The organism is Streptomyces griseiscabiei (genome assembly GCF_020010925.1).
Lineage (GTDB): Bacteria > Actinomycetota > Actinomycetes > Streptomycetales > Streptomycetaceae > Streptomyces > Streptomyces griseiscabiei.
The window spans coordinates 510459-568129 of sequence record NZ_JAGJBZ010000004.1 but is presented as its reverse complement, the minus strand read 5'-3'; the positions used below and the strand labels follow the sequence as shown (position 1 = coordinate 568129).

Here is a 57671-nt window from a genome sequence, read left to right as displayed (position 1 = left end):
GCGGTCCAGTGGGCGAGCAGCAGGGCGGGCAGGACATAGCCCACGGTCAGTACGGTGGCCGCGAAGAGGACGAGCAGCAGGAGCAGCGGGGAGAGCAGGAGAACCCCGAAGGACGGCCCTCCGAGCGCGTCGCCCGGCCCCGAGTCGGCGTCGAGCGCGGCCAGGGACAGCACCGCGCACAGCAGCGCGCCCTCCACGCCCAGCACCGCCATCGACACCGCCGACGGCGCGGCACCGCGACCGGACGCGTCCTCGTCCGTCGCCCCCGCCGTTGCCATGTACATCATCACCAGCACCCTCCCCTCCTACAGGGAGTGTGCCCCGGCCGAAACGGTTGCCCCACGCGGACCGCGCGACGGGCCGGGGTCAGGCCACCGCCACCCCCGCGCCCCCCGGCTGCCCCGCCCGCCCCACCGGCCGCCGCCGGATCACCAGCGCCATCAGCGCCGCCGCCGCGCACAGCGCGCCCGAGGCGTACCAGACGACGTCGTACGAGCCGAAGGTGTCGCGGGCGAGGCCGCCGAGGAAGGCGACGAGGGCGGCGCCGACCTGGTGGGAGGCGAGGACCCAGCCGAAGACGATGGCGCTGTCCTCGCCGTAGTGCTCGCGGCACAGGGCCATGGTGGGCGGGACGGTGGCGACCCAGTCGAGGCCGTAGAAGACGATGAAGAAGATCATCGGGAGGTGGACGGCGGGGGCGAGGAGCATCGGGAGGAAGAGGAGCGAGACGCCCCGGAACGCGTAGTACACCGCCAGCAGCCGCCGGGAGTCGAAGCGGTCGGTGAACCAGCCCGAGGCGATCGTGCCGAGGACGTCGAAGACCCCGATGACCGCCAGCAGCGAGGCCGCCGCCGTGATGGGCATGCCGTGGTCGTGGGCGGCGGGCACGAAATGGGTCTGGACGAGACCGTTGGTGGAGGCGCCGCAGATCGCGAACGTGCCGGCCAGCAGCCAGAACGGCCCCGTCCGCATCGCCGAGAACAGCACCGTCACCGCCCGCCGGGCCGCCCCCCGCACCGGCTCCGGCTTCGGCACGAACTCCTTCGCCCCGTACGGCTTCAGCCCCACGTCCGCCGGGTGGTCGCGCAGCAGGAGCCAGACGAAGGGGACGACGGCCAGCGCGGCGAGGGCCACGGTGACGGAGGCGGGCCGCCAGCCGCGCTCGGAGACGATCCACGACAGCAGCGGCAGGAAGATCAGCTGCCCGGAGGCCGAGGCGGCGGTCAGGATGCCCGAGACCAGACCACGCCGCCGGGTGAACCAGCGGTCGGTGACGGTCGCCGCGAAGGCCAGCGCCATCGAACCGGAGCCGAGCCCCACCAGCAGGCCCCAGCAGAGCATCAGCTGCCAGGCCGAGGTCATCCACACCGTCGAACCGGCCCCGACCGCGATCACCGTCAGGGCCACCGCGACGACCCGGCGGATGCCGTAGCGGTCCATCAGCGCGGCGGCGAACGGGGCCGTCAGACCGTACAGCGCCAGATTGACCGCGACCGCCGACGCGATCGTGCCGCGCGACCAGTCGAACTCCTGGTGCAGCGGGTCGATCAGCAGCCCCGGCAGGGAGCGGAAGGCCGCCGCCCCGATGATCGTCACAAAGGTGACGGCGGCGACGAACCAGGCCCGGTGGACCCGGACCCGGCGGGCACGGGCGTCAGCAGCGGTACGCGCGTCGGCGCCGGCCTCGGGATCGGCGCCGGCCTCGGGATCGGCGTCGGCGATCGGGGCGTCGTCGGCTGTCTGCGTCATGCCGTCAAGCTTCCGACCTGCGATCCCGTCGAACGAGTGGCCGGAAGGACAGCATTGGCTAGGATCGGGCCATGCATCAGGCCACAGATCAGGCCACAGATCAGGCCACGGATCGGGCCGCGACCACAACCACGACCGGAGCCCCTCCCACCCGCCACCGCGTCGTCGTGCTGGCCCTCGACGGACTGCTCCCCTTCGAACTCGGCATCCCGCAGCGCATCTTCGGCAAGGCGCGGGACGCGGCGGGGCGGTCGCTGTACGACATCGCCACCTGCTCGGTCCGGCCGCCCGGCCCGGTGGAGACGGACGCCGACTTCGAGATCCTCGTCGCGAACGGCCCGGAGACCCTCGCCACGGCCGACACGGTCGTCGTCCCCGCCTCGTACGAGTTGGGCCCGGTCTACGAGGAGGGCGTCCTCACCCCGGAACTGTCCGCCGCCCTCGCCCACATCCGCCCGGGAACCCGGCTGGTCTCCATCTGCACCGGCGGCTACGTCCTGGCCGCGGCCGGCTACCTCGACGGCCGCCCGGCGACCACGCACTGGTACCACGCCGAGCATTTCCAGGGGCTCTTCCCGAAGGTGCGGGTCGACGCGGACGTCCTCTTCGTCGACGACGGCGACGTCCTCACCTCGGCGGGCGTCGCGTCCGGGATCGACCTGTGCCTGCACCTCGTACGCCGCGACCACGGCACCGCCGTCGCCAACGACGTGGCCCGGCGCACGGTCGTACCGCCGCACCGGGACGGCGGGCAGGCGCAGTACATCGAGCGGCCCCTGCCCGAGCCGCAGTCCGCGACCACGACCGCCGCGCGCGCGTGGGCCCTGGCCCACCTGCACGAGCCGATCCAGCTCCGTGACATGGCCGCGCGGGAGTCCATGTCCGTGCGCACCTTCACCCGCCGCTTCCGTGAGGAGGCGGGTGTCAGCCCCGGCCAGTGGCTCGCCGGGCAACGCGTCGAACGCGCCCGCCACCTGCTGGAGTCCACCGACCTCACCATCGACCGGATCGCCGACGCGGCGGGCTTCGGCACACCCCAGTCGATGCGCCAGCACCTCCAGAACACCCTGGGAGTGACCCCGACCGCCTACCGCCGGACGTTCCGCAGCAGCCGCGCCTGACGGTCAGAACGTGAGCACGGCCCGTGCCACCCGGCCCTCCGCCGCGTCCTCGGCCGCCTTCGCGAAGTCCTCGACGGGGTACGTGGCGGTGACCAGCTCGTCCAGGAGGAGGCGGCCCTCCCGGTACAGGCCTGCGTACAGGGCGATGTCGTACTGGGGCCGCGAGGAGCCGTAGCGGCAGCCGAGGATCGACTTGTCCAGGTAGAGGGAGGAGACGAGGAAGGACGCCTCGGCGGTGGCGGCCGGGACGCCGAGGAGGACCGCCTGGCCGTGCCGGTCGAGGAGGTCGATCGCCTGGCGGACGAGCTCGACCCGGCCGACGCACTCGAACGCGTGGTCGGCGCCGGTGGGGAGGACGTCCCGTACGCCGTCCACGGAGGTGAGGAAGTGCGTGGCCCCGAACCGCCGGGCCACCGCCTCCTTCTCCGGGTTGGCGTCCACGGCGACGATCCGCGTCGCCCCCGCGATCCGCGCGCCCTGTACGACGTTGAGCCCGATCCCCCCGGCCCCGATCACGACGACGCTCTCCCCCCGGTCGACCCGGGCCCGGTTCAGCACCGCGCCGACGCCGGTCAGGACCCCGCACCCGATCAGCGCGGCGGAGGTGAGGGGGATGTCGTCCGGGATCGGTACCGCCTGCACGGCCTTGACCACCGTCCGCTCCGCGAAGGCGGAGTTCGCGGCGAACTGGAACACCTCCCGCCCGCCCCGCGAGAACGGCCGGGTGGGCCGCCCGATCGCCCTGCGGCACATGGTCGGCCGCCCCCGGTCGCAGTCGGCGCAGGCCCCGCAGTTGGCGAGGGTGGACAGGGCCACATGGTCCCCGGGCCGGACGTGCCGGACCCCCGCCCCCACCGCCTCCACGACCCCCGCGCCCTCGTGTCCGAGCACCACGGGGACGGGGAAGGGGATGGTCCCGTCCACCACCGACAGATCGCTGTGGCAGAGCCCCGCGGCCGACACGGCCACCCGCACCTCACCGGGGCCCGGCTCCCGTACGTCCAGGTCGTCGACGACCTCGGCCCGCTTCCCGTCGAACACCACTCCGCGCATGGCTCCCGCCCTCCGGCGTCTCAGCCTCTCGGCTCACTCGGTTCTCTCGGCTCCCGCGGCAGACCGAGCACCCGCTCGGCGACGATCGTGCGCTGCACCTCGTCCGAACCGCCGTAGATCGTGTCGGCCCGGCTGAACAGGAACAGGTACTGGAACGGATCGAGCGCGTACGGCTCCCGGGCCGACCACTCCCGAGGCCCGACCACCGCCCCCGCGCCCCGCACCTCCATCGCCAGCTCCCCGAGCCGCCGGTGCCAGCGCGCCCACAGCAACTTGGCCACGCTCGGCGCGCCCGGCTCCGCGCCCCCCTCCGCCCCGCCGAGCGTCCGCAGGGCGTTCCACCGCATGACCTTCAGCTCCGCCCACTGCCGGACGAGCCGGTCCCGTACGACGGGATCGTCCGCGGCCCCGCTGTCCACGGCGGCCCGTACGACGTCCCCCAACTCCTTCTCGAACCCGATCTGCTGGGCGAGGGTCGACACCCCGCGCTCGAAGCCGAGCAGCCCCATGGCCACGCGCCAGCCATCGCCCGCGCCCCCGACGACATGCTCCGCGCGGGCGTGCGCCCCGTCGAAGAACACCTCGTTGAACTCGCTCGTCCCGGTCAGCTGCCGGATCGGCCGCACCTCGATCCGCCCCGGCTGGTCCATCGGCACGAGCAGCAGCGACAGTCCGTGGTGCCGCCGGGAGCCCGCCTCGGTCCGGGCCAGCACGAAACACCAGTCCGCCTCATGGGCGAGCGAGGTCCAGATCTTCTGCCCGGTGATCCGGTACGACGCCCCGTCCTCCGCCCGCTCGGCCTTCGTCCGTACCCCGGCGAGGTCGGACCCGGCCCCGGGTTCGCTGTACCCCTGGCACCACAGCTCGTCGCCCCGCGCGATCGCCGGCAGGAACCGCCGCTTCTGTTCCTCGCTCCCGAACGCGATCAGGGTCGGCGCGAGCAGCTTCTCCCCGATGTGGCCCGACCGGGCGGGTACGTCCGCCCGCGCGTACTCCTCCGCCCACACGACCTGCTGGGTCAGCGTGGCCGTCCGGTTCCCGTACCCGCCCTCCGCCCACCCGAGCCCGATCCACCCGGCGGCCCCGAGCGTCCGCTCCCAGACCCGCCGGTCCGCACCCACTCCGGCGTGCGCCCCCAGCCAGGCCCTGACCTCCGCCCGAAACGCCTCATCCTCTTCGCCGAACCCGAAGTCCATGCCACCTCCAAGTGGAACGCCGCGCCGATGGTGGTGCGTTGTGGGGTGCGTCGGCGGGTGCGGGTCCGGTGGGGCTTCTCGCGCAGTTCCCCGCGCCCCTGAAAGAGGCCTGCGGCCCTTTCGGGACGAAAAGCACGGGGCGCAGCCCCTGCTTTTCAGGGGCGCGGGGAACTGCGCGAGCAACCACAACGCACCCGCACCCGCCAACGCACCCCACCCCCTCACGCGTTCGGCCGAGCCCCCGCCGCCGCGGCCCGAGCCATCCCCTCCACCCGCTCCAGCATCGGCATCGGATCCACCCCCACCGCCCCCGGCAGCACCTCCGCGATCCGCTCCGGGGTCCACCCCTCCTCCGCGTAGGCCGAGCGCAGCTCCCGCGGCTGCGCCCACACCGCGATCTTCGGCCCGGCCACGGTGTACACCTGCCCGGTGATCCGCGCCTCCCGGGCCCGTTCCGACAGCAGGTACACCACGAACGCGGCCACGTCCTCCGGCTCACCGATCTCGGTCAGCTCCATCGGCACCCCGGCCGACATCCGCGTACGCGCCACCGGGGCCACCGCGTTCGCGGTCACCCCGTACCGGTGCAGCCCGAGCGCCGCGCTGCGCACCAGCGAGATGATGCCGCCCTTGGCCGCGCTGTAGTTGGCCTGGGAGACGGACCCCTGGTGGTTGCCGCTGGTGAACCCGATCAGGGTTCCGGCCCGTTGCTTCCGCATGACGGCGGACGCGGCCCGGAACACCGTGAACGTGCCCTTGAGATGGGTGGCGATGACCGGGTCCCACTCCTCCTCGGCCATGTTGAAGAGCATCCGCTCCCGCAGGATTCCGGCGACGCACACGACCCCGTCGATCCGCCCGTACGTCTCGACCGCCGCGTCCACCACCCGCTGTCCGCCGGCCATCGTGGAGATGTCGTCGGCGACGGCTACGGCCTCGCCGCCGGCCGCCTCGATCTCCTTGACCACGGTCTCGGCGACGGCGCTGGTGGGTGCGGAGCCGTCGACGGAGACGCCGTAGTCGTTGACGACGACCCGCGCGCCCTCGGCGGCGGCGCCGAGGGCGACCGCCCGGCCGATGCCCCGCCCCGCGCCCGTGACGGCGACGACCTTGCCTGCCAAGAAGTTTCCCACCCCGGCCCCTTCCCCTCATCGCGGTTTCTGACGGACCGTTAGATCTGCTCGCACGGCGATTCTACGACCCGTCAGATACACCGACACAAGCCCCGGGGAGGCCCGATGTCATCGCCCACGGAGTTCGCCGCGTTCACCGACATCGCCAAACGCGTGAACAACTGGGGCCGTTGGGGACCGGACGACGAGATCGGCACCCTCAACCTGATCACCGACGAGGTCGTCCGGGAGGCCGCCGCCTCGGTCCGCTCCGGCCGCCGCGTACCGCTGGCGCTGCCCCTGCAACAGGACGGCGTACAGACGGGGATGATGCCGGGCCGGGTGAACCCGCTGCACGCGATGGTGCAGATCAACCAGGAGATCTTCGGTCCGGGCACGGTCGCGTGCAGCGACGACGCCGTGACCATGGGGCTCCAGGCGGCCACCCACTGGGACGCGCTCACCCATGTCTCGCACTCGGGCCGGATCTACAACGGCCGCCCGGCGGACACCATCACCCCGCACGGCGGCGCGGCCTTCGCCGGCATCGACAAGGCCCGGCACATCGTCTCGCGCGGAGTGCTCCTGGACATCCCGCGCGCCCTCGGCCTCGGCGACGACCGGCTGCCCGGCCACCACGCCGTCACCCCCGAAGACCTGGACGCGGCCGAGGAGTTGGCGGGCACACGGGTACGGGCGGGCGACATCGTCCTGGTCCGCACCGGGCAGATCCGGGCCTATCTCACCGGGGACAAGCACGCGTACGCGTTCCCGTCGCCGGGCCTGTCGCTGCGCACCCCCGAGTGGTTCCACGCGCGCGATGTCGCGGCCGTCGCCAATGACACCCTGACCTTCGAGATCTTCCCGCCGGAGGTCGAGGACCTGTGGCTGCCGGTGCACGCGCTGGACCTGGTCGAGATGGGCATGCCGCAGGGGCAGAACTGGAATCTGGAGGAGTTGTCCACAGCCTGTGGACAAGCCGGGCGGTACGACTTCCTGCTCTCGGCGATGCCCGAGCCGTTCGTCGGCGCGACGGGCACACCGGTGGCACCGATCGCCGTCCTCTAGAACACGGCCGCCCTCCAGGGCGGTTGGCGGCGCGCCGCCGCCCGCCCCGAACACCGCACCGCGCGCCGCCGCAACACGACCCACGCTCGTCGAGGGCCTCCGTCACCGAGACCCTCGTCGTCCCCTCGCGGCGAATCGCTGAACACAAGCGTGATCAAACGGGCATGACACGTCAACACCCGTTCGGGGACGAGACGGGTGCCTCGACGGTGCGCAGGGAAGCACGTCCGGGCGCACGGACAGGCCCCCGCCCGCCGGCCGCCCGACGTCATGCGCTCGCGCGCGGTGTGTGCGGCGCGAAGACGAGTGACCGCGCGCGCCTCACGACTCGGGGGTGCGGACTCATCGGCGGGTACAGGCCGGTGGGGCTTCTCGCGCCCACGCGGCGGAGCCGCACATCGATACCGCCCCGCGCCCCTGGGGGCTGCGCCCCGGCCTACACCGCCTCGTACGCCAGCCCGTCACGCACCAGGCTCTCCCGGGCCACCGCGGCGACACCCGTGACCACGCCGCACGCCGGATAGACCGCGGGAGTCACCACCGCGGAAGCCCCCGGCACCACCCGGTCCAGCTCGCACCAGATGCGTTTGCCGACGCCCTCGTGGGACCAGCCCCAGCGGTCCGCGAGGACCTCGACGAGGGCGAGACCGCGCCCGCCCGTCTCGTCACCGTCGGCGCATCGCGGGGCCGGCGGACACGCGCTGGTGTCGGCGACCTCCAGGCGGACCTTGCCGACCGTGCCGTCCCGCGACGCGGACAGCAGCAGCCGCAGCACCGCCGGACGACCGGTGTGCACGACCGCGTTGGTGACCAGCTCGGAGACGAGGAGGATCAGCGTCTCGCCGAGCGGCTCGTCGTCCCCTATCCCGGACCCGGCGAGCCGTGAACGGGCCCATCTCCGTGCGCGACCCACCTCTGCGGGGTCGGGCCGGATCTCCAGCTGCACTTGAAGCACCTGCACCGCTCACACCATCCGAACCGGCGGACACATCGCCGCACGCCCCCGAGGGGCCACGATCGTGGTCATCTGCTGCCTGGCCGACGCCACCGCCATCGACACCGTCGGCACCGGGATCACGGAACGTGATCCCCTTACAGGACAGCATGGTTGACGTACAGTCACCCCAACAAGCGCTTCGGGCATATTCCAGCGCGAAGGAGTACGCGTACGGCATACTGTGCGACGCTCATCGCGGGGAGTCGAACAGGCCGGGGCGTCGAGACTCCGGCCCACTTCACGAGCGCCGCGCACCGCCGCTCGCGGGGCCGCCACAGGGGCAACACCGGCTCGGCTCGACCTCGGAACCACTCGCATCCACCAGAAGGTACCGGAGCGGAACTCCGACTCCAGGCCGTGACAAGTCACACCTAGGACACAACACGGTATCAACGCTCGGTAATTCCGGTATGCCACGTTCCGCGACATTCGACCGAACCACCGCCACACATTTCCGTTCCCACCCTGGTCAGCGCGCTCACCCGGCCTCGATCAGCAGTTCCCCCGCCAGCAACTCCTCACTCTCCGTGACCGATCCGCCACGTTCCGCCCGTACCCACGCCCGCTTCAGACACAGGTGTACGTCGGCCTCCCAGGTGAACCCCATGCCGCCGTGCACCTGGAGACAGTCGCGGGCTCCGCGCACCGCCGCCTCGTCGGCGAGCAGCCGGGCCGCCGCGATGTCCACCGGGTCGACGGTCACGGCCGCCGCGTACACCGCCGCCCGCGCCACCTCCACCCGCACCAGCAGTTCGGCGCAGAGATGCTTGACCGCCTGGAACGCCCCGACCGGCCGCCCGAACTGCTCCCGGGTCCGGGCGTGTTGCACCGCGGCCTCGCAGGACCGGACGGCCGTGCCCACCTGCTCGGCGGCGGTGAGCAGTACGAACAGATCATCGGGACGGGCGCCGGAACCACCCCCCGGCACCCGGTGCAACGGCGTCAGCGGATCCAGCGACCTCAGCGGTACGGCCCCGGTCGCGTCCCCGGTCACCACGTCGGCCTCGTCCAGCCACTCCACCAGCCCGCCGCCCCCGACGGCGCTCACCACGGCCTCCCCGGCCGCCGCTCCCGGCACCACACCCGCCGCGAGATGCGTGGCCACGAGCGGCCCGGGCAGCAGCGCCCGCCCCGCCTCCTCGAACACCAGCACCGCCTCCGGCACCCCGAGCCCCACCCCGCCCTCGGCCTCGGGCAACCGCAGCGAGAAGAACCCCGCCGCCCCCAACTCCCGCCACAGCCCCCGGTCCAGCCGCCCACCCGCCTCGACGGCGGCCCACAACGCCTCCGCCCCGAAGACCCGCCCCAACACCTCCCGCACACCGCTCCGCAACGCCAGTTGGTCATCCGTGAGTCGAAACCGCACCAGCCACCAGCCCCTTAGAAACCCCGAGCACACCAGCGCGCCCTGAAGGGGCGCGGGGAACTGCGCGAGAACCCCCACCGAACCCGCACCCGCCAACGAACCCACGCCCCCACCCCCCTAGGCGCCCCCCACCCCCACTCACCCCTTCGGCAACCCCAGAATCCGCTCCCCCACGATGTTCCGCTGCACCTCCGACGTCCCCGCCGCGATCGTGTACGACAACGAACTCAGCCGGTCCAGCACCCACCGCTCCCCCAGATCGAGCGCCCCCGCCCCCAGCACCTCGGCCGCCACGTCGTACAACTCCTGCCGCACCCGCGAGTACCGCAGCTTGAAGACCGACCCCCCGACCCCCGGCACCCCGCCGGAGGCCTCCGCCTCGCTCACGTTCCACTGGGTGAGCCGCCACAGCGCCCGGAGCTCCGCGTTCAGCCGTCCGAGCCGCCGCCGTACGCCGGAGTCGTCCCAGCACCCGTTCGCCCTGGCCTCCCGCGCGATCTCCCCCAACACGCGACGACAGGCGACGACTTCGCCCACGAACGCCGTCCCCCGCTCGAAGGAGAGCGTCACCATGGTCACGCGCCACCCGTCGTTCTCGTCCCCCACCCGGTTGGCGACCGGCACCCGTACGTCGTCGAGGAAGACCTCGGCGAACTCGGTCGAGCCGGCGAGGGTGCGCAGCGGCCGTACGGTCACGCCGGGCGCGTCCATCGGCATGGCCAGCCAGGAGATGCCCCGGTGCTTGGGTGCCGAGGCGTCCGTCCGTACCAACAGCTCGCACCAGTCGGCGACTTCGGCGTGCGAGGTCCAGATCTTGGAGCCGCTGACGACGTACTCGTCGCCCTCCCGGCGCGCGCGGGTGCGCAGCGACGCGAGGTCGGAACCGGCGTCCGGCTCGCTGAACCCCTGGCACCAGACCTCCTCGCCGCGCAGGATCGGCGGCAGCCAGCGCGCCCGCTGCCCGGCCGTCCCCTCGGCGGCGATGGTGGGCCCGGCGTGCAGCAGCCCGACGAACCCCGCGCCCACATAGGGGGCGCCCGCCTTCTCCGTCTCCTCCAGGAAGATCAGCCGGGTGGTCGGCGAGGCGTCCCAGTGGACGTCGGCGTACCCGGCGTCGTACAGCGTCCGCTGCCAGCCGAGGTCGTAGGCGCGCCGCCCCGGCCAGTCGTCGGGCGACGGCTTGGGCGGCAGCGAGGGGAGCGTCTTCGCCAGCCACTCCCGCAGCCGCGCCCGGAACGCCTCCTGCTCCGGGCTGTACGCGAGATCCATCGCCCGGGGCCCCTACCTGCGGAGGTCGCGGTCGAAGTCCAGGCCGAGCATGCGGATCGCGTTGCCGCGCATCAGCTTGTAGACCGTCTCGTCGTCGAGGCCCTTGACGTGGTCGAGGGCGACCTCCTTGGTGTGCGGGAAGGTCGAGTCGACGTGCGGGTAGTCGGTCTCGAAGGTCGCGTTGTCCCGCCCGACGACGTCCAGCGAGGCGACGCCGTGCTTGTCGCGGAAGAAGCAGCAGTACATCTGCCGGTAGTAGTACGTCGACGGCGGTTCGGGGATCAGGTCGCGCACCCCGCCCCAGGCGCGGTGCTCCTCCCATACGTCGTCGGCGCGCTCCAGGGCGTACGGGATCCAGCCCATCTGCCCCTCGCTGTAGGCGAGTTTGAGGGTCGGGAACTTCACCAGGACGCCGCTGAAGAGGAAGTCCATCATCGAGGCCATCGCGTTGTTGAAGGAGAGCGAGGCCTGGACGGCGGGGGGCGCGTCCGGGGAGGCGGCGGGCATCTGGGAGCTGGAGCCGATGTGCATGTTGACGACCGTGCCGGTCTCCTGGCAGACCGCGAAGAAGGGGTCCCAGTAGCCGGAGTGGATGGACGGCAGACCGAGGTAGGTGGGGATCTCGGAGAAGGTGACGGCGCGGACGCCCCGGGCGGCGTTGCGCCTGATCTCCTCGACGGCGAGGTCGATGTCCCACAGGGGGATCAGGCAGAGCGGGATCAGCCGGCCGCCGCTGTCACCGCACCACTCCTCGACCATCCAGTCGTTGTAGGCGCGGACGCAGGCCAGGGCGACCTCCTTGTCGTGCGCCTCGGCGAAGGTCTGTCCGCAGAAGCGGGGGAAGGTCGGGAAGCAGAGGGAGGCCTCGACGTGGTTGAGGTCCATGTCCGCGAGCCGCGCCTTGGGGTCCCAGCAGCCGCGCCGCATCTCCTCGCGGGTGATCCCCTCCAGCGTCATCTCGTCCCGGTCGAACCCGACGGCCGCGATGTTCCGCTTGTACGGGAACTTCAGGTCCTCGTAGATCCACCAGTCCGTCGGCTGCCCCTCGGGGTCCATCGTGATCTGGTACTTGCCGGCGACGTACGCCAGCTCGCCGATCCCGGCCGTCAGGGGTTTCGGCCCCCGGTCGCGGTACTTCTCCGGCAGCCAGGTGTCGAAGAGGTGCGCGGGCTCGATCACATGGTCGTCGACGCTGATGATGCGGGGCAGTTCGGTCATGGGTCCCCTCCACCGGGCCGGGTCCGAGCTGTATCTGACGGGCCGTCAGCTAAGCCTCTCCCAGCAGGCTAGTGGCGCACCCCTGGACCGACAAGGCGCCCGGCCCTACGCTCTGCCCACGATCTGACAAGGCGTCAGATAGTGGCGAGTGAGCCGAAGGGGCGCGTCGATGTCGAGCCCGCGAGCGCGCGGAGGCCCGCAGGGTCGAGCACGGTCGTGGGCTCGACACCGACTGGAGCGCCCCGGAGGCGAACCGAGCCTCAAAAAAGGGGGCCTCCGTGACCGACACCGCCCACGCGCTCGGCGAGTCCCGCACCCTCTGGGAACTCCTCGCCCGCCGCGCCGACCTCACCCCCGACCGGCCCGCACTGCTCCAGGACGACCGGACGCTGGGCTTCGGCGAGCTGCGCGCCCGCGCCGAGCGGGTGGCGGCCGGGCTGTACGACAGGGGCGTACGCCCCGGCACGGTCGTCGCCTGGCAGCTGCCCACCCGGATCGAGACGGTCCTGCTCTCCCTCGCGCTGGCCCGTCTCGGTGCCGTCCAGTCCCCGGTCATCCCCTTCTACCGCGACCGCGAGGTCGGCTTCGCGCTGCGGGAGTCCGGGGCCGAGTTCTTCGCCGTACCCGGCGAGTGGCGGGGATTCGACCACACGGAGATGGCGGGGCGGCTGGCGGCACGGGGGGTCTTCGAGGCGTACGACCGGCTCCCGGACGGGGACCCCGCCACACTCCCCGCGCCGCCCGCCGACGGCACCTCGGTCCGCTGGATCTACTGGACCTCGGGCACCACCTCCGACCCCAAGGGCGTCCTGCACACGGACCGTTCACTGATCGCGGGCGGCTCCTGTCTCGCCCACGCGCTCCGGCTCACCCCGGACGACATCGGCTCGATCGCCTTCCCGTACGCGCACATAGGCGGCCCGGACTATCTGGTGATGCTGCTGCTGTACGGCTTCCCCGCCGTGCTGTTCGAGCACTTCGCGCTGCCGGCCGCGCTGGAGGGCTACCGCAAGCACGGGGTGACGGTGGCGGGCGGCTCGACGGCGTTCTACTCGATGTTCCTGGCCGAGCAGCGCGGGCGACCGGACGAGCCGGTGATCCCCTCCCTGCGGCTGCTCGCGGGCGGCGGGGCCCCGAAGCCGCCCGAGGTGTACCACTCCGTCGTACGGGAGATGGGCGTCCAGCTCACCCATGGCTACGGCATGACGGAGGTCCCGATGATCACGATGGGGGCGCCGGACGACACCGTGGAGAACCTGGCGACGACGGAGGGGCGGCCGCCGGCCGGGATGGAGATCCGGATCGCGGAGAACGGGGAGGTGCGGCTGCGCGGCGAGGCCGTCTGCCAGGGGTATCTGGATCCGGCGCAGTCGGCGGCGGCCTTCGACGCGGACGGGTTCTTCCGCACCGGCGACCTCGGGCATCTCACCGGCAGCGGCCATCTGGTGCTGACCGGGCGCCTCAAGGACGTCATCATCCGCAAGGGCGAGAACATCTCGGCGAAGGAGATCGAGGACCTGCTGCACCGGCACCCGGCCGTCCGGGACGTGGCGGTGATCGGACTGCCGGACGCGGAGCGCGGCGAGCGGGTGTGCGCGGTGGTCGAGGTGGCCGAACAGCCGCCGGGGGCCGGGCCGTTGACCCTGCGGGAGGTGAGCGAGTGGCTGCGCGCGGAAGGGCTGTCCGTCCACAAGCTGCCGGAGCAGGTGGAGCTGGTGGACGCCCTTCCGCGCAACGAGACCCTGCGCAAGGTGCTCAAGTACAAGCTGCGGGAACGCTACTCGGGCACGGTGAAGTAGCGGGCGAAGGCGTTCACGACCTCGACCTCGTCCACCTTGCCGTCGGCGTCGGTGTCGAGGGTGGCGGCGGCAGCGGCGGCGACCTCCTCGGGGGCGCCGAGGGCCTTGAGGACCCGGGCGGTCTCCTCGACCGTGGCCCGGCCGTCCCCGTCGGCGTCCGCGACGGCGAGGGCCGCGTGCAGGAAGGGGCGGGCGATCTCGGCGAAACGGTCGGGGTTGTCGCGCAGCCGCTTGACCGCGCCGTTCACGAACTCGTCCCGGGTGATGCGCTGGTCGCCGTCCCGGTCCGCTATGCCGGCCATGCCCTGCCAGAAGGCCTCGGCGCCGCCGTACAGGGCCTGGCCCTTGTCCGAACGGGCGGTGGTGCCGAACTCGTTGAGAACCGCCTTGCTCGCCGCGCTGAAGTCCTCGCGGTCGATCCAGCCGTTGCCGTCCTGGTCGAAGGTGGCGAACCGGGCGGCGATCCGGCGCTCGTACTCGCTGCTGACCATGTCTCTTCGGACCCGCCTTACGTGATGTGGGTGCTTCAAGCACTTCAGCTGCTGCTCGCAGGTGCTTCTCGCACGGAGCGTACGACGTCAGAGGCCCGGGCGGTGCTCGAAAGCGGCGCTTGTACCAAGACCGCGGGAATTCCGGGACAACTGTGTGAGGTGCGGCGGGTCAGGCCGAGAGCGGGTCGGCCTCGTCGTCGGGCTCCGGGGCGACCGCCGAGCGGACGTCCGGGTGGACGTCGAAGAGGCGGCGGACGCCGAGGGCGGCGAGGACACGGTTGACGTGCGCGCCCTCGGCCGGGCCGCCGCCCGCGTGGCCGTCGGCGGGCAGGATCAGCCGCAGGCGTCCATGGCAGGAACGCATCAGCCGCCGGGTGGCGATGAGCACACCCACGCCGCTGGAGTCGCAGAAGACGACGCCGGAGAGATCGACGACGAGACTGCGGCGGCCGTCGGCCACCGCCTCGTGCACCCGCTGGCGGAGCAGGGGCGACGTGAGCAGATCCATCTCTCCGGACACATGCAGCACGGCCCACTCGCCCTGTCCGCCGTCCGTCACTTCGAACGCCACCGCGATGCCTCTCAGTCGCCGAACCGGAAGCCACTGCACCGCTTCCTGCTTGCGCGGCTGCCCCGCCGTCGTTCCATGAAACACCCGCGGCCCACCGAAAGCGCGTGGTAAGCGAGCCATTTCCGGGGCCTTTTCGGTGCGATTTCTACCGTGTACGGTCACACGTGATCGACTATTGATCGTAAATGGACCAGAGATGGGCCAGAGGAGGTCGCGAGCGATCCGATTCTTGCAGTTCAGGCGCCATACAAGGTCGTACAAGCATACGAACGGCGGGCAGATGCCCACGTGAGGGCGTGGAAACGGCTTACCCAGGAGGCGCATACCACCTCCGACCTCACGAGGGGCGCACATTGCCATAAAGGGGCGTGCGCGGTCAGCGGTGCCGACTACATTCGGGGCGGCAGGGCACACAGGCTGGAATCGGGCCGGAAGCGGACCGAGCCGGTCATCAGGAACAGCGCAGGTACGAGCAGGTGAGGGGGCCGTATGGCGAAGGACGCACCGCCCCGCTGGGACCGCAAGATGCAGCAGCGGCTGGCGCGCGGCGAGGCGGCGGCGCTCGGTGAGCTGTACGACCGGTTCGCGTCCCTCGTGCACGGTCTCGCCCATCGCGTCCTGGACGACGAGGGGGCGGCCGACTCCCTCACCCGCGAGGTGTTCCTCCAGCTCTGGGAGAACCCCGAGGCGTACGACCCCAAGCAGGGCCCGCTGCGGTCCTGGGTGGCGGCGCTGACCCACCGGCTGGCCGTGCAGCGGCTGCGGGCCACCGAGACCGCCGCGCTCGCCCGGGGCGGCGCGGGCACCGCGGAGGACCTGGAACGCAAGGTGCACCACGCCTCGGTCGCGGCCCGCGCCGACTACATAGTGCAGGCCATGCCGACCCCGCTGCGGGCCGCGCTGGAGCTGGCGTACTTCCAGCGCCGCGACTACCGGCAGACCGCGACCGACCTCGGGGTCACCGCGGACGAGGCCCGCCGCCGCCTCCGCCTCGGCCTCCAGCTCCTCTCCACCGCCCACGACACCCGCCCCTCCGGCGCCCCGCCCGAACCCGGACTCGCCCCGTGACCGGCGACCCGAGCCCGTACGAGGCGTACGACGACGAGCCGACCCCCCGGAACCCGAGCACCGGCCGCGTCCCGGCGGCGCGGACTCCGTCGGACGACGACCCGGCCGACGACGGCCTGCCCGGAGCCGCTGCCTCCGGCGGGCCGGACGGGCCCGCCGAGGGGCCGAGGCCCGGGGACTCCGCGGACGGCGGCGACGCCACACCCGAGGCCGGCGGAACGGGACTCGGCGGCGGCTCCGGGGCCGATGGCCCCCGGGGCGGCGGCGGTGACGGACCGGCCGGACCGCCGCGCATACCGCTGCCGCGGACCTCGGTGGAGGACACCGGGCTGCCGCTGCCGGACCCCGCGCCCGAGGCGGCCCCGCCGGCGCGCCCGGAGCCCGCGTCGCCGGCCGTTCCCCTCGTGCTGGAGCACCGGGTGCTGAAGGCGCTGCTCGGGGCCTGGGCGCTGGCGGCCTGTTCGGGGGAGGAGGCGCTGGCGGTGGAGGAGCACCTCGGGGTGTGCGGGGGATGCGCGGACGAGGCGCGGCGGCTGCGGGAGGCCGTGGGGCTGCTGCATCCGCCGGAGAGCCTGGACCTGGACCCGGCGCTGCGCACCCAGGTGCTCGACCTCTGCCTGGGCCGCCGCCCGCCCCGTATCCCCGTCCCCCGCTGGGCCGCCCCGTACGACGCGGAGACGGCCCGGCTGGACGCCCTGCTCCAGGACATCGGCACCGCCGACTGGCACGCCCCCGTCCGGCTGCGCTGGTTCGAGGGCGACGGGCCGGTGAGCCGGCGTACGACCGTCGCCGGGGTCATCGCGCATCTGCTCAGCGTCGACGGACTCGTCGCGTCCGCGCTCGGTCTGGACGATCCGCTCGCCCGGCTGAAGCCGGAGCAGGAGCCCGACGACGGTTCACCGGCGGCGCGCACCGAGGCGTACTGGAAGGCCTCCCACTTCCCGCCCACCCGCGCCCTGCGCGCCCCCTGGCGGCAGCAGAGCCACGACATCGTCCGTACGACGTCGTTCACGGGCGGCGGCGGCCCGGACGACTCCGCCGGCTCGGGCCGTCTCCCGGTCTCGTACGGCGGCTTCGAACTGCCGCTGCGCGATGCGATGCTCGACCGGGCGTTCGAGTGCTGGATCCATGCGGAGGACATCGCGGAGGCCGTGGACTACCCGTACGAGCCGCCCTCCGGCCGGCATCTGCACGGGATGATCGACCTCGCGGCCCGGATGCTGCCCGTCTCCCTGGCCGAGCGCCGCCGGACCGGGCTCGCGTCCCCGCCCGGCCGCCACCTCGTCCCGGCCGGCGCGCCCGGCCGCAGTCTCCGTCTGGAGATCGAGGGCTCCGGCGGCGGCGAGTGGCTCATCCCCCTCGACTCCCCCGCGGCCCTCGGCTCCGCCGACCACGAGGTGGCCCATGTGGCCCTCGACGGCGTCGAGTTCTGCCGTCTCGCAGCCGGCCACGTCCCCCCGGAGGAGGCCGCCGCAGGCCAGGGCGGCGACCGCGAGGCGATCCGGGACGTACTCTTCGCGGCGGCGGCACTGAGCCGGATGTAGAGGGCGGGGCGCTGGTGACCACCGGCCCTCGAAGGGGCGCGGGGCTGCATCAATATGCGGCTCCGCCGCGTGGGCGCGAGAAGCCCCACCGGACCCGCGGTCGCCGAGCACACAGACGCCCCCGAGCCAGTAGGCGCCCCCAGCCCGGCGGAGCCCTACGCGAAGACGACCGTCCGCCGCCCGTTCATCAGGATCCGCCGCTCCGCATGCCACTTCACGGCCCGCGCCAGCGCCTGGCACTCCACGTCCCGCCCGACCGCGACGAGCCCCTCGGGCGTCACCCCGTGCCCCACCCGCTCGACCTCCTGCTCGATGATCGGCCCCTCGTCGAGGTCGGCGGTGACATAGTGCGCCGTCGCCCCGATCAGCTTCACACCGCGCGTGTGCGCCTGGTGGTACGGCTTCGCGCCCTTGAAGCTCGGCAGGAAGGAGTGGTGGATGTTGATGATGCGGCCACTGAGCTGCTTGCAGAGGTCGTCGGAGAGGACCTGCATATAGCGGGCCAGCACCACCAGCTCGACGTTCTCCTCGCGCACCAGCTCCAGCAGCCGCGCCTCCGCCTCGGCCTTGGTGTCCTTGGTCACCGGGATGTGGTGGAAGGGGATGTCGTACGACCCCACCAGCTCGGCGAAGTCGGTGTGGTTGGAGACCACGGCCGCGATCTCCACCGGCAGCGCCCCGATGCTCGCCCGGAACAGCAGGTCGTTCAGGCAGTGCCCGAACTTGCTGACCATGAGGACGATGCGCATCTTCTCGTCGGCCCGGTTGATCTGCCAGTCCATCCGGAAGGAGTCACCGATCGCCGTGAAGCTGGCCCGCAGCTTCTCCACGTTCACCGGCGCCTCCGCGGAGAAGTGGACGCGCATGAAGAACAGACCCGTGTCGTGGTCGCCGAACTGCTGGCTGTCCTCGATGTTGCCGCCGGTCATGAAGAGGTAGCTCGACACGGCGTGCACGATGCCCGGCTTGTCCGGGCAGGCGAGGGTGAGGACGTACTGGTCGGCGGGTGCCGCGGCTCGGGTGGACTGCTCGTTCATGCCCGACAGGGTCCCATATGGCGTACCCCCGCCGACAACCGTCCCGAACCCCGGACCACCCGCCCCGGACCACCGCCCCGGCCCCCGCGCAGTGCCCGGCACCAGAAGGGCCCTAGGCCGCCCTGGTCATGATCCGCAGCACCTCCAGCGTGCGCGGCGGGGTGTCCGGGTCCTCGCCGTCGCTCGCCGAGAGGCGGACATGGGCCTCGCGGGCGGCGCGGACGGCCTCGGGCCAGGCCTCGTGGTCGACGTAGGCGGAGACGGGCGCGTCCGGGCCGACCTGGTGCATGATCCGCAGGACACGCAGCACGGCGGTGTCCACGAGGGCCGCCTCCTGGGCGTCACGGAAGATCGTGCCCACGTACTTCTCGGCGGACCAGTTGTCCAGCCAGGTGTCCTCGACCAGGCGGTACACGGCGTCCGTGACGTCCCCGTACCCGTCGACACCCGCCAACCAGACGTCTCGCTGGAACGCGGGGTCGGAGAGCATGTGCAGCGCGGAGCGCACATTGCTGCGCCAGCGCCACCACGGCATGTCGTTCAGTGGCATGCCGCCCATGGTGGATGAGCGACGCCCGCGACGGGAAGGGGTCTCCGGACCTTGGACGGTCATCGATCGTGCGTTCCTCTCTGAAACCACTCGAAAATAGGATCGTAGCTCTTTGCTATTCACCTCCCGGTCACCTCACGTTGACCACGCGTCACGCCCGGGTTGGTGATGTGGCGGAATCGTGCGGAGCCATGACCGGCTTGAAGGCACGACGGATCCCCCTGACCACAGGACCAGCCAAGGGCCTCGCCAAAGGCCTGGTCAGAGCCACCACGCTGGCGGCGTGTGCCTCACTCGTCGCCGGGTGCGGGGTCATCCCTGGAACCACGGGGGGTTCCGGGGGCGGCCCCGTCACCATCATGACCTGGGCGCCGGAGAAGACGGCCGCCACCAACAAGCCAGGCATGCCCGCCATGGCGAAGGCCTACGCCCGCTGGGTCAACGCCAACGGGGGCATCAACGGCCACGAGCTGAAGATCCTCACCTGCAACGACCGCAACGAGACCGTGAGCGCCGCGAAGTGCGCCCGGCGCGCGGCCGACGAGAACGTCACCGCGGTCGTCGGGTCCTACAGCCAGCACGGCCGGTCCTTCCTCGCCCCGCTGGAGTCGGCGGGCATCCCGTACATCGGCGGCTACGGCGTCACCGACGACGAGTTCGCCAGCGCGCTGTCCTACCCGGTCAACGGCGGTCAGGCCTCCCTCATGGCCGGCCTCGGCGAACAGCTCGCCAAGACCTGCGGCCCCGTCGCCCTCGTCCGGCCCGACTCGATCGCCGGCGACCAGCTGCCGCTGCTGCTGGACTCGGGACTGCGGTCCGGCGGGCACGGCGGTTCCGAGGACCAGCTGGCGGCCGAGGACGCCACCGAGTACGGCGGGCACGCCCGGGAGGCGTTGCGGCGGGCCAGCACCGACCCGGTCGCCGAGGGCTGTGTGGTGCCCGCGCTGGGCGACCGCACCTTCACCTTCATGGACTCCTTCCGCCGGGACCGCGAGGACTACCCGGACGTGCGCACCGCGACCGTGCTCGGCAGCGTCGACCAGACCGTGATCGACGCGACCGGGGGCCGGTCGGGGCCGTACGAGGGGGCGTACGTCACCGGCTGGTACCCGGTGGAGAAGGACAAGCGGTGGGACCGGATGAAGAAGGTGATCCAGGAGCACGCGTTCGACGACAACCGCATCGACCCGGCGGATCCGGGTGTGCAGACCACCTGGATCGCGTACACCGTGCTGAGGGCGGCCATCGAGAAGATCGGCGACGGCGAGGTCACCTCCCAGTCGGTCCGCCGCGTCCTCGACACCGGGCTGAAGGTGGACACGGGCGGACTGACCCCGCCCCTCAGCTGGCGCTTCGAGGACCTCATCGCCTCCGCCGGCTTCCCCCGCCTCATCAACCCCGAGGTCACCTTCCAGGTGGTCCGCAAGGGCCAACTCGTCGCCGCCCGCCGGGGGTTCGTCAACGTGGAGAAGACCCTGGTGGAGGCGGAGAGCTGAGCGCGCCGCCGAGCACGCCTACAGCTGAACCGCCTGCCGCTCGGTCAGGCCGTACGTCGTGGCGATGCCGTTCCAGAGCTTCGCGGCCTTGTTCTTCTCCGCGCTGGCCGTGCCGCTGGCCCGATTCCCGGCCTGGGTCTGGGGGGTGGAGCGGGCCTGGCCCTTCTTGCAGCCCTTCTTGCCGGCGGTCTGGTCGGCCCACGCGGCGTAGTGGTTGTCGGCGGCGGCGGAGGCCTTCCACGCCTTGGTGAGCGAGGTGGTCAGCGCCTCGTGGTCCGGGAGCTTGTCGACGGACAGCTCGCCGAGCCGGGTGACCAGGTCCTCGCGCTGCTTCGCCGCGTCCCGCAGATCGGTGGCGGCCTGCCCCAGCTCGTTGCACGCCTTGATGTTCGCGACCGCCTTGATCACACTGCTCCGGCTGTCACCGCTGTCCGCCAGCAGCTGGTCCAGCGCGACCGCCTGCTCCTTCGCCGGGTCCGCCGACGCGGACGCCGACTCCTCGGGCGCCCCGGTCGCCGCCACGGGCTTGTTGCCGGCCGGTGTCTCCTCGTCCCCCGACCCGGCCATCAGCGCGCCCGCCCCGATGCCGAGCACGGCGATCCCCACGCCGACCAACGCGATGAGGGGCACCCGCGATCTCGTACGACCGCCGCCGCCTCCGCTCCCGCTCTCCCGTCTCGCGGAGGCCCGCCCGCCGTGACCGCCACCGTGGCCTCCTCCATGGCCCCCGTGACCGCCGGGGCCGGCGGGTCTCTGCGGCGGCTGCGGGGCCGCGTGCCCGTGCTCGGCGATCCTCGGCATCTGCTGGGTGGCCCCGGAGACGCCCGCGGCGCCCGCCTCGTCCCGGAAGAGGCTGTCGAACACGTCCGGCTGCTGCTGCGGCGCCGCACCGTACGGCCGGCGCGGCGGCTGGGCCTGCGCCTGCGCCTGTGCGGCCACCGGCGGGATGAACTGCGTGGCCTGCGCGTCGGGGTTCCCGGGCATGGGCGCGCCGGGGTGCCCGGCCGGCGGCAGCGGCCCGGCGCCGTTGTCCGGCACCCGGCCCAGATACGTCGTGGCGTCCGCCGACGCCTCCGGCGGCAGCGCGCCCGGCCCGACCGGCGGCAGGAACTGGGTGGCGGCCTCGGCGTGGGGCGCCTGGGCGGCCACCGGCGGTATGTACTGCGTCGCCCCTTCGTCCACCGGCACGGCCCCGACGGCCGGCACATACGGGATGTACTGGGTGGCGCCCTCGTCCACGGGCGGCAGCGGCGCGCTGTGCGACGGCTGCTGCGGCACACCGGCCGGCGGCAGCGCCACCTCACCCGCGACCGGCGGCAACGGCGCGCCCGAGCCCGCCCCGCCGTACGCCTCGCTCCCGTACGCCTCGCTTCCGTACCCCCCGCTCCCGTACGTCTGCCCCTGCGCGCCCTCCGGCGGCAGCGGCATCCCGCCCTGGGTGCCGTACGCGCCGTACAGGTCCTGCGCCCCCTGGTGGCCCCATTCCGGGGCGGGCGGGGCGCTGTGCCACGGGTCGGCGGGCGGCTGGACGGGGGCCGGGGCGCTCTCGGAACCCCACGGCCGCTGCTGCTGGTCCCACCGCTGGGCCGGGGCGGGCGGCAGCGGCGCCGGCGGCAGATCGCTCGGATGGAGCGGCGCCCCACCGTCCGAGGGCAGCACGATGCCTTCGCGCGCGGTCCGCGCCGAGGGCTCCTCGCCCTGTCCACTCTGCGTCACCGAGACTCCTACGAATGGGGGACTTGTGGAATCGTCGACTCACGCTACCGGTTCCCCAAGAACCCCCGAGCACCACCCGCGCCCCACAGGGGCGCGGGGAACTGCGTGAGAAGCCCCACCGGACCCGCGGCCGCGAAACAACGCGGGTACCCCACCCGGAGCGCTCTACGCCGCTTGCAAGTCCATCCGCGCCCCGAACTCCCGCACCACCGCCTCCTCCCGGAACGGTTCGAGCCTCTGCTGGAAGTCCTCCAGATACTCCGCCCCTCGATTCGACCGCAGCGATCCCAGCAGCTCCACGGCCTTGGTCCCCGTGTGGCAGGCCTGCTCGATCTCCCGCTGCTGCACCTGCGCCGTGGCGAGCAGCACATACCCGATCGCCCGCCGCCGCGCCCGCGACTCCGGATGCCTGGCGAGCGACTCCTCGGCCCGCCGGGCCGCCGCCTCCGCCTGTCCGAGGTCCCGGTGGCAGTGCGCCAACTCGTCGGCGAGATAGGCCTCGTCGAAGTGCTTGATCCACGCCGGGTCGTCCCCGGAGGACGGATCCGCCCCCTCCAGCGCCTCCACGGCCCGCCCGGCCGCCGTCTGCGCGGCGCGCGCGTCGCCCAGCAGCGCGTGGCCGCGCGCCTCCGCCGCGTGGAACATCGACTCCGCCCGGGGCGTGGACCGGCCCCGCGCCCCCTCCTGCGCCGCGCGCGCCAACTGCGCGATCTCCCGCGGGTTGCCCAGCTGCGCGGCGAGGTGGCTCATGGACGCGGCGAGGACGTAGCCGCCGTAGGCGCGGTCGCCCGCGGCCTGGGCGAGGCGGAGCGCCTGGATGTAGTACCGCTGGGCGAGGCCGGGCTGTCCGGTGTCGACGGCCATGTATCCGGCGAGTTCGGTCAGCCGGGCGACCGCGGCGAACAACTCCCGCCCCACCGCCTCCCGGTAGGAGCCGGCCAGCAGCCCCGAGACGACGCTGTTGAGGTAGTGCACGACGACCGGCCGTACATGCCCGCTGCCGTACTGGTGGTCGAGGTCGACGAGGGCCTGGGTCATCGCGCGCACCGCGTCCACGTCGGCGAGACCCACCCGGGGTCCCGCCGAGCGGGCCACCTGGGAGTCGGGCGCGGAGATCAGCCAGTCACGGCTGGGCTCGACCAGCGCGGAGGCGGCGACGGAGGACCCGGAGAGGAAGTCCCGCCGTCCCACGTCGCTGCGCCACAGCTCACAGACCTGCTCGATGGCGCCGAGGACCGTCGGCGAGAACTGCAGGCCGACGCCGGAGGCGAGGTTCTTGCCGTTGGCCATGCCGATCTCGTCGATCGTGACCGTCCGGCCCAGCTTGCGGCCGAGGGCCTCGGCGATGATCGCGGGCGCCCGGCCCCGCGGCTGCTGTCCCCGCAGCCAGCGCGCCACGGACGTCTTGTCGTAGCGCAGGTCCAGTCCGTGCTCCGCGCCGCACATGTTGACCCGCCGGGCCAGCCCCGCGTTGGAACAGCCCGCTTCCTGGATGAGCGCCTGCAGTCGTTCGTTCGGCTGCCTGGCGACGAGCGGCCTTGCGGCCATGGCGTACCCCCTGTGGCTGTGGTGCCTTGCCCACGCACCGAGTTGACGTGACTTCAGCGACCGGATCGCCTCGCATACGTGTACCCATGTATCGAAAGGATCCGGCCTCGAAGATCAATGCCCCGCCGACATACCGAAGATGCGAGACATGCCAGGATTGCCGGGGTAAACACGGATGCTGTACCCCACACGTGGCTACCCGGCTCACTCCGTGATCCCTCCCGCGCGCCCCCGGCCATGCACCCATGCGCCCCGGCCCCGTTGACGATGCTCTCCCCCGCGCATGTGACTTCCGTAACCCCTGATGACCGCTAGAGTTGTGTTCATCGTGGAAGAGACCATCGCGGGCCCTGAAGCTGCCCAAATCCCGAAGCAGCGCGGCGAGTCGCTGCTGGACACCGCCGTTCGATACGCCGAAGAGCGCCACTGGGACGTGTTCCCCGGCACTTGGCTGGAAGCCGTCGACGGGGTGCAGATCTGCTCCTGTGGCAACGCAGCGTGCGCCACCCCCGGCGCGCACCCGGCGCGCGAGGACTGGGCGACCCAGGCGACAGGCAGTGCGACCGTCGCACGCCGTCTGTGGTCGAAGCAGCCGAGCGCGTCGATCCTGCTGCCGACCGGCCGTACGTTCGACACGATCGACGTTCCCGAGACCGCCGGTCTGCTGGCGCTGGCCCGTATGGAGCGCATGGAGCTGACCCTCGGCCCGGTGACCTGGACCCCGGACCGCCGGATGCACTTCTTCGTGCTGCCCGGCGCCTCCGTCAAAGTCCCGGACCTGGTACGCAAGTTGGGCTGGTCCCCGCTGGCGCTCGACCTCAAGGCCCTGGGCGAGGGCGAGTTCGTGGCGGCCCCCCCGACGCGCTACGGCTCACGGGGCGCCGTCCAGTGGGCCCGACGCCCCACCCCGGCGAACCGCTGGCTGCCGGACGCGGAGGAACTGATCTCCCCGCTCGCGTACGCGTGCGGCCGGGACGGGCGGCGGTAGCACTCCGGGCGGGGTCCTCCGGCGCGGCGTACGACGCCGGGCGGCCGGGCCACGGACGCCGGAGCGGCCGAGCTTTCGCGCAGTTCCCCCACATCTCCGGCATCCCCGGTCCCTGGGCCGGTCCCTAGGGTGGCCGTCATGACTGAGGCTGAGGGAACCTTCTGGAGTGTCGGCGAGGATCAGGGTGTGGTCCGGTACGGGGAGTTCTTCCTGACCGTCGTACGGGCGCCGTTCCCGGGCTCGTCGGCGGTGCTCGACGCCCATGACCCGGAGCGGGCACGGGAGTTCGCGGCCTCGTTCGGGACCGTCGACGCCGTGCTCGGTGAACTGGGTGCCGTGAGCGCGACCGAGGGCGTCGGGCTGGGGACACGGGCGGACCTGGATGTCGTCCGCGTCGGCTGCTGGGGCCCGGTGACCGAGATCGTCGATCCGGCGCTGGGGAACGTCGGGGACGACTTCCCGGTGTGGGAGCAGGCGAAGGAGCTGCGGAAGCGGCATCCGGACGCGGTGGTGATCGGGGCGGCCACCGTCGAGCACGACTCCACGTACGGGGCGTGGGCGGTCCTGCATCCGGGCGGAGCCGAGGTCTTCGCCGCCGGGTGGCACGGCGAGGGGGACTGGGACGTCGAGGGCGATGCGCGGGCCGTGGTGGAGGCCTTCGGGATCGACGAGGACGAACTGGCGGAGGACGGTGTCGACCTCGACGACGGCTTCGAGGAGTTCGACTGGGACGGGCTCGCGCGGCTCGCCCTCGGACGGGTCGCGCCGCTGGACCAGGAGGGCCGGACCGTGTCCGTGTTCCGGGTGCGGCACACCGAGGACACCACCTTCGCCATGGAGGAGACCTGGCTCGAAGGGTGAAGATCCCTTGCCCGAGGAGTAAGAATTCGGCTGTGACGGCCGGTTGGGGCGTTTCGGCGGCCAAATCACCTATGTAAAAGGGCCGTTAGGTCACTACGGTGCATGGCTTGGTGGCGGCGTCGCACAGACCACGGGGGCCCCTGGCGTCCCACCGAGCACCGCACGGACGTACCCACCTACCCTCTGGGGCCCTCAGGGGGACTACCGAAGTGACTCACCCGATACCCCGCTCCGGGCGACGCCTCTGGGGCAGGATCGCGCTGGCCCTCACCGGCGCGAGCGTCCTGACCCTGACCGGGCTGCCCGGTCTCCCGCGGGACGCGGAGGCCGCGCCCAAGGCGGGCGTGCGCTGCGACGAGCTCTATCTGAAGCAGAGGTTCGCGCGGACGCCGGCGAACTCCGGTCCGCCGAGCGGCTCCACGCCGTACGACGCGGCACCGAACGACGAGAACTACACCTTCGACAACCCCGACAAGGCGTTCGACGGTCTGAAGTCGCCCACCGAGGCGCAGTTGAAGCAGGCCGGCAGTTCCACGAAGGCCATCGCGAAGTGGAAGGCCGCCTACGCCGCCTCGGGCAAGCCGGCCGACCGGGCGATGGAGATCTACGCCCGCTACAACGCCCAGCGCAACAAGGCCACCGGCTACAAGGACTTCGGCGACTATCTGCGGATCCGGATCATCGGGAACACCGGCAACCGGGTCAAGGGCGAGACGTTCGAGGCCCGCATGGTGAAGAAGTACAACATGGTCGGGCCGGACTGGTGGTGCCAGGACCCGATCCCGTACAAGGACCCGAAGACCGGGAAGACCCGCTACCGGATCGTGGACTTCCGGGACCGGGTCGGCGACCGGAACATCGAGGGCAAGTCCAACGGCTCGATCCGCAACAACCAGTACGAGGCCGACCGGATCATCGCCCGCGACCCCAAGTACGCGAAGACCACCTTCCACACCATCACCGGGGCGAAGACCACCCAGGGCACCATCGACAAGATCAAGGCGTTCGACGACGAGCTGAAGCAGACCCGGGGCACCAGCCGCACCCAGGCGGGTATCTGGGAGCAGCGCTCCAACGGGATCGAGCGCACCGGCAAGCCGAACGTCTACACCAACTACGACAAGCGGTTCAACGCCGACCCCCTCAAGGGCGGGCGCGGCCCGATCATCGACGAGGCCCTGCGCTCCGGCAAGACGCCGGAGGAGGCCAAGCGGCTGCAGAAGATGTACGACGCCAACAACGCCAAGGGCTACTTCGGGCGGCCCGGCGGCATCGACTTCTCCTCCCTGGAGATGAACTTCGTCGGGGAGCCCGTGAAGGGCAAGGGCCTCGACTACTCGATGAAGGCCGACTTCGTGCCGGACCCGGAGAACAACCCGGGCTGGGGCGGCGACGCGAAGCTGACCATGGCCTCGGACTCGCTCTTCACCTGGCTCGCGCTCACCCCGGACAAGTTCTGGGTCAACCTCAACCCGGACCAGCCGTCCACGATCATGGACTCGCAGTTCGCGTCCACCGACGCCGGCCGGGTGCTCCTGGAGGCCGACCTCAAGCTCAAGCACGACTTCTTCAAGGCCCTGGACCCCAAGACCGAGACCGGCAAGCGGGCCTGGGACGGGATGGCCGAGCGCGACGGCTGGCCCTGTCTGCACTCCCTGCGCAACTGGATCGAGCCCGACACCGCGCAGGTCCGTGAGCAGGACGGCGGCATCTACATCCTCGACGCCCCGCTGAAGCTGCAGACCGAGCCGATGGACATCAGCACGCCCGGCCCCGGCGGCGAGGGCTGCGACCTCACCAAGGCCGAGACCGAGCAGAACGACCGGGTCCTGAAGAACACGATCGTCCCGCTCGTCGAGAAGTGGATCAACACCGGCTCGGACTACGCCGATCTGCGCCGCGTCTACACCTCCCGGGTGGCCGCCGAGTGGATCCGGCAGAAGGACCGGCAGTCGGCCACCGACTACCGGAAGATCATCAACAGCGACGACGTCAGCCGCTGGCCGCTGCGCGCCCCGAACCAGAACTGGAAGAAGACCGACGTCTACGACCGGTACGTCAAGATCTTCAAGGAGGGCGAGTTCAAGTACGAGATCAGCAACGGGCAGGACGTGTACGTCTACACCGTGGGCGGCGTCGACTTCTCCAAGTCGCCCAAGCGGAACGTCACCCGGGTGCAGTTCGACCTCGAACACCCGGGCCTGGACAGGACGACCAGGACCAGCGTCCAGGCCGTGACGACCTACCGGGACACCGACACCGTGTTCCTGGGCGGCAACAGCAACGGCACCCAGCCCGCCCCGGGCGACGAGGACCCGGCACCGGAGCCGACGCCCTCCGGCCCGGGCAGGCCGACGCCGAGCGACCCGCCGTCGACCCCGGCGCCCGACCCGTCCCCGTCCACCCCCGGCGGCGGTGACCCGCAGTCCCCGCCGGGCAACCGGCCCGACCCGGACGGCGGCCTCGCCGACACCGGCTCCGGGCTGCCCGTCGGCCTGCTCTCCGGCATCGCCGCGGCGGTCGTCGCGGCGGGCGGCGCGCTGGTGTGGTGGATGCGGCGGAGGAGGACCGCGGAGAGCTGAGCCGTCCCACGCGCTGAACCGTCCCGTGTGAGGAAGGGCCCCGGAGCGATTCGGGGCCCTTTCGCCCGTCGGCGAATCAGTCCGCGAAACCGTCGAGGAACGGCTCTATCGCCGCGCGCCACGCGTCCGGCTGGTCGTAGTGGACGAGGTGGCCGGCGTCGGCGACCTCGGCGTACTGGCCGTGGGGCAGGACGCGGACCATCTCCTGGGACTCGGCGCGGCCCAGCTCGCCGTCGAGGCCGCGGACGACGAGGGCGGGGCAGCGGACCTGGGTCAGCTCCTCCCAGTGCGCGTCGTACACCCAGGTCTCGCGGGTCCTCAGCATCTGCTCGGGGTCGAAGACGGGCCGCCAGCCGTCGGGGCCCTCGTGCATGACCTCGGCGTAGAACTCGCCGCGGGACGGGCTGGGGCGCTCCACCCAGGGGTCGTCCTCGCCGAACCACTTGCGGACGTCGGCGAGGGTGGCGAAGGGCAGCGGCCAGGCCTTGAACCAGTTCTCCCACTCGCGCTGGGAGGCGGCGCCGAGCGCGGAGGCCCGCATGTCGCAGACGATCAGGCCGCGCACCAGGTCCGGGCGGCGGGCGGCCAGCTGCCAGGCGGTCAGCGCGCCCATGGCGTGGCCGATGAGGACGACCGGGGCGAGGCCCAGCTGTTCGACGGCGGCCTCGGCGTCCTCGACGTAGGCCTCACGGGTGTACGCGGCCTGCTCGGGCTTGGCGCTGCGGCCGTGGCCGCGCTGGTCCAGGGCGACGGCGCGGTGCCGTTCGGAGAGCCAGCGGGCGGTGGGGGCCCAGTGCGAGGCGCGGCCCATGAGGCCGTGCAGTAACAGCACCCCGGGCCGGGGTTCGTGCTCGCCTGTCTTGGGCGGGTCGTCGAACTCCCAGGCGGCGAGGCTCAGACCGCCCGCTCCCGTCACGTCGATGCGCCGCGCCATTGGCACCCCCCAGACTCCCGCCCGGACCGCTCGCTCCCGCCTCTCGCTCCCGCTTCGAGCCGGCCGGTCCACTCGTCCCAACTGCTGTCGTACCGCTGATACCCCTGAAACCGCTGATTCCGCTGTCGTGCCGCTGTTTCTGCGCCGCATCCGCTGTCGCTTCCGCCGTGGCTCCCCGCTCGGACGGTGAGCACTTGTGTTACAGCGTGCATATCGGTTGACACGTTACGTGTGGGGCGCGCGCGTCAGTCAGGGTACGGGGCACGCGACGCCACGCCGTACACGTTATCGAATACACATTCGAAGATGCCGTTGCCGGCGGCAACACCCCTCGTTCGAGTGACGTCCCTCAAGGATTGCCCGCCGCCGCCGAGGGGAGATCTTCAACGGGAGGCGGACCGCTCGGGGAAAACGGTCCGAGGGGGATGACCCTGGGAGCTCGGGGCTCCGGGTCAGCACAGGGGAGGACAGGCCCCGGCGCCGCACGGCGCCGGGGCCCTCCTCATGTCCACGGCACATCCGCCCCGCCCCCTCCCCTACCACCGGAGATCGCCGTCTCGGGCGGCCAAGAGCCCCTCAGGTCATATGCCTCACGCGCAAGCCTCGCACGCGAACGGCCCGCGCGCTGCGATTCGGCGCACTGAATCTTCGATTGGCCGGGATCCCGGACATGGACCCCAATACGTCACAACTTCCCCTCCCACACCGGGAGTTGGCGGGTGATACGAGCACGCCCCGGCACGTGTCGAACACCTGCCGACAAGGGGTGACACGGGCAGTCACCGGGTGGTCGAAATCGGTCGGCGGGCGGGGTGTGGTCCGGTCCTCCGGAGGTGGCGGTCAGCGCTTGGCGACGAACACATGGGAGGCGACGTCCGCCTCCAGCTCCGCCGCCTCGCCGCCGCTGCCCACGAGGACCCCGCCGGCCGCCTCCGTCACGCTCACCACGGAGCCGGGCTGCACGCCCGCGCGGCGCAGCGTGTACATCAGCTGGGCGTCCGTCTGGATGGGCTCGCCGATACGGCGTACGACGACGGTCTTGCCCTCCGTGCCCGGGTCGAGGTCGGCGAGCGACACCATGCCCTCGTCCAGGAAGGGGTCGGCGCCGTCCTTCTCACCCAGCTCCTCCAGGCCCGGGATCGGGTTGCCGTACGGCGACTCGGTGGGGTGGCGCAGCAGTTCGAGCACGCGGCGCTCCACGGCCTCGCTCATCACGTGCTCCCAGCGGCACGCCTCCGCGTGGACCTGCTCCCACTCCAGGCCGATCACGTCGACGAGCAGACACTCCGCGAGGCGGTGCTTGCGCATGACGCGCGTCGCCAGCCGGCGGCCCTCCTCGGTCAGCTCCAGGTGGCGGTCCGCGGCGACGGACACCAGGCCGTCGCGCTCCATGCGCGCGACCGTCTGGCTCACCGTGGGGCCGCTCTGATCGAGCCGCTCGGCGATCCGGGCGCGCATGGGGACCACACCTTCCTCCTCCAGCTCGAGGATGGTGCGGAGATACATCTCCGTCGTATCGATCAGTCCGGACATACGTGCCCCTCGATGAGATTCAGCCGGAGGCTTTCGACGGCCCACACCGGCTTGCTGCGGCTTGCTGCGCTGGCCCTGGACTCAATTCTTACGCATCCGACTGACAACCGGGTGGTGCCGGGGGAACGACGGCGGTATGGCTCCGGTCGGGTGGCCGATTTATGACCTGCTGAGCCTTTTCGGACGGCGCGGCGGAGCTCGGGCGGTTTCGGTGCGTCGGCGGGTGCGGGTGCGTGGGGCTTCTCGCGCAGTTCCCCGCGCCCCCAAAGACATCAGGCCCTGCGGTCCTGAAAAAGGCCGGGGCGCAGCCCCGCTTTTTTCAGGGGCGCGGGAAACTGCGCGACCAGCCCCCGCCCCCTCCGCCCTTATTGACACCCCACTGGTCCAGACCACTAACGTGATCGGCGTCACGAAGGATCAGACCAAGCTGAAGGAGTCGGCGCATGGGGTTGGACGGGGACAAGGTGAGCGGGCGGTTCCTCGACGCGGCCATCGGGCTGCTGGAGCGGGTGCGGGACGAGGAGGCGGAGGCGGTCGCCGCGGCCGGGGAGCTGATCGCGGAGACGGTCGCCGAGGGGGGCCGGCTGTTCGCGTTCGGGGCCGGTCACTCCTCCCTCGCCGCACAGGACCTCGTCTACCGGGCGGGCGGCCTCGCCCTGATGAACCTGCTGGCCGTCCCCGGCGCCGTCGGCGTCGACGTGCTCCCCGCCACCCTCGGCTCCGCCCTGGAGCGGGTCGACGGCCTGGCCACCGCCGTGCTCGACACCAGCCCCCTGCGCTCCGGCGACCTGCTCGTGATCATCTCGCTCTCCGGCCGCAACGCCCTGCCCGTCGAGATGGCCGCCCACGCCCGGGAGCTGGGTGTGAAGGTCGTCGGTGTCACCTCCGTCGCGTACGCCGCGCAGACGGAATCCCGCCACTCCTCCGGCACCTTCCTCAAGGACCACTGCGACCTCGTCCTCGACTCGAAGATCGCGGTCGGCGACGCGGAGCTGACCCTCGACACCATCCCCGCCCCCTTCGCCCCGGCCTCCACCGTCGTCACCTCCGCGATCCTCCAGTCGGTCATGGCCACCGCCGCCGCCCGCCTCGCGGACCGCGGCATCGAGCCGCCGCTGCTCCGCTCCGGCAACGTCGACGGCGGGCTCGCCTGGAACGACCGGGTGATGCGGGAGTACGGAGACCGGATCTTCTACCTGCGCTGACTGAGTGGCCGGGGACGTGGGAACGTTGAGAAGGGAGAGACAGGACGAGGAAAGGTGAGTCGGAAATCCGGCGTACAACGATTTCGTCCAAATCTTGCGTGAACCAGATGTGGGCTGGGTCACGTTCGAGTTGAATGATGGCCAGTGAGCGAACCGACGCGCCGTGCATGCCGCCGTACATGCGGACGCAACGCAGCCTGGAGGGGGTTCAGGTGAGTGCTTCCCGGCGTAGTGGGGCCACCGACGAACTGGGGCCCGACAAGCCCGAGCGGGGCGGTCCGAAGAACACGGACACCGAGAACATCGAGGACATCGAGGGCACGGTGAACACCGAGGACACCGAAGGCACCGAGGACTCCATGGACTCCGCGGACCCCGGCGGCTCGGATCTGCTCGCCGCCCTCCTCGACGGCATGGACGCGGCCCTGTGCGCCTTCGACGCCGACGGCGTCGTCACCCACTGGAACCGCGAGGCCGAACGCATCCTCGGCTGGAGCGCGGAGGAGGCCGTGGGCCGCCGGGGCTTCGCCGACTGGGCCGTACGGACCGCCGACGCCGAGGAGGTCGAGGGGCGGCTGATGGCCGCCATGCACGCCTCCGGTCGGCAGGTGCACGAGTTCGCCCTGGTCACCAAGGACGGCGGCCGGGTCCTCGTGCGCACCCAGTCCGCCGCCGTACGCGGACCCGACGGCAAGCCCGCCGGGCTGTACTGCGCCTTCAGCGAGGTCCACGCGCAGATCGACCTCGAACGCTCCATCGCCCTCAGCGAGGCCCTCTTCGAGGACGCGTCCTGGGGCGTCGTCCTCGTCGACGCCGACCTGCGCCCCGCCGTCGTCAACGCGCACGCGGCCCGCGCCCTGGGCATCGGTCGTACGGCGGTCCTCGGACGGCCCCTCGGCGAACTGCTCGCCCAGGGCGTCGAGGAGCTGGAGAGCGCCCTCACCCATGTCCTCGCCGAGGGCGCGCCGCCCGCGCCCGCCGAGATCTGGGTCGGCGTCCGCACCCCCGACGGCGAGAAGCGGCGCTGCTGGCGCAGCGGCTTCCTGCGGCTCGCCTCGCCCCTCGCCGAGGAACCGGTCCCGCTCGGCGTCGGCTGGCTCTTCCAGGACGTCACCGAGTCCAAACAGGGCGAGCAGGAGGCGGCCCAGCTCCGCTTCCGCGTCAACCAGCTGCACCGGGCGGCGCGGGCCGCCGCCGAGTGCGAGGACCCGGGCGAGGCCGCCACGGTCCACCTCGACTTCGCCCTCGCCGGCTTCGCCGACCACGCCCTCATCGACCGCGTCGCCGGTGGCTCCCTCACCGACGGCGAGGGCCCCGCCCGGCTCGTCCGGGCCGCCGCCACCCCCTCCGGCCGCCCCGGCCCCAGCCACCTCGCCGGACACGCAGGCATCCCCGTCCGCTACGGTCCCGGCCACCCCGCCCTGCAGTGCGCGGAGCGGGCGGGCTCGGTCCGCGCCAGCGCCGGCACGGCCTCGGCGGAGGCGGCCCGCGACTGGGCCGCCGGACGCCAGTGGCCCACGGACACCGTCCACGCCCTCTGCGCCGTCCTGCGCAGCCGCGGCCGCACCCTCGGCGTCGTCACCTTCCTCCGCGGCCCCGGCCGCACCCCTTTCGAGCGCACGGACGCGACCTACGCCGAGGGCGTCGCCCTGCGCATCGCCTCGGCCCTGGACCTGGAGGCGCTGGAGAGGTCGTCGGAGTAGACGAGACCGGCGGGCCGCAAGGCGCGGGCGGCGCGGGGAAGGTGCCGTCGGGAGATTCCTTCGGAAAATCGCTTGAGCGCCGTCACGTCGGTTCCTAATGTGGGGCCCACGCCGAAAGGAGGTGATCGGGTACATGTATGAAACCCGGACGCGCGAGGTGGCTGCGGGCTAGCGGCCCGTCACCATACTCAGTGCGGTGTCGGACCAGCGTGTGATCTGAGCACGCCAGCCGGCCCAATCTCAAGCAGTCACCCGACCCGCAGGCTCGCCGGTACGTCCGGCCGGCTTCTCCGTCCACTGGGCGGAGGGACCCAGAGTCTGCGGGTCGTCTGCGTTTTGCGGGGCGGGAGTATGCTTTCACCATGCTTCCGATACTCGTTCGACGCCGGCACGTGGATTTCGTGCGCGTCACGAGCATGGGCTGTCGGTCCGGCATCTGAATCCCGGTGACCGACCCAGCCCCGTTCCACCTCTCTCCTCCACGGACGCATCCCATGAACGACACCACGACGGCATCGCCGTATCTCCAGCTCCCCATCATCGATCTCTCCGCGGCAGATCGCGGGCCCGAGGCGCGGGCGCTGCTGCACGCGCAGTTGCACAGCGCCGCGCATGACGTGGGGTTCTTCCAGCTCGTCGGGCACGGGGTGAGTGAGGAGGAGACCGCGCGGCTCACCGGGGCGATGCGGGAGTTCTTCGCGCTGCCGGAGGCCCAGCGGCTGGCCATCGACAACGTCGGCTCGCCGCACTTCCGTGGGTACACACGGACCGGGGACGAGCGGACGGGTGGCAGCCGCGACTGGCGCGACCAGTTGGACATCGGGGCCGAGCGGGACGCCCGGGTTCCGGGGCCCGGGGAGCCCGCGTACTGGTGGCTGGAGGGACCGAACCAGTGGCCCGCCTCGCTGCCGGGGCTGCGGACCGCCGCCCTCGCCTGGATCGACCGGCTCAGCGCCGTGGCGGGGCGGCTGCTGCGGGAGCTGCTGGTGTCCATCGGGGCACCCGCCGACTTCTACGACCCGGCCTTCGGGGAGCGGGCGCATCCGCATCTGAAGCTGGTGCGGTATCCCGGGAGCGCGGGCGACGGGGACGCCCAGGGAGTGGGGACCCACAAGGACTACGGGTTCCTGACGCTGCTGCTGCAGGACCAGGTGGGCGGGCTCCAGGTGGAACGGGCGGACGGGGCGTTCCATGACGTGCCGCCGATCCCGGGGGCGTTCGTGGTCAACCTCGGGGAGCTGCTGGAGGTGGCGACGAACGGGTATCTGCTCGCCACCCGGCACCGGGTGGTCAGCCCGCCCGGGGCCACCGAGCGGTTCTCCGTGCCCTTCTTCTACAACCCCCGGCTCGACGCGCGGGTCGAGCCGCTCGTCTTCCCGTACGCCGCCACCGCGCCCGGGGTCACCGACGATCCGGGGAACCCGCTCTTCGCCGAGTACGGGTTCAACGAGCTGAAGGGGAAGCTGCGGGCGCATCCGCTGGTCGCCGAGCGGCATCACGCGGGGCTGCTCAGCCCCGCGTGACCTCCGGCGGTACCGCCCGGGTCTCAGCTCGCGATGTCCGCGTAGCCCTCGATCTCCTGGGGGCTCCGGGAGCTCGGGCCCACATAGCGGGCGGAGGGGCGGACCAGGCGGCCGGTGCGCTTCTGTTCCAGGATGTGCGCGGACCAGCCGGCCGTGCGGGCGCAGGTGAACATCGACGTGAACATGTGCGCCGGGACCTCGGCGAAGTCCAGGACGATGGCCGCCCAGAACTCGACGTTCGTGGCGAGGACACGGTCGGGGCGGCGGGCGTGCAGTTCCGCCAGGGCGGCCTTCTCCAGGGCCTCGGCGACCTCGAAGCGGGGTGCGCCGAGGTCGCGGGCGGTGCGGCGCAGAACCCGGGCGCGGGGGTCCTCGGCGCGGTAGACGCGGTGGCCGAAGCCCATGAGGCGTTCGCCCTTGTCGAGGGCCTGTTTCACATAGGCGTCCGCGTCGCCGGTGCGTTCGATCTCCTCGATCATGCCGAGGACGCGGGAGGGGGCGCCGCCGTGCAGAGGGCCCGACATGGCCCCCACCGCGCCGGAGAGGGCGGCGGCCACGTCCGCGCCGGTCGACGCGATGACCCTCGCCGTGAAGGTGGAGGCGTTCATGCCGTGCTCGGCCGCCGAGGTCCAGTAGGCGTCCACGGCCGCCACGTGCTTGGGGTCGGGCTCGCCGCGCCAGCGGATCATGAAGCGTTCGACGACGGAGTGGGCCTTGTCGATCTCGCGCTGCGGAACCATGGGGTGGCCCTGGCCGCGGGCGGACTGGGCCACGTAGGAGAGGGCCATGACGGCGGCGCGGGCGAGGTCGGCGCGGGCCTGCTCCTCGTCGATGTCGAGGAGGGGCTTGAGGCCCCAGACCGGGGCGAGCATGGCCAGCGCGGACTGGACGTCGACGCGGATGTCCCCCGAGTGCACGGGGATGGGGAACGGCTCGGCGGGCGGCAGGCCGGGGCGGAAGGCGCCGTCCACGAGGAGGCCCCAGACGTTGCCGAAGGAGACATGGCCGACGAGGTCCTCGATGTCGACGCCGCGGTAGCGGAGGGCGCCGCCCTCCTTGTCCGGTTCGGCGATCTCCGTCTCGAACGCGACGACTCCTTCGAGCCCGGGTACGAAGTCGGACATCAGGCGGCTCCTCTTGATGTGTGCGACAGGGAGAGCGGGAAACAGGCGGTTCCAGCACCATACGCCTGAGTGCCACTTTTGGGGAGGGTTCGCGGCACTCAGTGCCACTCGATGCCGACCCCCTCCGGTCGGCCGTTCATACGGCAGGATGACCATGTGAACGATCACGACCCTGTCGATCCCGCTCTGATGCGCAAGCAGTACCGCGCCGACGGGCTCGACGAGAGCGAGCTGGCCGCCGACCCGATGGAGCAGTTCGGGCGGTGGTTCGCGCAGGCCGCGCTGGAGGGGGCGGTGTTCGAGCCGAACGCGATGGTCGTGTCCACGGCGGACGCGGCGGGGCGCCCGGCCTCCCGTACGGTGCTGATGAAGGCGTACGACGCCCAGGGCTTCGTCTTCTACACCAACTACGGCTCCCGCAAGGCCCGTGACCTGGCGGTGAACCCGCATGTCTCGCTGCTCTTCCCCTGGCACGGGATCTCCCGGCAGGTGATCGTGACGGGGACCGCGCGGCGGACCGGGCGGGACGAGACGGCGGCGTACTTCCGGACCCGGCCGCACGGTTCGCAGCTCGGCGCGTGGGCCAGCGCGCAGTCCTCGGTGATCGCCTCGCGGGCCGAACTGGACGCCGCGTACGAGGAGTTGGCGGCCCGCTACCCGGAGGGCGAGCAGGTGCCGGTACCGCCGCACTGGGGCGGTTTCCGGGTGGCTCCGGAGAGCGTGGAGTTCTGGCAGGGGCGGTGGAACCGGCTGCACGACCGGCTGCGGTACGTGGCGGAGCCGGACGGGTCGTGGCGGGTGGAGCGGCTGAGCCCCTGAGGGCCGGGTCCTGAGAGCCGGCCGCGGTCAGCCCAGCTGCTCGTCCAGCAGGGCCGCCCACTGGGCCACCACCCTGTCGCGGCGGCCGGTGTCGTCGGTGAGGAGGTTGGCGAGGCCGAGGCCGCGGGCCATGTCGAGGAGGCCCTGGACGGTCTCGCGGACGCCGGGGACGCTCTCGTCGGCGCGGAGCAGGTCCACGGCGATGCGGTGGGTCTCGCGGCCGACGCGGGCTTCGAGTTCGGTGACGCGGGGGCGAAGCTGTTCCTCGTTGGAGGCGGCGACCCACAGATGCAGCGCGGCGCGGAACAGGGGGCCGGTGAAGAGGTCGACGACGGCGGCGACGACGGCCCGGCGGTCGGCGGGGCCCTCGGGGAAGAGGGCGCGCAGGGCGAGCGAGCGCTCCTCGGCGACGTACTCGACGGCCGCGGTGAACAGGTCCTCGCGGGTGCGGAAGTGGTGCTGGGCGGCGCCCCGGGAGACGCCGGCCCGCTCCGCGACGACGGAGACGGTGGAGCCGGCCCAGCCGTGTTCGGCGAGACAGGAGACGGCGGCCTGGAGGAGGCGCTGCCGGGTGGCCCGGCTGCGGTCCTGCTTCGGAGCGCGGTCGAACGCGCCGGCCACGGTCACACCACCCATCGCGGATCCCGTCTCTCTCGGAAGGCCCTCAGCCCCTCGCCGGCCTCGTCGGAGGCGAACATACGGGCGGAGAGCCTGCTCATCCTGCCCGCGTCCAGGTCGAACGCCTCCAGAACCTTAGCCGTGAGCAGCCGCTTCGTCTCCGCGAGGGCCTTGGGGGAGGCACGGCGCAGACCGTCGAGGACGGGTTCGAGGAGTGTGTCGACGTCGTCACCGGCCAGCGTCAGCAGACCGGCGCGGACCGCCTCGGCCGAGTCGAATCTCTCCCCGGTCAGGCTGTAGCGGGTGAGGGCGCGCGGGTCGGCGCGGGGCAGCAGGGTGAGGGAGATGACGGCGGGGGCGACGCCGATCCGGACCTCGGTGAGGGCGAAGTCGGCCTCGGGGCCGGCGGCGGCGATGTCACAGGCGCCGAGCAGGCCGAGGCCGCCCGCCCGGACATGGCCGGTGACCCGGGCGACCACGGGTTTGCGCAGCTTGAGCAGTTGCCGGAGCAGTCCGGCCATGGCGCGCGGGTCGGGCGGATACCGCAGGTCGGCGCCCGCGCAGAACGTGTTCCCGGTGTGGGTGAGGACGACGGCGCGTACGTCGTCGTCCCGGCCGCAGCGGGTGAGCGCGTCCGCCAGTTCCCGCACCAGCCCGGCGGAGAGGGCGTTGCGGTTGGCCGGGGAGTCGAGGGTGAGGGTGGTGATGCCCCGGTCGTGGGCCTCGCGGACCAGCTCGGTCCCGGGATCGGTCACATCGGTCGCGTCGGTCACGGATGCTCCCTCAGTACGACTTCGGCAGGCCGAGGGTCTGGTGGGAGACGTAGTTGAGGATCATCTCCCGGCTCACCGGCGCGATCCGCGACACCCGGGCCGCCGTGACCAGCGAGGCGAGGCCGAACTCGGCGGTGAGGCCGTTGCCGCCGAGGGTGTGCACGGCCTGGTCGACGGCCTTCACACAGGCCTCCCCCGCCGCGTACTTGGCCATGTTGGCCGCCTCGCCCGCCGCCGCGTCGTCGCCGATGTCGTAGAGGTGGGCCGCCTTCTGCATCATCAGCCGGGCCAGCTCCAGTTCGATGTGGGACTGGGCGAGGGGGTGCGCGATCGCCTGGTGGGCGCCGATGGGCTGCCGCCAGACCGTGCGGTCACGGGCGTACTCGACGGCCTTGGCGAGGGCGTACCGGGCCATGCCGATCGCGAAGGCGGCCGTCATGATCCGCTCGGGGTTGAGGCCCGCGAAGAGCTGGAGGAGACCGGCGTTCTCGTCGCCGACCAGGGTGTCGGCGGGCAGCCGGATGTCGTCGAAGGTCAGCTCGAACTGCTTCTCGGCGGCGCGGAGTTCCATCTCGATGGGGCGGTACTCGAAGCCGGGGGTGTCCGTGGGGACGATGAACAGGCAGGGCTTGAGGGTGCCGGTGCGGGCGTCCTCGGTGCGGCCGACGACGAGGACGGCGTCCGCCCGGTCGACGCCGGAGATGAAGACCTTGCGGCCGGTGAGCAGCCAGTCGCCGGCCTCGTCGCGGCGGGCGGTGGTGGTGATGCGGTGGCTGTTGGAGCCGGCGTCGGGTTCGGTGATGCCGAAGGCCATCACACGGGTGCCGTTCGCCAGGGCGGGCAGCCAGGTCTGCTTCTGGGCCTTGGTGCCGAAGCGGGCGATCACCGTGCCGCAGATGGCCGGTGACACGACCATCATGAGCAGGGGGCAGCCTGCGGCGCCCAGCTCTTCGAGGACGATGGAGAGTTCGGCTATGCCGCCGCCTCCTCCCTCGTACTCCTCGGGGAGGTTGACGCCGAGGTAGCCGAGTTTTGCCGCCTCGGACCAGAGTTCGTCGGGGTGGCGGTTCTCTTTGTTGACCGTGGCCATGTAGTCGCGGCCGTAGCGTTTTCCCAGGGCGGAGACGGCGGCTCGCAGGGCCTTGTGTTCTTCGGTTTCGAGGACGGGGGACATGACAGGCTCCTAAGGGGGAGGGTTCGTTCGTTGTTCGGAGGGTGCGGGTCCGTGGGGGCTGGTCGCGCAGTTCCCCGCGCCCCTAGGTCGGCCGCACCACCGCAAGCAACACGCCGGGCTCCACCTGTTGACCAGGTACTACGTGCAGGGCCGTCAGGGTTCCCGTCGTCGGGGACGTGATCTTGTGTTCCATCTTCATCGCCTCCAGCCAGAGCAGGGGTTGGCCCGCTTCCACCGGTGAGCCCGGGTTCAGGGCCTCCGCGACGCGGACGACCGTGCCCGGCATGGGGGCCAGGAGGGAGCCCGGGGGCTGTTGGGTGGTGGGGTCGGGGAAGCGGGGGAGGGCGGTGAGGGTGGTGGTGTTGACGTGGACGCGGTCGTCGCCGTACCGGGCCACCTCGAACTTCCGCTGGACGCCGTCCACTTCGAGGACGACGCGGCGGGCGTCGGCGTGGATGATCCGCACTCCGTCCGCCTCCGGGCCGTTCCTGGTGTGCCGGTAGTGGACCTCGTGCTCCTCCCCCGCCGTCGCGTACCGCTTGACCTGGGGCTGGGAGGGGATGTTGCGCCAGCCGCCGAAGCGGGAGCGGCCATGGGCGTCCGCGAGGGCGGCGGCCAGGGGGGCGTACGGATCGGGGGTCCCGGCGGTGAGGGCGGGGAGGTGGCGGTCGTAGAAGCCGGTGTCCATGCGGGCGGTCGTGAACTCCTCGTGGCGCAGGGAGTTCACCAGCAGGGACCGGTTCGTGGTCGGGCCGTGGATCGTGGCGCGGTCCAGGGCTCCCGCCAGCCTGCGGATCGCCTCCGCGCGGGTGGGGGCGTGGGCGATGACCTTGGCGAGCATGGGGTCGTAGTGGACGCCGATGGTGTCGCCGTCCTCGTAGCCGGTGTCCAGGCGGACGCTCCCGGGGACGGACAGGCGGTGCAGGGTGCCGGTCTGCGGGGTCCAGTCGTGGGCCGGGTCCTCGGCGTACAGACGGGCCTCGATCGCGTGGCCGCGCGCGGGCGGGGGGTCGGCCGGGAGGGCGTGGCCCTCGGCGACGCGGAGCTGTTCGGCGACCAGGTCGAGGCCGAACACGGCCTCCGTGACCGGGTGTTCGACCTGGAGGCGGGTGTTCATCTCCAGGAAGTGGGCCCGGCCGCCGGCCACCAGGAACTCGACGGTGCCCGCGCCGGCGTAGTCGACGGCCCGGGCGGCGCGTACGGCCAGGGTGTGGAGTTCCGCCGTCAGCTCCTCGGGGAGGGCGGGGGCCGGGGCCTCCTCGACGACCTTCTGGTGGCGGCGCTGGAGGGAGCAGTCGCGGGTGCCCAGGGGCCAGACCGTGCCATGGGTGTCGGCGAGGATCTGCACCTCGACATGGCGGCCGTCCTCGATGTACGGCTCGACGAAGACCTCGCCGTCGCCGAAGGCGCTCGCGGCCTCGGCGCGGGCGCTCTCCAGCGCGGCGGGCAGGTCGTCCAGGTCGCGTACGACGCGCATACCGCGTCCGCCGCCGCCCGCCGCCGCCTTCACCAGCACCGGGAGGTCCTTCTCCGTGACCTCGGCCTCGTCCAGGGGCGCCAGGCCCATCAGGCGCTTGGCGCGGGTCTTGGACGCCATGGCCTCGATCGCCTCCGGGGGCGGGCCGATCCAGGTGAGGCCCGCGTTCAGGACGGCCCGGGCGAAGTCCGGGTTCTCGGAGAGGAAGCCGTAGCCGGGGTGGACGGCGTCGGCCCCGGCGGCGAGGGCGGCCTTCACGATCAGGTCGCCGCGCAGATAGGTGTCGGCGGGGGCCGCGCCCGGCAGTCGTACGGTCGCGTCGGCCACGCGCGCGTGGAGGGCGTCCGCGTCGGCGTCGGAGTGCACGGCGACCGTGCGGATGCCCAGGTCGGCGCAGGTGCGGAAGATCCGGCAGGCGATCTCGCCGCGGCCCGCGACGAGGAGTGTCGAAATCATGTGGTCCCTCACATCCGGAAGACGCCGAAGCCGCCACGGGCGCCCTCGTAGGGGGCGGTGTGGATCGCGGACAGGCACAGCCCGAGGACGGTGCGGGTGTCGCGGGGGTCGATGACGCCGTCGTCGTAGAGCCGTCCGGACAGGAACATCGGCAGCGACTCGGACTCGATCTGCCGCTCCACCATGGCGCGCAGGGCGGCGTCCGCGTCCTCGTCGTACGGCTGCCCCTTCGCGACGGCCGACTGACGGGCCACGATCGAGAGCACGCCGGCCAGCTGCTGGGGGCCCATGACCGCGGACTTGGCGCTGGGCCAGGCGAAGAGGAAGCGGGGGTCGTAGGCCCGCCCGCACATGCCGTAGTGGCCGGCTCCGTACGAGGCGCCCAGGAGGACGGAGAGGTGGGGGACGCGGCTGTTGCTGACCGCGTTGATCATCATCGCGCCGTGTTTGATGATGCCGCCCTGCTCGTACTCCCTGCCGACCATGTAGCCGGTGGTGTTGTGGAGGAAGAGGAGGGGGATGTCGCGCTGGTTGGCGAGCTGGATGAACTGGGCGGCCTTCTGGGACTCCTCGCTGAACAGGACCCCTCGGGCGTTGGCGAGGATGCCGATCGGATGGCCGTGGAGGGTGGCCCAGCCGGTGGTGAGGCTGGTGCCGTAGAGGGGCTTGAACTCGTCGAGGTCGGAGGCGTCGACGATGCGGGCGATGACCTCGCGGGGGTCGAAGGGGGCGCGGAGGTCCCCCGGGACGATCCCCAGCAGTTCCTCAGGGTCGTACTTGGGGGGCTGGACCAGGTGCGGGTCCGGATCGGCGTACGCCTTGCGGTGGTTGAGGCGGGCGACGACCCGGCGGGCCTGGCGGAGGGCGTCGGGCTCGTCCACGGCGAAGTGGTCGGCGAGGCCCGAGGTGCGCGCGTGCATCTCGGCGCCGCCCAGCGACTCGTCGTCGCTCTCCTCGCCGGTGGCCATCTTGACCAGGGGCGGGCCGCCGAGGAACACCTTCGCCCGTTCCTTGACCATGATCACGTGGTCGGACATGCCGGGGATGTAGGCCCCGCCCGCGGTGGAGTTGCCGAAGACGACGGCGATGGTCGGGATTCCGGCGGCGGAGAGCCGGGTGAGGTCGCGGAAGATCGCGCCGCCGGGGATGAAGATCTCCTTCTGGGAGGGGAGATCGGCGCCGCCGGACTCGACGAGACTGATGCAGGGCAGCCGGTTGGCGAGCGCGATGTCGTTGGCGCGCAGGGCCTTCTTCAGGGACCAGGGGTTGCTGGCCCCGCCGCGCACGGTCGGGTCGTTGGCCGTGATCAGGCACTCGACGCCCTCGACGATGCCGATGCCGGTGACGAGGGAGGCGCCGACCGGGTACTCGCTGCCCCAGGCGGCCAGCGGGGAGAGTTCGAGGAAGGGGGTGTCCGGGTCGAGGAGCAGTTCGATGCGCTCCCGGGCGAGCAACTTGCCGCGTTTCCGGTGCCGTTGGACGTACTTCTCGCCGCCGCCCGCGAGAGCCTTGGCGTGCTCGGCGTCGAGGGCGGAGAGGTGCGCGAGCATGGCCTCGCGGTTGGCCCGGAAGTCCGGACCCACCGTGTCCAGGGCGGAGTTGATGATCGTCACAGCAGGGCCTCCGGTATGTCCAGGTGGCGGGCGCGCAGCCATTCGCCGAGGGCCTTGGCCTGGGGGTCGAAGCGGAACTGTGAGGCGACGCCCTCGCCGAGGATGCCCTCGATCACGAAGTTGAGGGCGCGGAGGTTCGGGAGGGTGTGCCGGGTGACGGTGAGGGTGCGGCTCTCGGGGATCAGCTCCCGGAACCGGTCCACGGTCAGCTCATGGGCGAGCCAGCGCCATGCCTCGTCCGTCCGCGCCCAGACCCCGACATTGGCGTCCCCGCCCTTGTCGCCGCTGCGCGCCCCGGCGACCAGCCCCAGGGGGGCGCGTCGGGTGGGCCCGGGTGCCGGTGGCTCCGGCAGGGGCGGTTCGGGTGCGGGGGCGAGTACGGCGGTGTCGTGGGCCGGGGGCACGGGGACCCGGCGGCCGTCGTCGAGGACGGCCACATGGGCGACGTCGCCCTGCGGGACGTACGCCGCCTCGAAGACCCCGTAGGGCGTGCCCCTGCCCGGTGGAGAGAGCACATGGAAGCCGGGGTAGCCGGCGAGCGCCAGCTCCACGGCGGCGGCGCCGAGCGGACGTCCGACCTTCTCCGGGTCCGGGTCCCGGACGACCAGCCGCAGCAGCGCGCTCGCGGTCTCCTCGGTCGGGGCGTCGGGCCGGTCGGTGCGCACCAGGCTCCACCTGGTCGAGCCGGGCGGCGACTTGGTGAGCGCGTCCGTCATCTGACGGCGTACGAGGGCGGCCTTGGCGTCGATGTCCAGGCCGGTCAGCACGAAGGTGATCTCGTTGCGGAAGCCGCCGAGCCGGTTGACGCCGACCTTGAGGGCCGGGGGCGGTGCCTCACCGCGTACGCCGTCGACGCGGACCCGGTCGGGACCGTCCGGGGAGAGCCTGACCGTGTCGAGGCGGGCGGTGACGTCGGGCCCCGCGTACCGGGCGCCGGCCGTCTCGTACAGCAGCTGGGCCGTGACGGTGCCGAGGTCGACGAGGCCGCCGGTGCCGGGGTGCTTGGTGATGACGCAGCTGCCGTCCTCGTGGAGTTCGGCGAGCGGGAAGCCGGGGTGGCGCAGGCTCTCGGGGTCGTGCTCGCCGAAGAAGGCGTAGTTGCCGCCGGTGGCCTGCGCCCCGCACTCCAGCACATGCCCGGCGACGACCGCGCCCGCGAGGCGGTCGTACTCCCCGGGCCCCCAGCCGAAGTGGGCGGCGGCGGGGCCGGTGACCAGCGCCGCGTCCGTCACCCGGCCGGTGACCACGATGTCGGCGCCCTCCCGCAGACAGGCCGCGATACCGAAGCCGCCGAGGTAGGCGTGGGCGGCGAGGCTGCCGGGGTGGCCGGCGGTCAGGTCGTCGCCCTCGACATGGGCGACACGGACGGGGATGCCGAGCCGGTCCGCCAACTCCCGTATGGCGGTGGCGAGTCCGGCGGGGTTGAGGCCGCCGGCGTTGGCGACGACGCGGACGCCCCGGTCGTGGGCGAGGCCCAGGCACTCCTCCAGTTGGCGCAGGAAGGTGCGGGCGTACCCGGCGGTGGGGTCGGCGGGGTTCTTCAGACGGTCGCGGCCGAGGATGAGCATGGTCAGCTCGGCGAGGTAGTCGCCGGTGAGGACGTCCAGTTCGCCGCCGGTGAGCATCTCGCGCATCGCGTCGAAGCGGTCGCCGTAGAAGCCGGAGGCGTTGCCGATGCGCAGGGGGGTGACGGTCACGGGGCCGCCTCTCCGGCGTCGCCTGTGTCCTTGGCCTCCGCGCCTGCGTCTACGGGGTCCTTGGCCTCCGCGGGCTCGCGGCGGCCGATGCCCTTGGCCTCCGCGGGCTGGCGGCCGGTGCCCGGGGGGCCCGCGAAGGCCTGGGCGATGTCGAGCCAGCGGTCGGCGTCGGAGCCGTCGGCCCGGAGGGCGAGGTCGGCCCGGTGGGCGCGCTGGGTGACGAGGAGGCAGAGGTCGAGGGCGGGACCGGTCACCCGGTCGGTCGCGTCCTCGGGGCCGTACGTCCACACCTCGCCCTCAGGAGACATGAGCTCGACGCGGAACTCCTCGAAGGGCGGGGTGAGTCCGTGCACGCCGAAGGCGAAGTCGCGGGTGCGGATGCCGAGCCGGACGATGTGCCGGAGGCGGTCGGTGGGGGCGATCCGGGGGACGCCCAGGCCGTCGGCGATGTCCAGGCCGTGCGCCCAGGTCTCCATCAGCCGGGCGGTCGCCATGGACGCGGTGGACATGGGCGGCCCGTACCACGGGAACCGCGCCCCCTCGGGCGCCGCGCGCAGGGCCGACTCCAGGGCCTCGCGTCCGGCCCGCCACTCCGCGAGCAGCTCCCCGGGCGGCTTCCCCGCCCCCTCCTCCGCGCCCCTGTCCACGAAGTCCCCGGGCGAGGTCAGCGCGGCCTCGACCTCACGGGCGAAGGCGGTCTGGTCCGTCACCGCCAGCACGGAGGAGCGGTCGGTCCAGGCGAGGTGGGCGATCTGGTGGGCCACGGTCCAGCCGGGGGCGGGCGTCGGGCGCGTCCAGTGTTCCGCGGGCAACTCGGCCACGAGCGCGTCGAGTTCGTCGCTCTCGGCGCGCAGGGCGTCGAGTACGGGGGTGGGGTCGGCCATGGGGGGAGCATGGCAGCGGCACCATAAACAAGCAAGCGTGCTTGCATTTTTACCAAAGGTTGCAGGCCGCGCACGTAAGTGGCAAAGCTGGTTACATGCCTGACTTAGTCCATTGCTTTGCACTGTCGAGTCGCTCATACTGAACGAAGCGCCTCGCCCGCGCACCCGCTCCCCGTTCTCCGCTCTCTTGGACGGCCCTCGTGACACTCCCCAGCGCCGACCGGCCCGCGCCCAGCACCGCGACGACACCGACGGCACCGACAGCACCCGCGACTCCCACGGCGCCCCGGGCCGGTGGTCGCGCCTCCCGCGCGCCCCGTGGCCCGGGTTCCCTCGGGCCCGTGGGACTGGTGCTGGCCGGTGGGATATCGGTGCAGTTCGGCGGGGCGCTGGCGGTGACGCTGATGCCGCGGGCCGGGGCGCTCGGGGTGGTGACCCTGCGGCTCGCGGTGGCCGCGCTGGTGATGCTGGTGATCTGCCGCCCCCGGCTGCGCGGGCACTCGCGTACCGACTGGGGCACGGTGGTCGTCTTCGGCGTCACCATGGCCGCGATGAACGGCCTCTTCTACCAGTCCGTCGCCCGTATCCCGCTCGGCGTCGCCGTCACCCTGGAGGTGCTCGGCCCGCTGGCCCTCTCCGTCCTGGCGTCCCGCCGGGCGATGAACCTGGTGTGGGCCGGGCTCGCCCTCTGCGGCGTCTTCCTCCTCGGCGGCGGAGGCGGCGGCTTCGGTGCCCTCGACCCCCTGGGCGTCGCCTTCGCCCTCACCGCCGGGCTGGCGTGGGCGCTGTACATCGTCTTCAGCGCGCGTACGGGGAGGCGGTTCCCGCAGGCCGACGGGCTGGCGCTGGCCATGGGTGTCGCGGCGGTGCTGTTCCTGCCGCTGGGGCTCGTCGAATCGGGGACGCGACTGCTCGACCCGACGACGCTGGCCCTGGGCGCCGCCGTCGCCGTCCTCTCCTCCGTCCTCCCCTACACCCTCGAACTCCTCGCCCTGCGCCGCCTGCCCGCCCCCACCTTCGCGGTCCTCATGAGCCTGGAGCCCGCGATCGCCGCGACCGCCGGCTTCCTGATCCTCGACCAGGCCCTCGCCGCCACGGAGGCCCTCGCGATCGCGCTGGTCATCGGGGCGAGCATGGGGGCGGTGCGGACGCAGGTGGGGCGGGGGAAGGTGGTGCCGGGGAAGGTGCGGAGGGGGAAGGCGCGGCAGGGGAAGGCGGGGGCTTCGGGGTAGGGGGAACGGGCTCGCTCGCCGTCGATCTCCCTGGCGTGGGGGTGCCCCGCCGATCGCGGGGCAGGACGGGGCGGAGCCGCCCTCCCCAGCACCTCCCTATGCCTCCGGCCCGATCCCGATCTCATAGCGCAGTCGCTGACGCCACGCCGGCATCACCATGCGGTCGACCTGGATCGGGCGGTCGTCGCGGTCGAGGGTGACCCGGGTCAGCCGGAGCACCGGTTCGCCCGGTGCGGTGCGCAGGGTGGCGCGTTCGTCGTCGTCCGGGTTGTCGGCCGTCACGTCCTCGCGGACGAGGGCGCCGACATGGCCCAGCGCGGCGAGCAGGGTGACGGCCCCTCCGGGGATGCGGGCGGTTCCGGCGAGACGGGTGCCGCGGGCGATGTCGACCGGGTAGTACGTGTCCGTCAGCTCGTTCGGCTGGTCGTCGAGAAGGATCAGGCGACGGCGTACGACGACGTCCTCGCCCTCGGTCAGCGCCAGCAGCCGTGCCACCTCGGCGGGCGCTCCCACCTCACCCGCGTAGAGAATCCGCTGGGTGCCGCGCCGCCCCTGGGCCGCCGCGTCCGCGCCCCAGGCGTCGCCCTGCCCCTGCTCCCTCGGCGTCAGATACGGCATCGAGGTACTGACCCACCTGTTCACGTCCATCTCACCCACCCCACCTACCTCACTCATCGCGCCCTCCCGTCTCTTCGACCACTCGACCACTCGACCACTCGACGCCGATGGGCTACTTGACCAGCCGGAAGGCGGGGTGCCGAACCCAGGCCCGCAGGAACTCCGCCGTTCCCAGCGCCGTCCAGTCGTCGTCCGTGATCCCCAACACCCCCGGAAGGCCGGCGACGACCGACGCCTGCCCGTCCAGCAGCTCGGCCTTGGCCACGCCCCCGATGACGTCCACGACAGCGGCGGTCAGCAGGGCCGTGGCCACGTGGTCGATCCCGCGATTGCAGCAGGCGCCGACATTGACGGCATGGGTCGGCGTGAAGCCGAGGACGGCCTCCACCTCGGGCTCGTCGGCGTGCTCGGCCTCGAAGGTGCTCTCGTCGCCGACACCGGGCCCCATCGAGTAGACGAGGAAGGGCCGACCCCAGTCCTCGCGCCGCGGGTCGAATCCCACCAGGGCCGTGAGTGCCTCGTCCGCGCCGGTGTTGCCGAGAAGGGGGAGCGGGAACGGCTTTCGCCAGTCCTCCTCCCGCTGGTCCTCGACGCCCAGGCGCTGTGCGGGCACGTTGACGTCGAAGAACCCGGGCCGCTTCTCGACGAAGTGGGTCGAGAGCCCCACCATCAACGCACGGAACTCTCGCAGCGCGGCCGGGGAGAGCGGCTCCGCCAGATCGATCACCAAGGTCGGACCGGACATGCCGAGAGCCTAGTTCGCGCGACTCCGCGACCTCATGTCCGGCCCGGCTGCTCAGCACAGCGCCGCGATGGCCTTGAGGATCAGGGCGCGCGCGTCGGCCCCGTACACGGCCATGCTCCGCAGCTGCTCGAACGCCTTGAGGTAGAGGGCGATCTCGGCGGGTTGGGTGATGTTCACCTCCGCAGAGAGAAACTCCACTGACACAAGCGTGTCGTCGTAAACGTGGAACGTCTCGATGGGCCATTGCGGGCGCTCGCGCGTGGCCATGGGGATGATTCCGAGCGACACCTGCGGGAGTGCTCCGGCAGTCAGCAGGTAGCCGAGCTGGGCGGCCATGGCGTCCGCGTCGCCCAGTTGGGAGTACAGGACGGACTCCTCGGTAAGCATCACGAATCGGTGACCCGGCTCGTGGATGATGCGCGATCGTTCGACGCGCGCGGCTGCGGCTGCCGCGCCGTCGTTGACCGGAAGCCCACGGAAGTCGGCGATGCTGCTCAGCAGTGCTGCCGCGTAGCCCTCGGTCTGCAGCAGACCTGGGACCATCGTCGAGGAGTAGATCCGGAACAGTTCGGTGTCGTGGAAGAACTGCACCACGCTGTCCTGGAGTTGCTTCATCCCGCGGCGCACCTGGTGACGCCACTCCTGGTACATCGATTCGGCGTTCAGGGACTGGACGACCAGGTCCTCCGCCTGGTCGGCCACGCCGCAGGCTGCGGCCCAGGCCCGGATGTCCTTGGCCGAGGGCGCGGTGACCGCGTTCTCGATACGGGAGGTCTTGGAGTGGCGCCAGCCGCACCGGTCGGCCAGTTCGACCACCGTCAGCCCGGCGCTCTTGCGGAGGTCACGCAGCCGTAAGGCGACGACTCGGCGCGCGTCCTGGGCGGACGAGGACGGGGAGACAGGCATGAACTGGCCTACCGATGCTTTTCTGTCAGCGGATGTCGTACTGGTCGTGCGGGGTGGCCCGTGCCCACACCGCCTCGAAGGCTTCAGCGCACAGCTTGGCTCTGCTTGTCCCCGGTGTTGGGGTCGATACCGATGAACAGTAGCGACATGGCCACCTCCACCTTTGTGTTGTGCAGCTATGTCCACTACCGTCGCTCTGCGGTGATGGCAGGTCAAGAGGGCACATATATGCCCACCTGCCTCAGGCAGTTACGTAGACAGATCTGCACATCGCTGGCCGTGCGACCCACAGCGCCCCTAGCGTCGGCCGATACGACGAACCCGGGCGATGCGCCAGCCTCCCGGGGCACGCCAACGCTGCTGAGGAGCGCCGACATGGCCATGTCCAGCACCCGCCCGGCCCGGCGGACCACGATGGATCCGCCGCCCTTCCTCGGGCTCCCGTGCGAGGAGCCGGTGCCGCCCGCCGACTGCGAGCGGTGTGCCCGGCTGGCCGAGCAGCGGGCGACCGCGCGGGCCGAGGACGACCGGTCGCGCGTCACCGACTGCAACGTCCTCATCCGCGCCCACCACCCGCAACGCCCGCAGGCGAGGCGATGACCGTGGACGGCCGCGACGACAACCGCCGCAGCCCGACCACGAGCCGTGTCGAGGAACGCCGGCTCGACACCGGATCAGGCCCCGGCCGCACGGTGCGGGTGGAGGTGCACGACCTCGTCGACGAGAACCCCGAGACCGCCTACCGGCGCATCCTGGACCACGGGAGAACTGCACCGCATGCCGCACCCTGGACGAGGACGGCCGCGCGAACGGCGACTGCGACACCGCCCGGCGCCTCAACCGCGCCTGGGGGACGGCACGTCGCCGGACCGCCTGAACATCTTCGTCCCTCGCCGGGCGGTGGTGTTATAACCGGGCGCATGATCTACCACGTCGTGTCCCTCGATGCCTGGAACGCCCGCCCCGACGAGCCGTACGCCCCCGAGTCGCTCCCGGCGGACGGGTTCGTGCACTGTTCGCCGGACGAGGCGACGACCCTGGCTGTCGTGAACGCCTTCTATCGGGACGCGCCGAAGCCGTTGCATGTGCTGGTGCTCGACGAGGAACGGCTGGGCGCGCGGGTGGAGTTCGAGGCGGCCGAGCCCGCGCCGCCGCCGGGGGTCGGGGCGGATGTGCTGTTCCCGCATGTGTTCGGGCCGCTCGACCGTGACGCCGTCGTGCGGGTGCTGGAGATCCGGTGGGACGGGGAGGGGCGCGCGGTGGGGCTGACGGCGGGCTAGCTGCGCGCCCCGCTCACATCACCAGGAACGCGAACGTCCAGTACACCGCCGTGATCGCGACGCCCAGGCGGATTCTCCTGCGGCGGGACCAGCTCTGGACCTGGGGGCTCTTGTTCCAGCCGTAGACGCCGGCGCCCCAGATCACGGTCATCACGAAACCGATCGGGGTCTGGGTCCAGAACCAGGCCATCACACCGACGATGGACCCGCCGACGACATGCCCGATGACATGCTCGGCGATGCGGTCCTTCTCGTACTTCTGGGGCGTCGGCTCCCCCGGTGCCGCGCTGCCGTCCGGCGGTTCCTCCCGATCCTCGTGCGCCTTCTCCGTCTCCCCGTCGTGCCGGTCCATGCGCCCCCCTCGGGCCGAGAGCCGGGATGCGGCCTTTCCGGCTTTCCGGCTGATACTCCCCGTGTCCGAGCGAGCGCGAACGGTGAGCGAGGTGGCGTGTGGAGGCGCGGGGCCGGAGCCCTCGCTCTTCGGGCGCCGGTTCTGTGGCTCCGTGGGCCCGTCCGCCCTCTGTCATCTCAGCCGCACCGGCGTACTACGCCGCTCCGACCTGCGAAAACTGATTGCGGCGCCCACGGCACGCCTGGCATCGTACGAGCTTCCATGACACCCGTGAGGTTCCCGAGACTCCTGAGGTTCCCGAGACTCCCGTGACGATCTACTTCTATGGCGCCGACGAAGTCCCTCACGGGTGCTTCTCGAACTTCTCCGATCACGGCTTCGAACTCGACGGGGCCTGGTGGCCGACCTCGGAGCACTACTTCCAGGCACAGAAGTTCAAGGGCACCCGTCACGCGGATCTCGTCCGGCGTGCTCGCACCCCGCTGCGGGCGGCGGAGTTGGGCCGTGACCCGTCCAAGCCTCTGCGGCGGGACTGGGAACGGGGCAAGGACGACGTGATGCGCCGCGCGGTGGGGGCCAAGTTCCGTGCGCACGCCGATATCCGCGCCGTTCTGCTGTCGACCGGCGACGAGGAGATCGTCGAGGACACCACCACCGACCACTACTGGGGTCGGGGCAGGACCGGCACCGGCAAGAACATGCTCGGACGGATTCTGGTGCGCACCCGTGGCCAGTTGCGTGCCGAGGCGCCGGCCGCAGATGAAGGTCTCTCCCGCTGAGTCCGTCACCGGCTCGCCGATGTCGTAGCAGCTGTCGCCCTGTTCGGCCCGTCCGGTGCCGAAGGGTGCGTTTCCGGACGTTGTTCGAGACGTCAGCGGGACGGAGACCCCGGCGGCCCCGTCCCCTCGGCCCCCTCCGCCCGCTCCAGCCCCTCCGCCCGCTCCAGCCCTTCCGCCAGTACCTCCGCCAGGTGCCGTCCCCGTCTCCCCGCCAACTGCTCCAGCTGCGTCCGGCAGGAGAAGCCGTCCGCCAGGACGAGCGTGTCGTCGGTCGCGGCCCTTACCGCCGGGAGGAGCTGGTCCTCGGCGCAGGCCACCGAGACGTCGTAGTGGCCCTTCTCGAAGCCGAAGTTGCCCGCGAGGCCGCAGCAGCCGCCGCTGAGGTCGCCGGTGAGACCGGCGGCGGTGCGCAGGCGGCGGTCGGGGGCGTCGCCGAGGACCGCGTGCTGGTGGCAGTGGGTCTGGCCGACGACCGGGCGGTCGACGGCGGGCGGGGTCCAGTGCGGGGCATGGCGTTCGAGCGCCTCCGCGAAGGTGACGACCGAGGCGGCGAGCCGGTGGGCCCGGGGGTCGTCGGGGAGCAGCTCGGGGAGGTCGGTGCGGAGCGTGGCCGCACAGCTCGGTTCGAGGACGACCACCGGGAGGTGGGGCGGGGTGAGGTCCGGGTTCTCGTCCGGCATCCACTGCGGGACGGGGCTCAGGAACACGTCGAGGATGTCGAGCGTACGGCGCAGCACCGCGCGGGCCCGGTCCAGCTGACCCGTCGAGATGTACGTCAGGCCGCAGCAGACCCGGCCGCTCCGCATCGCGAACAGGGCTCGGGTGAGGCGCAGTTGGGTGAGCGCGACCTCCTCGCCCGCCTCCGCCCGCCGTGCCCGGGCCGGGGGGACGCCCTCCGACGCCCCACTTCCGCCGCCTCGGGAAGCCGACGTCCGGCACCCCCTCCTCCGGCACCCCCTCTTCCCGCGCCCCCACATCCTGCCCCCGCTCCCGCTCCCTCGCCACCCCCGCGTACCACCGCGTGAACGGCACCCGCGCCACCCGCGGCAGCTCCCGCTCCCCCGCGATCCCGCCCAGCCGCTTGGCGAGCGCGGCCAGGGGCCGTACGCCCGCGAGGACGTTGACGAGGGCCGCCGTGCGCGTACGGGCGACCAGGCCGAGCCAGACCGGCAGCCGGCCCATCGCGTAGTGGGACGCCGGGCGGCGGCGCCCCGCGTAGTGGTGGTGGAGGAACTCCGCCTTGTACGTGGCCATGTCGACACCGACCGGGCAGTCCGAGCGGCAGCCCTTGCAGGACAGGCAGAGGTCGAGCGCGTCCCGTACCTCGGGGGAGCGCCAGCCGTCGGTGACCACCTCACCGGCCAGCATCTCGTGCAGCAGCCGGGCCCGGCCCCGGGTGGAGTGCTCCTCCTCCCCGGTGGCGCGGAAGGAGGGGCACATGACCGCCCCGGAGGCCGGACTCACCTCGGTCGTACGGCACTTGGCGACGCCCACGCAGCGGCGTACCGCCGCCGAGAAGTCGCCGCCGTCGTCCGGGTACGCGAACTCCACCGGCACGGGGGTGCGTGGGAGGACCGCGAAGCGAAGATTCGAGTCCAGGGGGGCGGGGCGGACGAGCATGCCGGGGTTGAGGAGGTCGTCGGGGTCCCAGACGCCCTTCACCTGCTCGAACAGACGGACCATCTCGCTGCCGTACATGGTCGGCAGCAGCTCCGCGCGGGCCTGGCCGTCGCCGTGTTCGCCGGAGAGAGAGCCGCCGTGCGCGGTGACCAGGGCGGCCAGTTCCTCGGAGAAGCGGCGGAAGCGGGCGACACCCGCCGGGGTGAGCAGGTCGAAGTCGATCCGGACGTGGACGCAGCCGTCGCCGAAGTGGCCGTAGGGCGTGCCGCGCAGGTCGTGGGAGCGGAGCAGGCCCCGGAAGTCCCGCAGATACGCGCCCAGCCGGGCCGGTGGCACCGCGCAGTCCTCCCAGCCGGGCCACGCCTCTCCCCCACCGTCCGGCATCCGGGTCGCCGTACCGCTCGCGTCCTCGCGGACGCGCCACAGCGCGCGCCGGCCTGCGGCGTCCGTCACCACGAGGGAGTCCAGGAGCGTGCCGTCGGCGCGGGCCGCGCGGACGAGCGCGTCGGCGTGCGCCCGGGCCTCGGCCGGGGTGGCGCCGCCCGACTCCACGAACAGCCAGGCCCCGCCGCGCGGCAGCCCGGCCGCCGCCCCGGGCGGGACGAGGTCCGCCGCCATGCCCTCCACCGTCAGCGGGGCGTGCGGCAGCAGACCGGGCGCCGCCTCCGCCGCCGTGCTCTCGTCGGCGTACGCCAGGACGGCGAGGGCACGCGCGCGGGGGTCCTCGACGAGGCGTACGACCGCTTCCGTGAGCAGCCCGAGCGTGCCCTCGGAGCCGCAGAAGGAACGGGCCACATCGGCGCCCCGCTCGGGGAGCAGGGCGTCCAGGGCGTAACCGGAGATACGGCGGGGGAGGTCGGGGAAGCCCGTGCGCAGCAGGGCCGACTCGCGCTCCACCAGCGGGCGGAGGCCCTCCGGCGCCCCTGACCAGCCTGGCCCGAGCCGCAGCGCCTCGCCCCTCCCCCCGATCACCGACAGCTCGCGCACGCTGTCGGCCGTCGTGCCCCAGGCGACCGAGTGGGAGCCGCAGGAGTTGTTGCCGATCATGCCGCCCAGGGTGCAGCGGCTGTGTGTGGACGGGTCGGGGCCGAAGCGCAGGCCGTGCGGGGCGGCGGCCTCCTGGAGGCGGTCCAGGACGAGGCCGGGCTGCACGACCGCCGTCCGCGCCCCGGGGTCGAGGGAGACCAGCCGGTTCATGTGCCGGGTGAAGTCCAGGACCAGGCCCGTGCCCGTGGCCTGTCCGGCGATCGAGGTGCCGCCGCCGCGCGCGACGACCGGGACTCCGTGCTCGCGGCCCACGGACAGGACGGCCGCCACGTCGTCCGCGTCCCGGGGCGCGACCACGCCCAGCGGCACCCGCCGGTAGTTGGACGCGTCCATCGTCGTCAGCGCGCGTGCGGTCGCGCCGAAGGAGACCTCGCCGCGCACGCCCGCCGACCGCAGCGCGGTCTCCAGCAGTCGGCGCGGCTCCGCCGTGTCCCCGGATTCCGTCATGCGTTCCAGGATGCACCCGACCACTGACAGTGACGGCCAGGTGACGGGACAACCCGTCCGATTCCCGTGGACAGGCGGCGCGCCGCTCACCGGGGACGTTGGCTTGATTCCGGAGAGCTAACCTGAAACCGGCCAACCCCCGTCGCGAACTCCCATATAGTGACGCCCAATTGAGCACAGATTGAGCACCAGACGTCGCTTCTCGTTCAGGGACCGACCGAGTTACCGCACCCAGGAACCGACTGAGTTACCGAGTTCAGAACCGACCGAGGACACCAGCCGATGACCGCGCCCAGCCCCCCTCGCCCCCCGGGCGATCGCCCCGCCCTGCGCTCAGTGCTCCCCCTCCCTCTGGTGACCGCGCTGCTCGCCGCGGCCGCCGCCGGCGTCACGGTCGCGCTCACCCCGCAGTCTTCGCGGCTGCCGGTCGCGAGCGGGGCGGGCGGGGCCGCGCTCCTGCTGACCCTGGCCGTCGCCGCCGCCGTGCACGCGCGCGTGTCGGCGCGGCTGCTGCGCCACCGGCTGAACGCCGTCGCCCGGGAAACCGGTCTGCTGCTCCAGGAGCGCGCCCGGCTGGCCGAGGAGTTCGCCCAGGAACGGGGACGGCTGACCGAGGAGTTCGTGCAGGAACGGGCCCGGATCGCGGCCGAGTTCGCACGGGAGCGGGCCCGGCTGACCGCCGAGTCCGACCGTGAACGCGAGCGGCTGTCCGACGAACGGGACCGTACGGCCGAGGAGACCACCCAGGAACGGGCCCTGCTCACCGAACGCGCCAAGCAGGCCGAGACCGTCCGTACGGCCCTGCTCGCCGTCACCGCCAATGTGGCGGGCCGGATGCAGGCCCTCGCCACCGGCACCCTCGCCGATCTGCGGGCCATGGAGGAACGTCACGCCGACGAGGACGTCCTCGCCGATCTCCTCCACCTCGACCACCGCACCGCGCAGGCGGGCCGGCTGGCCGATTCCGTCGCCGTCCTCGCGGGCGCGCGCTCGGGCCGCCGCTGGGCGCGGCCGATCCCGATGGAGTCGATCCTGCGCGGCGCGATGGGCCGGATCGGCGCCTACCGCCGGGTCCGGCTGCACTCCTCCAGCGAGACCGCCGTCGCCGGTCACGCCGCCGAGGGCGTCATGCACGCGCTCGCCGAACTCCTCGACAACGCGGCCAACTTCTCGCCGCCGACCGCCGAGGTCCATGTGTACGTCGAGGAGGTCCCGGCCGGCGCGATCATCTCCGTCGAGGACTCGGGGCTCGTCATGAGCGACGTACAGCTCCGGCGCGCCGAACGCGCCGTGGCGGGCGAGACGGCCGACCTCACCCATCTCACCGGTACGCGCCTCGGCCTCGCCGTCGTCGGCCGGCTCGCCCGCAAGCACGGGCTGCGGATCTCCTTCCGGCCGTCCGCGCGCGGCGGCACGGGCGTCCTGATGCTCATCCCGCAGGACGTCCTGGCCGGCACGGTCCCGACGGCCTCGCCGTCCATGACGGCCCCCTACGCGTCGGCACCCTCCGCGTCGGCGCCGTACGCGGGCGTACGCGCCCCCCGCGACCTGGACACCGAGCCGACGCCCACCCATGAGTTCCCGACGGACACACCCGCCGCGCCCGTGGCCGACCCGGTGGCCGACGCGCTGATCGACTCCCTGTCCGGCTACCGGACCGGGGCCGGGGCGGAGACCGCTACCGCGACCGGTTCCGCGGCGTACGGTTCCTCGTTCCGTTCCGAATTCGGCTCGTTCGATCCCGGATTCGGCCCGGTCGACCCCGGATTCGGCCCGGCGCCCGGCTTCCCGGCAGCCGCCGGCGCCGACGACGGCAACGGCGACGCCGAGGACCCCACCCCCTCCGACGCCCTCCCCCGGCGCCGCCGCGGCCAGTCCCTCGCCGAGGCAGAGGCCCGTATCCAGGCGCAGGCCGCCGAGGCCGCCGCGCGGGCGGAACGGTCCTCCCGGCCCGCCGAGGACGTGAGCACCGGCGCCGTCCGCTTCAGCAGCTTCCGCCGGGCGGTACGGGGCACGGGCGGGCTGGACCAGGCGTTCGTCCAGGGGACGGCCACCGGGGACGAGGCCTCCACCGGCACACCGGTTCCGTCGGCCGCTCCGGAGCCGTCCGCCGCCGTGGACCGCTACCACCCCGCCCCGGCCGCGCCGCCCGTACCGGACGCCTCCCTCGACCCCGTACGGGACGCCGCTGCGCCCCCGGAGGCCGCGCGGCAGCCGGAGTTGGAGCCGGTGCGGGAGTCCGAGTGGGGCGCCGTAGGGGCCATGGGGGGATCGCCCTGGCATTCCGGGCCGGAGCCCGAAGCCGAGCCCGTACGGGAGACGGTGTGGGACCCCGGGCCCGAGACCGGCTGGGAGCCCGAGCCCGCGCGGGGACTCGCGTGGGAACCGGAAGCCACCGGGGAGACGGCGTGGACCTCGGAAACTGCCGAAAGAACCGCGTGGGAACCGAGACCCGCCGAGGAAGCGGCATGGAAACCGGAACCCGCCGGAGAGACTCCCACCTGGGAACCGGAACCCACCGCGGCACCCACCGCCTGGGATCCGGAACCTGCCGGAGAAGCCGCCGCCTGGGAACCGGAGACGGTGCGGGACGCGGCGTGGGAGGCGGACGCCTCGCGTGAGCTTCCGTGGGCGCCCGACACCGTGCGGGAGGCGAAGTGGGAGCTCGACCCGGTACGGGAGCCGGCCCCGGAACCCGCAGGGGACACCCGC

General features: G+C 72.5%; 47 protein-coding genes and 1 pseudogene (2 of these 48 cut by a window edge). 18 read left to right on the top strand and 30 right to left on the bottom strand.

From position 1 onward, the window contains the following. A protein-coding gene (locus J8M51_RS42005) for a hypothetical protein (RefSeq protein ID WP_256964267.1) crosses the window boundary here: on the bottom strand, window positions 1-287 show its 5' portion. Its footprint begins 262 nt before the window's first position; the window shows 287 of its 549 coding nt (coding positions 1-287); its start codon is at window positions 285-287; its stop codon lies beyond the left edge, outside the window. 79 nt (window positions 288-366) lie between these two features. After that, window positions 367-1749: an MFS transporter gene (locus J8M51_RS42000; RefSeq protein ID WP_267299999.1), complete on the bottom strand. Its 1383-nt coding sequence runs from the start codon at window positions 1747-1749 to the stop codon at window positions 367-369. Between the two features lie 71 nt (window positions 1750-1820). Here J8M51_RS42000 and J8M51_RS41995 point away from each other — a divergent pair, with 71 nt between their 5' ends. Further along, the gene (locus J8M51_RS41995; protein WP_086761751.1) at window positions 1821-2870 is read left to right on the top strand and encodes a GlxA family transcriptional regulator; all 1050 of its coding nucleotides are present in this window, start codon (window positions 1821-1823) and stop codon (window positions 2868-2870) included. A gap of 3 nt (window positions 2871-2873) precedes the next feature. Here the strand turns inward: J8M51_RS41995 and J8M51_RS41990 are convergent, their stop codons facing one another. The 3 genes from J8M51_RS41990 to J8M51_RS41980 all read right to left on the bottom strand — a co-directional run bounded on the left by J8M51_RS41990 (window position 2874) and on the right by J8M51_RS41980 (window position 6252). After that, window positions 2874-3923: a Zn-dependent alcohol dehydrogenase gene (locus J8M51_RS41990; protein ID WP_267299998.1), complete on the bottom strand. Its 1050-nt coding sequence runs from the start codon at window positions 3921-3923 to the stop codon at window positions 2874-2876. Window positions 3924-3943: 20 nt separating this feature from the next. Next, entirely contained in the window at window positions 3944-5119 is a 1176-nt protein-coding gene (locus tag J8M51_RS41985) for an acyl-CoA dehydrogenase family protein (RefSeq protein ID WP_267299997.1), read from the bottom strand. A 221-nt stretch (window positions 5120-5340) separates the two neighbouring features. After that, complete coding sequence (locus J8M51_RS41980) at window positions 5341-6252, bottom strand: SDR family NAD(P)-dependent oxidoreductase (protein ID WP_216591770.1); 912 nt, start codon at window positions 6250-6252, stop codon at window positions 5341-5343. 105 nt (window positions 6253-6357) lie between these two features. Between J8M51_RS41980 and J8M51_RS41975 the strand changes: the two genes are divergently transcribed. Then, entirely contained in the window at window positions 6358-7299 is a 942-nt protein-coding gene (locus J8M51_RS41975) for a cyclase family protein (RefSeq protein ID WP_216591769.1), read from the top strand. Window positions 7300-7735: 436 nt separating this feature from the next. Here the strand turns inward: J8M51_RS41975 and J8M51_RS41970 are convergent, their stop codons facing one another. The 4 genes from J8M51_RS41970 to J8M51_RS41955 all read right to left on the bottom strand — a co-directional run bounded on the left by J8M51_RS41970 (window position 7736) and on the right by J8M51_RS41955 (window position 12149). Next, window positions 7736-8260 carry an ATP-binding protein gene (locus tag J8M51_RS41970; protein WP_179203069.1) on the bottom strand — a complete coding sequence of 175 codons (525 nt, stop codon included), beginning with the start codon at window positions 8258-8260 and terminating at the stop codon, window positions 7736-7738. A 514-nt stretch (window positions 8261-8774) separates the two neighbouring features. Next, window positions 8775-9662: an acyl-CoA dehydrogenase family protein gene (locus J8M51_RS41965; RefSeq protein WP_267299996.1), complete on the bottom strand. Its 888-nt coding sequence runs from the start codon at window positions 9660-9662 to the stop codon at window positions 8775-8777. A gap of 138 nt (window positions 9663-9800) precedes the next feature. Continuing rightward, window positions 9801-10931, bottom strand: coding sequence for an acyl-CoA dehydrogenase family protein (locus tag J8M51_RS41960; RefSeq protein WP_267299995.1), 1131 nt, complete (start codon window positions 10929-10931; stop codon window positions 9801-9803). Between the two features lie 12 nt (window positions 10932-10943). Next, window positions 10944-12149, bottom strand: coding sequence for an amidohydrolase family protein (locus J8M51_RS41955; RefSeq protein ID WP_086755906.1), 1206 nt, complete (start codon window positions 12147-12149; stop codon window positions 10944-10946). A gap of 278 nt (window positions 12150-12427) precedes the next feature. Between J8M51_RS41955 and J8M51_RS41950 the strand changes: the two genes are divergently transcribed. After that, window positions 12428-13948: a class I adenylate-forming enzyme family protein gene (locus tag J8M51_RS41950; RefSeq protein ID WP_086755907.1), complete on the top strand. Its 1521-nt coding sequence runs from the start codon at window positions 12428-12430 to the stop codon at window positions 13946-13948. On the opposite strand, the gene J8M51_RS41945 is transcribed toward J8M51_RS41950, so the two are convergent. Both J8M51_RS41945 and J8M51_RS41940 read right to left on the bottom strand, forming a co-directional pair. Next, window positions 13927-14439, bottom strand: a complete 513-nt coding sequence (locus J8M51_RS41945) for an EF-hand domain-containing protein (RefSeq protein ID WP_086755908.1) — start codon at window positions 14437-14439, stop codon at window positions 13927-13929. The two genes, J8M51_RS41950 and J8M51_RS41945, sit on opposite strands and share 22 nt — an antisense overlap. Window positions 14440-14608: 169 nt before the next feature. Further along, window positions 14609-15016: an STAS domain-containing protein gene (locus tag J8M51_RS41940; RefSeq protein ID WP_086755910.1), complete on the bottom strand. Its 408-nt coding sequence runs from the start codon at window positions 15014-15016 to the stop codon at window positions 14609-14611. 483 nt (window positions 15017-15499) lie between these two features. On the opposite strand from J8M51_RS41940, the gene J8M51_RS41935 reads away from it, so the two are divergent. Further along, complete coding sequence (locus J8M51_RS41935) at window positions 15500-16078, top strand: sigma-70 family RNA polymerase sigma factor (RefSeq protein ID WP_086755909.1); 579 nt, start codon at window positions 15500-15502, stop codon at window positions 16076-16078. 116 nt (window positions 16079-16194) lie between these two features. After that, entirely contained in the window at window positions 16195-17622 is a 1428-nt protein-coding gene (locus J8M51_RS41930; protein ID WP_398858020.1) for a zf-HC2 domain-containing protein, read from the top strand. 155 nt (window positions 17623-17777) lie between these two features. Here J8M51_RS41930 and purU read toward each other — a convergent pair whose 3' ends face one another. Beyond that, complete coding sequence (purU, locus tag J8M51_RS41925) at window positions 17778-18659, bottom strand: formyltetrahydrofolate deformylase (RefSeq protein ID WP_086755425.1); 882 nt, start codon at window positions 18657-18659, stop codon at window positions 17778-17780. Between the two features lie 112 nt (window positions 18660-18771). Then, window positions 18772-19272, bottom strand: coding sequence for an SCO4402 family protein (locus J8M51_RS41920; protein ID WP_086755426.1), 501 nt, complete (start codon window positions 19270-19272; stop codon window positions 18772-18774). A gap of 128 nt (window positions 19273-19400) precedes the next feature. On the opposite strand from J8M51_RS41920, the gene J8M51_RS41915 reads away from it, so the two are divergent. Beyond that, window positions 19401-20705, top strand: a complete 1305-nt coding sequence (locus tag J8M51_RS41915; protein ID WP_086755427.1) for an ABC transporter substrate-binding protein — start codon at window positions 19401-19403, stop codon at window positions 20703-20705. An 18-nt stretch (window positions 20706-20723) separates the two neighbouring features. Here J8M51_RS41915 and J8M51_RS41910 read toward each other — a convergent pair whose 3' ends face one another. Together J8M51_RS41910 and J8M51_RS41905 are read right to left on the bottom strand one after the other, a co-directional pair. Then, entirely contained in the window at window positions 20724-22421 is a 1698-nt protein-coding gene (locus tag J8M51_RS41910; RefSeq protein ID WP_086755428.1) for a hypothetical protein, read from the bottom strand. 165 nt (window positions 22422-22586) lie between these two features. Next, window positions 22587-23969, bottom strand: a complete 1383-nt coding sequence (locus J8M51_RS41905; RefSeq protein ID WP_086755429.1) for a transcriptional regulator — start codon at window positions 23967-23969, stop codon at window positions 22587-22589. A gap of 328 nt (window positions 23970-24297) precedes the next feature. Here J8M51_RS41905 and J8M51_RS41900 point away from each other — a divergent pair, with 328 nt between their 5' ends. The 3 genes from J8M51_RS41900 (at window position 24298) to J8M51_RS41890 (ending at window position 28400) form a co-directional block, all read left to right on the top strand. Beyond that, complete coding sequence (locus tag J8M51_RS41900) at window positions 24298-24957, top strand: bifunctional DNA primase/polymerase (RefSeq protein WP_398857962.1); 660 nt, start codon at window positions 24298-24300, stop codon at window positions 24955-24957. 138 nt (window positions 24958-25095) lie between these two features. Further along, window positions 25096-25818: a DUF6333 family protein gene (locus J8M51_RS41895; RefSeq protein ID WP_086755431.1), complete on the top strand. Its 723-nt coding sequence runs from the start codon at window positions 25096-25098 to the stop codon at window positions 25816-25818. Between the two features lie 209 nt (window positions 25819-26027). After that, complete coding sequence (locus J8M51_RS41890; RefSeq protein ID WP_086755432.1) at window positions 26028-28400, top strand: hypothetical protein; 2373 nt, start codon at window positions 26028-26030, stop codon at window positions 28398-28400. A 76-nt stretch (window positions 28401-28476) separates the two neighbouring features. Here the strand turns inward: J8M51_RS41890 and J8M51_RS41885 are convergent, their stop codons facing one another. After that, window positions 28477-29334, bottom strand: coding sequence for an alpha/beta fold hydrolase (locus J8M51_RS41885; protein ID WP_086755433.1), 858 nt, complete (start codon window positions 29332-29334; stop codon window positions 28477-28479). An 840-nt stretch (window positions 29335-30174) separates the two neighbouring features. After that, window positions 30175-30867, bottom strand: coding sequence for a metal-dependent transcriptional regulator (locus J8M51_RS41880; protein ID WP_033525889.1), 693 nt, complete (start codon window positions 30865-30867; stop codon window positions 30175-30177). A 443-nt stretch (window positions 30868-31310) separates the two neighbouring features. Here J8M51_RS41880 and J8M51_RS41875 point away from each other — a divergent pair, with 443 nt between their 5' ends. The 3 genes from J8M51_RS41875 to J8M51_RS41865 all read left to right on the top strand — a co-directional run bounded on the left by J8M51_RS41875 (window position 31311) and on the right by J8M51_RS41865 (window position 35298). Beyond that, a complete protein-coding gene (locus tag J8M51_RS41875; protein WP_398857958.1) occupies window positions 31311-32072 on the top strand; it encodes an SIS domain-containing protein in 762 nt (253 codons plus the stop codon). Window positions 32073-32284: 212 nt separating this feature from the next. Continuing rightward, the gene (locus tag J8M51_RS41870) at window positions 32285-33775 is read left to right on the top strand and encodes a PAS domain-containing protein (RefSeq protein ID WP_267299993.1); all 1491 of its coding nucleotides are present in this window, start codon (window positions 32285-32287) and stop codon (window positions 33773-33775) included. 494 nt (window positions 33776-34269) lie between these two features. Then, window positions 34270-35298, top strand: a complete 1029-nt coding sequence (locus J8M51_RS41865) for an isopenicillin N synthase family dioxygenase (protein WP_267299992.1) — start codon at window positions 34270-34272, stop codon at window positions 35296-35298. A gap of 23 nt (window positions 35299-35321) precedes the next feature. Here J8M51_RS41865 and J8M51_RS41860 read toward each other — a convergent pair whose 3' ends face one another. Further along, entirely contained in the window at window positions 35322-36422 is a 1101-nt protein-coding gene (locus J8M51_RS41860; protein ID WP_086763112.1) for a citrate synthase 2, read from the bottom strand. 156 nt (window positions 36423-36578) lie between these two features. Between J8M51_RS41860 and pdxH the strand changes: the two genes are divergently transcribed. Beyond that, window positions 36579-37241 (top strand): pyridoxamine 5'-phosphate oxidase, encoded by a 663-nt coding sequence (gene pdxH, locus J8M51_RS41855; protein WP_086763114.1) that lies wholly within the window; start codon window positions 36579-36581, stop codon window positions 37239-37241. A gap of 27 nt (window positions 37242-37268) precedes the next feature. Here pdxH and J8M51_RS41850 read toward each other — a convergent pair whose 3' ends face one another. The 7 genes from J8M51_RS41850 to J8M51_RS41820 all read right to left on the bottom strand — a co-directional run bounded on the left by J8M51_RS41850 (window position 37269) and on the right by J8M51_RS41820 (window position 45933). After that, complete coding sequence (locus tag J8M51_RS41850; protein WP_086763116.1) at window positions 37269-37877, bottom strand: TetR/AcrR family transcriptional regulator; 609 nt, start codon at window positions 37875-37877, stop codon at window positions 37269-37271. Next, entirely contained in the window at window positions 37865-38614 is a 750-nt protein-coding gene (locus tag J8M51_RS41845; protein WP_086763120.1) for an enoyl-CoA hydratase family protein, read from the bottom strand. The genes J8M51_RS41850 and J8M51_RS41845 overlap by 13 nt, the downstream gene beginning before the upstream one ends. Window positions 38615-38642: 28 nt before the next feature. Then, window positions 38643-39806: an acyl-CoA dehydrogenase family protein gene (locus J8M51_RS41840; protein WP_086763118.1), complete on the bottom strand. Its 1164-nt coding sequence runs from the start codon at window positions 39804-39806 to the stop codon at window positions 38643-38645. A gap of 82 nt (window positions 39807-39888) precedes the next feature. After that, window positions 39889-41739 (bottom strand): acetyl/propionyl/methylcrotonyl-CoA carboxylase subunit alpha, encoded by a 1851-nt coding sequence (locus J8M51_RS41835; RefSeq protein WP_267299991.1) that lies wholly within the window; start codon window positions 41737-41739, stop codon window positions 39889-39891. A gap of 8 nt (window positions 41740-41747) precedes the next feature. Next, complete coding sequence (locus J8M51_RS41830; protein ID WP_398857953.1) at window positions 41748-43394, bottom strand: acyl-CoA carboxylase subunit beta; 1647 nt, start codon at window positions 43392-43394, stop codon at window positions 41748-41750. Beyond that, the gene (locus tag J8M51_RS41825; RefSeq protein ID WP_267299990.1) at window positions 43349-45049 is read right to left on the bottom strand and encodes an acyclic terpene utilization AtuA family protein; all 1701 of its coding nucleotides are present in this window, start codon (window positions 45047-45049) and stop codon (window positions 43349-43351) included. Before J8M51_RS41825 ends, J8M51_RS41830 begins: the two co-directional genes overlap by 46 nt. Continuing rightward, window positions 45046-45933: a TIGR03084 family metal-binding protein gene (locus J8M51_RS41820; RefSeq protein ID WP_086754049.1), complete on the bottom strand. Its 888-nt coding sequence runs from the start codon at window positions 45931-45933 to the stop codon at window positions 45046-45048. Before J8M51_RS41820 ends, J8M51_RS41825 begins: the two co-directional genes overlap by 4 nt. A gap of 200 nt (window positions 45934-46133) precedes the next feature. On the opposite strand from J8M51_RS41820, the gene J8M51_RS41815 reads away from it, so the two are divergent. Further along, entirely contained in the window at window positions 46134-47165 is a 1032-nt protein-coding gene (locus J8M51_RS41815; RefSeq protein ID WP_267299989.1) for an EamA family transporter, read from the top strand. 96 nt (window positions 47166-47261) lie between these two features. Here the strand turns inward: J8M51_RS41815 and J8M51_RS41810 are convergent, their stop codons facing one another. The 3 genes from J8M51_RS41810 to J8M51_RS41800 form a co-directional block, all read right to left on the bottom strand. Further along, window positions 47262-47813, bottom strand: coding sequence for a GntR family transcriptional regulator (locus tag J8M51_RS41810; protein WP_086756639.1), 552 nt, complete (start codon window positions 47811-47813; stop codon window positions 47262-47264). Between the two features lie 82 nt (window positions 47814-47895). Then, on the bottom strand, window positions 47896-48528 hold the full coding sequence (locus J8M51_RS41805) for a DUF6368 family protein (protein ID WP_086756630.1): 633 nt from the start codon (window positions 48526-48528) through the stop codon (window positions 47896-47898). Between the two features lie 51 nt (window positions 48529-48579). Then, on the bottom strand, window positions 48580-49434 hold the full coding sequence (locus J8M51_RS41800; RefSeq protein WP_086756632.1) for a helix-turn-helix domain-containing protein: 855 nt from the start codon (window positions 49432-49434) through the stop codon (window positions 48580-48582). Window positions 49435-49809: 375 nt separating this feature from the next. Here J8M51_RS41800 and J8M51_RS41795 point away from each other — a divergent pair, with 375 nt between their 5' ends. Together J8M51_RS41795 and J8M51_RS41790 are read left to right on the top strand one after the other, a co-directional pair. Then, window positions 49810-50034: a hypothetical protein gene (locus J8M51_RS41795; RefSeq protein ID WP_086756633.1), complete on the top strand. Its 225-nt coding sequence runs from the start codon at window positions 49810-49812 to the stop codon at window positions 50032-50034. A 320-nt stretch (window positions 50035-50354) separates the two neighbouring features. After that, on the top strand, window positions 50355-50714 hold the full coding sequence (locus J8M51_RS41790; protein ID WP_086756635.1) for a DUF952 domain-containing protein: 360 nt from the start codon (window positions 50355-50357) through the stop codon (window positions 50712-50714). Window positions 50715-50727: 13 nt separating this feature from the next. Here the strand turns inward: J8M51_RS41790 and J8M51_RS41785 are convergent, their stop codons facing one another. Further along, window positions 50728-51066: a hypothetical protein gene (locus J8M51_RS41785; protein WP_086756636.1), complete on the bottom strand. Its 339-nt coding sequence runs from the start codon at window positions 51064-51066 to the stop codon at window positions 50728-50730. A gap of 308 nt (window positions 51067-51374) precedes the next feature. On the opposite strand from J8M51_RS41785, the gene J8M51_RS41780 reads away from it, so the two are divergent. Next, complete coding sequence (locus J8M51_RS41780) at window positions 51375-51845, top strand: NADAR family protein (RefSeq protein ID WP_086756638.1); 471 nt, start codon at window positions 51375-51377, stop codon at window positions 51843-51845. A gap of 92 nt (window positions 51846-51937) precedes the next feature. Here the strand turns inward: J8M51_RS41780 and J8M51_RS41775 are convergent. Next, window positions 51938-54959: pseudogene (locus tag J8M51_RS41775) on the bottom strand (FAD-binding and (Fe-S)-binding domain-containing protein). A gap of 282 nt (window positions 54960-55241) precedes the next feature. On the opposite strand from J8M51_RS41775, the gene J8M51_RS41770 reads away from it, so the two are divergent. Then, window positions 55242-57671, top strand: partial view of an ATP-binding protein gene (locus tag J8M51_RS41770; protein WP_317853011.1) — the 5' portion only. Its footprint extends 150 nt past the window's final position; the window shows 2430 of its 2580 coding nt (coding positions 1-2430); it begins with the start codon at window positions 55242-55244; the stop codon falls past the right edge of the window.

Coding starts and splice junctions, on each gene's coding strand:
- J8M51_RS42000 (WP_267299999.1), bottom strand. CDS start 1,749: ATGACGCAGACAGCCGACGACGCCCCGATCGCCGACGCCGATCCCGAG.
- J8M51_RS41995 (WP_086761751.1), top strand. CDS start 1,821: ATGCATCAGGCCACAGATCAGGCCACAGATCAGGCCACGGATCGGGCC.
- J8M51_RS41990 (WP_267299998.1), bottom strand. CDS start 3,923: ATGCGCGGAGTGGTGTTCGACGGGAAGCGGGCCGAGGTCGTCGACGAC.
- J8M51_RS41985 (WP_267299997.1), bottom strand. CDS start 5,119: ATGGACTTCGGGTTCGGCGAAGAGGATGAGGCGTTTCGGGCGGAGGTC.
- J8M51_RS41975 (WP_216591769.1), top strand. CDS start 6,358: ATGTCATCGCCCACGGAGTTCGCCGCGTTCACCGACATCGCCAAACGC.
- J8M51_RS41960 (WP_267299995.1), bottom strand. CDS start 10,931: ATGGATCTCGCGTACAGCCCGGAGCAGGAGGCGTTCCGGGCGCGGCTG.
- J8M51_RS41955 (WP_086755906.1), bottom strand. CDS start 12,149: ATGACCGAACTGCCCCGCATCATCAGCGTCGACGACCATGTGATCGAG.
- J8M51_RS41945 (WP_086755908.1), bottom strand. CDS start 14,439: ATGGTCAGCAGCGAGTACGAGCGCCGGATCGCCGCCCGGTTCGCCACC.
- J8M51_RS41935 (WP_086755909.1), top strand. CDS start 15,500: ATGGCGAAGGACGCACCGCCCCGCTGGGACCGCAAGATGCAGCAGCGG.
- purU (WP_086755425.1), bottom strand. CDS start 18,659: ATGAACGAGCAGTCCACCCGAGCCGCGGCACCCGCCGACCAGTACGTC.
- J8M51_RS41920 (WP_086755426.1), bottom strand. CDS start 19,272: ATGACCGTCCAAGGTCCGGAGACCCCTTCCCGTCGCGGGCGTCGCTCA.
- J8M51_RS41915 (WP_086755427.1), top strand. CDS start 19,401: ATGACCGGCTTGAAGGCACGACGGATCCCCCTGACCACAGGACCAGCC.
- J8M51_RS41905 (WP_086755429.1), bottom strand. CDS start 23,969: ATGGCCGCAAGGCCGCTCGTCGCCAGGCAGCCGAACGAACGACTGCAG.
- J8M51_RS41895 (WP_086755431.1), top strand. CDS start 25,096: ATGACTGAGGCTGAGGGAACCTTCTGGAGTGTCGGCGAGGATCAGGGT.
- J8M51_RS41885 (WP_086755433.1), bottom strand. CDS start 29,334: ATGGCGCGGCGCATCGACGTGACGGGAGCGGGCGGTCTGAGCCTCGCC.
- J8M51_RS41880 (WP_033525889.1), bottom strand. CDS start 30,867: ATGTCCGGACTGATCGATACGACGGAGATGTATCTCCGCACCATCCTC.
- J8M51_RS41875 (WP_398857958.1), top strand. CDS start 31,311: ATGGGGTTGGACGGGGACAAGGTGAGCGGGCGGTTCCTCGACGCGGCC.
- J8M51_RS41865 (WP_267299992.1), top strand. CDS start 34,270: ATGAACGACACCACGACGGCATCGCCGTATCTCCAGCTCCCCATCATC.
- J8M51_RS41860 (WP_086763112.1), bottom strand. CDS start 36,422: ATGTCCGACTTCGTACCCGGGCTCGAAGGAGTCGTCGCGTTCGAGACG.
- J8M51_RS41850 (WP_086763116.1), bottom strand. CDS start 37,877: ATGGGTGGTGTGACCGTGGCCGGCGCGTTCGACCGCGCTCCGAAGCAG.
- J8M51_RS41840 (WP_086763118.1), bottom strand. CDS start 39,806: ATGTCCCCCGTCCTCGAAACCGAAGAACACAAGGCCCTGCGAGCCGCC.
- J8M51_RS41835 (WP_267299991.1), bottom strand. CDS start 41,739: ATGATTTCGACACTCCTCGTCGCGGGCCGCGGCGAGATCGCCTGCCGG.
- J8M51_RS41830 (WP_398857953.1), bottom strand. CDS start 43,394: ATGGCTGCGCGCCCGCCACCTGGACATACCGGAGGCCCTGCTGTGACG.
- J8M51_RS41820 (WP_086754049.1), bottom strand. CDS start 45,933: ATGGCCGACCCCACCCCCGTACTCGACGCCCTGCGCGCCGAGAGCGAC.
- J8M51_RS41810 (WP_086756639.1), bottom strand. CDS start 47,813: ATGGACGTGAACAGGTGGGTCAGTACCTCGATGCCGTATCTGACGCCG.
- J8M51_RS41805 (WP_086756630.1), bottom strand. CDS start 48,528: ATGTCCGGTCCGACCTTGGTGATCGATCTGGCGGAGCCGCTCTCCCCG.
- J8M51_RS41800 (WP_086756632.1), bottom strand. CDS start 49,434: ATGCCTGTCTCCCCGTCCTCGTCCGCCCAGGACGCGCGCCGAGTCGTC.
- J8M51_RS41795 (WP_086756633.1), top strand. CDS start 49,810: ATGGCCATGTCCAGCACCCGCCCGGCCCGGCGGACCACGATGGATCCG.
- J8M51_RS41790 (WP_086756635.1), top strand. CDS start 50,355: ATGATCTACCACGTCGTGTCCCTCGATGCCTGGAACGCCCGCCCCGAC.
- J8M51_RS41785 (WP_086756636.1), bottom strand. CDS start 51,066: ATGGACCGGCACGACGGGGAGACGGAGAAGGCGCACGAGGATCGGGAG.